This window comes from Shewanella sp. KX20019, from assembly GCF_016757755.1.
Lineage (GTDB): Bacteria > Pseudomonadota > Gammaproteobacteria > Enterobacterales > Shewanellaceae > Shewanella.
In genome coordinates, this window is sequence record NZ_CP068437.1 from 1,557,129 (window position 1) to 1,614,799 (window position 57,671).

Annotated in this window: 44 protein-coding genes (2 of these 44 cut by a window edge); 28 read left to right on the forward strand and 16 right to left on the reverse strand. The window is 44.0% G+C overall.

The features are described from left to right. From JK628_RS06820 to JK628_RS06840, 5 genes are all read right to left on the reverse strand, one after another. Positions 1-104 carry the 5' end (the start) of an alkaline phosphatase gene (locus JK628_RS06820; protein ID WP_202288729.1) on the reverse strand. It extends 1,531 nt beyond the left edge of the window, so 104 of the gene's 1,635 nt are visible here — the first part of the coding sequence; its start codon is at positions 102-104; its stop codon lies off the left edge, out of view. 79 nt (positions 105-183) lie between these two features. Then, positions 184-1,689, reverse strand: coding sequence for an alkaline phosphatase (locus tag JK628_RS06825; protein WP_202289734.1), 1,506 nt, complete (start codon positions 1,687-1,689; stop codon positions 184-186). A 508-nt stretch (positions 1,690-2,197) separates the two neighbouring features. Further along, a complete protein-coding gene (locus JK628_RS06830) occupies positions 2,198-2,407 on the reverse strand; it encodes a hypothetical protein (RefSeq protein ID WP_237524161.1) in 210 nt (69 codons plus the stop codon). 77 nt (positions 2,408-2,484) lie between these two features. Then, entirely contained in the window at positions 2,485-3,786 is a 1,302-nt protein-coding gene (locus JK628_RS06835) for an NAD(P)/FAD-dependent oxidoreductase (protein WP_202288731.1), read from the reverse strand. 410 nt (positions 3,787-4,196) lie between these two features. Then, positions 4,197-4,559: a cytoplasmic protein gene (locus tag JK628_RS06840; RefSeq protein WP_202288733.1), complete on the reverse strand. Its 363-nt coding sequence runs from the start codon at positions 4,557-4,559 to the stop codon at positions 4,197-4,199. A gap of 550 nt (positions 4,560-5,109) precedes the next feature. Between JK628_RS06840 and JK628_RS06845 the strand changes: the two genes are divergently transcribed. From JK628_RS06845 to JK628_RS06865, 5 genes are all read left to right on the forward strand, one after another. Then, the gene (locus JK628_RS06845) at positions 5,110-6,270 is read left to right on the forward strand and encodes an efflux RND transporter periplasmic adaptor subunit (RefSeq protein ID WP_202288735.1); all 1,161 of its coding nucleotides are present in this window, start codon (positions 5,110-5,112) and stop codon (positions 6,268-6,270) included. Between the two features lie 9 nt (positions 6,271-6,279). Continuing rightward, positions 6,280-9,432, forward strand: coding sequence for an efflux RND transporter permease subunit (locus tag JK628_RS06850; RefSeq protein WP_202288737.1), 3,153 nt, complete (start codon positions 6,280-6,282; stop codon positions 9,430-9,432). Positions 9,433-10,279: 847 nt separating this feature from the next. After that, positions 10,280-10,672, forward strand: coding sequence for a hypothetical protein (locus JK628_RS06855; RefSeq protein ID WP_202288739.1), 393 nt, complete (start codon positions 10,280-10,282; stop codon positions 10,670-10,672). Between the two features lie 110 nt (positions 10,673-10,782). Continuing rightward, positions 10,783-11,172, forward strand: a complete 390-nt coding sequence (locus JK628_RS06860) for a hypothetical protein (RefSeq protein WP_202288741.1) — start codon at positions 10,783-10,785, stop codon at positions 11,170-11,172. 107 nt (positions 11,173-11,279) lie between these two features. After that, positions 11,280-11,555 (forward strand): hypothetical protein, encoded by a 276-nt coding sequence (locus JK628_RS06865; RefSeq protein ID WP_202288743.1) that lies wholly within the window; start codon positions 11,280-11,282, stop codon positions 11,553-11,555. Positions 11,556-12,120: 565 nt separating this feature from the next. Here the strand turns inward: JK628_RS06865 and JK628_RS06870 are convergent. Then, positions 12,121-13,275, reverse strand: a complete 1,155-nt coding sequence (locus tag JK628_RS06870; RefSeq protein WP_202288745.1) for an IS110 family transposase — start codon at positions 13,273-13,275, stop codon at positions 12,121-12,123. 131 nt (positions 13,276-13,406) lie between these two features. On the opposite strand from JK628_RS06870, the gene JK628_RS06875 reads away from it, so the two are divergent. The 6 genes from JK628_RS06875 to JK628_RS06900 all read left to right on the forward strand — a co-directional run bounded on the left by JK628_RS06875 (position 13,407) and on the right by JK628_RS06900 (position 16,557). After that, positions 13,407-13,667, forward strand: coding sequence for a hypothetical protein (locus JK628_RS06875; protein WP_202288747.1), 261 nt, complete (start codon positions 13,407-13,409; stop codon positions 13,665-13,667). A gap of 115 nt (positions 13,668-13,782) precedes the next feature. Then, the gene (locus JK628_RS06880) at positions 13,783-14,133 is read left to right on the forward strand and encodes a cupin domain-containing protein (protein WP_202288749.1); all 351 of its coding nucleotides are present in this window, start codon (positions 13,783-13,785) and stop codon (positions 14,131-14,133) included. Between the two features lie 128 nt (positions 14,134-14,261). Further along, positions 14,262-14,588 (forward strand): hypothetical protein, encoded by a 327-nt coding sequence (locus JK628_RS06885; RefSeq protein WP_202288751.1) that lies wholly within the window; start codon positions 14,262-14,264, stop codon positions 14,586-14,588. Positions 14,589-14,713: 125 nt separating this feature from the next. Further along, positions 14,714-14,959, forward strand: a complete 246-nt coding sequence (locus JK628_RS06890; RefSeq protein WP_202288753.1) for a hypothetical protein — start codon at positions 14,714-14,716, stop codon at positions 14,957-14,959. A 440-nt stretch (positions 14,960-15,399) separates the two neighbouring features. Beyond that, positions 15,400-16,071 (forward strand): RDD family protein, encoded by a 672-nt coding sequence (locus JK628_RS06895; RefSeq protein WP_202288754.1) that lies wholly within the window; start codon positions 15,400-15,402, stop codon positions 16,069-16,071. Positions 16,072-16,224: 153 nt separating this feature from the next. Beyond that, a complete protein-coding gene (locus JK628_RS06900) occupies positions 16,225-16,557 on the forward strand; it encodes a hypothetical protein (protein WP_202288755.1) in 333 nt (110 codons plus the stop codon). A gap of 807 nt (positions 16,558-17,364) precedes the next feature. Here the strand turns inward: JK628_RS06900 and yiaY are convergent. Then, on the reverse strand, positions 17,365-18,513 hold the full coding sequence (gene yiaY / locus JK628_RS06905; RefSeq protein WP_202288756.1) for an L-threonine dehydrogenase: 1,149 nt from the start codon (positions 18,511-18,513) through the stop codon (positions 17,365-17,367). 398 nt (positions 18,514-18,911) lie between these two features. Here yiaY and malQ point away from each other — a divergent pair, with 398 nt between their 5' ends. The 6 genes from malQ (at position 18,912) to JK628_RS06935 (ending at position 31,320) form a co-directional block, all read left to right on the forward strand. Beyond that, a complete protein-coding gene (malQ, locus tag JK628_RS06910) occupies positions 18,912-21,260 on the forward strand; it encodes a 4-alpha-glucanotransferase (protein ID WP_202288757.1) in 2,349 nt (782 codons plus the stop codon). Next, positions 21,250-23,499, forward strand: coding sequence for a 1,4-alpha-glucan branching protein GlgB (gene glgB / locus JK628_RS06915; protein WP_202288758.1), 2,250 nt, complete (start codon positions 21,250-21,252; stop codon positions 23,497-23,499). The genes malQ and glgB overlap by 11 nt, the downstream gene beginning before the upstream one ends. A 3-nt stretch (positions 23,500-23,502) precedes the next feature. After that, positions 23,503-25,698 (forward strand): glycogen debranching protein GlgX, encoded by a 2,196-nt coding sequence (gene glgX / locus JK628_RS06920; RefSeq protein ID WP_202288759.1) that lies wholly within the window; start codon positions 23,503-23,505, stop codon positions 25,696-25,698. A 65-nt stretch (positions 25,699-25,763) separates the two neighbouring features. Beyond that, entirely contained in the window at positions 25,764-28,220 is a 2,457-nt protein-coding gene (locus tag JK628_RS06925; RefSeq protein ID WP_237524219.1) for a glycogen/starch/alpha-glucan phosphorylase, read from the forward strand. 55 nt (positions 28,221-28,275) lie between these two features. Next, positions 28,276-29,541 carry a glucose-1-phosphate adenylyltransferase gene (glgC, locus tag JK628_RS06930; protein ID WP_202288761.1) on the forward strand — a complete coding sequence of 422 codons (1,266 nt, stop codon included), beginning with the start codon at positions 28,276-28,278 and terminating at the stop codon, positions 29,539-29,541. Positions 29,542-29,544: 3 nt separating this feature from the next. Continuing rightward, a complete protein-coding gene (locus JK628_RS06935) occupies positions 29,545-31,320 on the forward strand; it encodes a glycogen synthase (RefSeq protein WP_237524162.1) in 1,776 nt (591 codons plus the stop codon). A 105-nt stretch (positions 31,321-31,425) separates the two neighbouring features. Here the strand turns inward: JK628_RS06935 and JK628_RS06940 are convergent, their stop codons facing one another. The 7 genes from JK628_RS06940 to ettA form a co-directional block, all read right to left on the reverse strand. Beyond that, the gene (locus tag JK628_RS06940; RefSeq protein ID WP_202288762.1) at positions 31,426-31,899 is read right to left on the reverse strand and encodes a LabA-like NYN domain-containing protein; all 474 of its coding nucleotides are present in this window, start codon (positions 31,897-31,899) and stop codon (positions 31,426-31,428) included. 769 nt (positions 31,900-32,668) lie between these two features. Next, the gene (locus JK628_RS06945) at positions 32,669-34,162 is read right to left on the reverse strand and encodes a hypothetical protein (protein WP_202288764.1); all 1,494 of its coding nucleotides are present in this window, start codon (positions 34,160-34,162) and stop codon (positions 32,669-32,671) included. Between the two features lie 510 nt (positions 34,163-34,672). Beyond that, entirely contained in the window at positions 34,673-35,659 is a 987-nt protein-coding gene (locus JK628_RS06950; protein ID WP_202288766.1) for a DUF4382 domain-containing protein, read from the reverse strand. A gap of 236 nt (positions 35,660-35,895) precedes the next feature. Beyond that, a complete protein-coding gene (locus JK628_RS06955; protein ID WP_202288767.1) occupies positions 35,896-39,000 on the reverse strand; it encodes a multidrug efflux RND transporter permease subunit in 3,105 nt (1,034 codons plus the stop codon). Further along, a complete protein-coding gene (locus JK628_RS06960) occupies positions 39,001-40,119 on the reverse strand; it encodes an efflux RND transporter periplasmic adaptor subunit (protein WP_202288768.1) in 1,119 nt (372 codons plus the stop codon). A 321-nt stretch (positions 40,120-40,440) separates the two neighbouring features. Next, positions 40,441-41,505: a shewanella-like protein phosphatase gene (locus JK628_RS06965; RefSeq protein ID WP_202288769.1), complete on the reverse strand. Its 1,065-nt coding sequence runs from the start codon at positions 41,503-41,505 to the stop codon at positions 40,441-40,443. Positions 41,506-41,915: 410 nt separating this feature from the next. Further along, positions 41,916-43,583, reverse strand: a complete 1,668-nt coding sequence (gene ettA / locus JK628_RS06970; protein WP_202288770.1) for an energy-dependent translational throttle protein EttA — start codon at positions 43,581-43,583, stop codon at positions 41,916-41,918. 250 nt (positions 43,584-43,833) lie between these two features. On the opposite strand from ettA, the gene JK628_RS06975 reads away from it, so the two are divergent. The 10 genes from JK628_RS06975 to JK628_RS07020 all read left to right on the forward strand — a co-directional run bounded on the left by JK628_RS06975 (position 43,834) and on the right by JK628_RS07020 (position 53,412). After that, positions 43,834-45,495 (forward strand): DUF3943 domain-containing protein, encoded by a 1,662-nt coding sequence (locus tag JK628_RS06975; RefSeq protein ID WP_202288771.1) that lies wholly within the window; start codon positions 43,834-43,836, stop codon positions 45,493-45,495. A 324-nt stretch (positions 45,496-45,819) separates the two neighbouring features. Further along, positions 45,820-47,076: a serine hydroxymethyltransferase gene (glyA, locus tag JK628_RS06980; RefSeq protein ID WP_202288772.1), complete on the forward strand. Its 1,257-nt coding sequence runs from the start codon at positions 45,820-45,822 to the stop codon at positions 47,074-47,076. Between the two features lie 121 nt (positions 47,077-47,197). Further along, entirely contained in the window at positions 47,198-47,647 is a 450-nt protein-coding gene (nrdR, locus tag JK628_RS06985) for a transcriptional regulator NrdR (RefSeq protein ID WP_202288773.1), read from the forward strand. Between the two features lie 46 nt (positions 47,648-47,693). Then, complete coding sequence (ribD, locus tag JK628_RS06990) at positions 47,694-48,815, forward strand: bifunctional diaminohydroxyphosphoribosylaminopyrimidine deaminase/5-amino-6-(5-phosphoribosylamino)uracil reductase RibD (RefSeq protein WP_202288774.1); 1,122 nt, start codon at positions 47,694-47,696, stop codon at positions 48,813-48,815. 4 nt (positions 48,816-48,819) lie between these two features. Beyond that, the gene (locus tag JK628_RS06995; protein ID WP_202288775.1) at positions 48,820-49,485 is read left to right on the forward strand and encodes a riboflavin synthase; all 666 of its coding nucleotides are present in this window, start codon (positions 48,820-48,822) and stop codon (positions 49,483-49,485) included. 146 nt (positions 49,486-49,631) lie between these two features. Continuing rightward, on the forward strand, positions 49,632-50,735 hold the full coding sequence (gene ribBA / locus JK628_RS07000; protein WP_202288776.1) for a bifunctional 3,4-dihydroxy-2-butanone-4-phosphate synthase/GTP cyclohydrolase II: 1,104 nt from the start codon (positions 49,632-49,634) through the stop codon (positions 50,733-50,735). Positions 50,736-50,880: 145 nt separating this feature from the next. Further along, positions 50,881-51,357, forward strand: a complete 477-nt coding sequence (gene ribH, locus JK628_RS07005) for a 6,7-dimethyl-8-ribityllumazine synthase (RefSeq protein WP_202288778.1) — start codon at positions 50,881-50,883, stop codon at positions 51,355-51,357. Positions 51,358-51,371: 14 nt separating this feature from the next. Next, positions 51,372-51,779, forward strand: a complete 408-nt coding sequence (gene nusB, locus JK628_RS07010) for a transcription antitermination factor NusB (protein WP_202288780.1) — start codon at positions 51,372-51,374, stop codon at positions 51,777-51,779. Between the two features lie 179 nt (positions 51,780-51,958). Then, positions 51,959-52,918 (forward strand): thiamine-phosphate kinase, encoded by a 960-nt coding sequence (gene thiL, locus JK628_RS07015; protein WP_202288782.1) that lies wholly within the window; start codon positions 51,959-51,961, stop codon positions 52,916-52,918. Beyond that, positions 52,918-53,412 carry a phosphatidylglycerophosphatase A family protein gene (locus tag JK628_RS07020; protein ID WP_202289737.1) on the forward strand — a complete coding sequence of 165 codons (495 nt, stop codon included), beginning with the start codon at positions 52,918-52,920 and terminating at the stop codon, positions 53,410-53,412. The genes thiL and JK628_RS07020 overlap by 1 nt, the downstream gene beginning before the upstream one ends. Positions 53,413-53,509: 97 nt before the next feature. Here JK628_RS07020 and recN read toward each other — a convergent pair whose 3' ends face one another. Further along, a complete protein-coding gene (gene recN / locus JK628_RS07025; protein ID WP_202288784.1) occupies positions 53,510-55,171 on the reverse strand; it encodes a DNA repair protein RecN in 1,662 nt (553 codons plus the stop codon). Positions 55,172-55,457: 286 nt separating this feature from the next. After that, positions 55,458-56,414: an AEC family transporter gene (locus JK628_RS07030; protein WP_202288786.1), complete on the reverse strand. Its 957-nt coding sequence runs from the start codon at positions 56,412-56,414 to the stop codon at positions 55,458-55,460. Positions 56,415-56,821: 407 nt separating this feature from the next. Between JK628_RS07030 and JK628_RS07035 the strand changes: the two genes are divergently transcribed. Then, positions 56,822-57,671: the 5' portion of a LysR family transcriptional regulator gene (locus JK628_RS07035; RefSeq protein WP_202288788.1), read on the forward strand. 53 nt of this gene lie beyond the right edge of the window; only the first 850 of its 903 coding nucleotides appear in the window; its start codon is at positions 56,822-56,824; its stop codon lies off the right edge, out of view.

Genomic DNA, 57,671 nt, shown 5'->3' on the forward strand with positions numbered 1-57,671 from the left:
CCGTCTGAACCATTGTTACCGTCGGCGCCGTTATCGCCATCACTACCACATGCTGCTAAACCAAGCATTGCCGCAATCGAAACTACCAGAAATTTCTTGTTCATTTTAAACTCCAATTATTGGGTACTATTGCTGACCTATATGAGCCAGTAAGAAAAATTATTAATGCCAGTGAGTTAGCGATTAATATTTAGTACCGCCTAGCGTTTGTGCTTGGTTGATGATGTGGAAGATAACGTTCTGTTCAATCACGCCTTGGATAAGATCTGAACCCGGACCCGTTGCATGCAGAGTAATATCTTCGCCTGCGTGGGTTTCACTGCTCATTGGTACCAATGCTTGCTGCATAAAGTCTTTATCTTTGGTATCGACAGAGCTTAAGTCATCACGTACACCAACAACTGCACCTGGACCGTTGGTATAACCGACAGTGGTATAGGGTTTGCCGTCTTGTGCGATGGCGAGATCGCCGCCGACGTTATGCACTAATCCTAAAATGGGATTGCCACGCTTAGGGTAGCCAGCGATGGTAAATACGTGGCTATGATCAGCAGTCACCATGATAAGCGTTTCTTCTGGGTCGGTTGATTCAACGGCCGCTTTTACTGCATTAGACAGTTCAACGGTGTCCATCATGGCGCGGTAAGCATTACCTGCATGGTGGGCGTGATCGATGCGACCTGATTCAACGATGAGCAGGTAACCATTGTCATTTTTATTGAGTAGTTCAATCGACTTAGTGGTCATCTCTGTTAACGATGGCTCGCCTGCGCTGTCATCAGCTCGGTCTGCTTCATATTCCATATGCGATGAGTTGAATAACCCCAGAAGGTGGTCGGTTGCCGTCACATCGATTGCATCAAAACCCGCTTTGTCCCACACGTAAGCAGAGTTACTCAGGTTATCGGTCCACGCTTGGGTCAAGTCAATGCCATCGGCGCGGCGTCCGGTTTTATTTTCACCGTCGGTCACATCGTTAGGGATAAAGTTACGACGACCGCCGCCAAGTGCAACACTTAAGGCATCGGCCTCATCGCGCATAACGAGCTGGTAGGCAATATCCTTACATTCGTTAGCAACGGCTTCAGCTGGAAGGTTAGAGTCTGCTTCCCAGTTACGCTCTGGCGATGCGGCATAAGCCGCTGCTGGTGTTGCATGGGTTATACGTGCAGTACTCACGACCCCCGTCGACAACCCTTTTGCATTGGCAAGATCAACCAAGGTGATGAGCTCATTTCCTTTTGAAGAGAGGCAATTCGCACGTAAGCTACTATCTGAGACTGACAACACACCAGCTTTAGATTTCACACCGGTGACTATTGCCGTCATGGTGCCAGCTGAATCTGGTGTTTGTTGATTGGTGTTATAGGTTTTAACTAGCGCTGTTTTTGGAAAGTGCTCGAAGCTTAAGAAGTTTTCTTCGCCGCCTTGATGATTCGCTTGTTGTTGTCCCTCAAAGATACGTGCTGCAGTCAACGTTGAAACGCCCATGCCGTCACCGACAAATAGAATCACATTCTTGGCTTTCTTTGGCGCCGTTTGCTCCGTTTTATCGCTAACTAACTTTGCGCTATCTTTAAACCATTGACTATCTGTTTGGTTGCTTGGCAATACCGCTGCATTAGCTGCGATTGTTACCAGGCTACAAGAGGCCATTGCCGCTATCTTTTTGATATTAATCACTATCATCACCGTCAATTATATTATTTAGAGGAGGTTTGTTTGTGGCGGGATGATTGTCGAGCATAAGCATGACGATATGGCGATGATTTTGTGTCAGTTTTATTGCTTATAAAAATGGAGCCCCTTTACTACTTTCTTCTCATATCAATGCAAGGGAGCATAAAAATGGTCAAGGTGACGCTTTTGAGTTGAATGACTTATACTTTGTTATTGAATATTAAGAACTAATTCTTTTGGCTTGTAATTATTACTTTATAGCTACTCTTGGTTACGTTTAAAGAGCAGTCAAAAATGAAGTTTTTTAGTCGGATCTTTATTAAAGCAGAACATTAAAATCCTGCTAGTGCATTATTGGCTGGCCAACTCTTAAGTTGGATAGACGATGAGGCAGCTACTTTTGCAGACTGCCAAATGAAAAGTTTGAGTCTTTAAATGAATATCAGCAGTGAATGTAATAGTGCCCACACGATAGGGAGATGTGATTGAGTTTAGCTTGTCTTTGCTAAGCTATGGGTCAATCTTCACTGAGGTCATTTTTTACTGAGTTGACGGCATCACGGGATGCATGGCCAATAGCGCGGGTGGTATCACGCGTTGCATGACCAATATCAGTCGTGACCTCTTTGGTCGTTTCACCAATCTGACGGCCAGCATCTTTTAGTTCTGCACAAGCGCTGACAGTCGTTATTGCGGCGAGGAGAATAACTAAAGCGGGTAATCTCACAGTATCGATCCATTTATTAGGTAATTGCCGCCACTATGCCAGCAATTACCTAATGGATCCAGCTTGTAAAAAACTGGTTAATGCAGTTTTAGGTGCGGATGAATAATGCGGCTAATGCCTTTTGCTAGCATTAGCAAGGTACCTTTAACTGGGCCGTGCAGCTCAATAAGGTGTCTTCTATATAACGAGGTATAGACAAAGCGAGCAATCTTACCCTCTACCATCACGCCGCCGCCAATGAACGACATCAAATTACCAACGGTGTGGAACTTAGACAGGTTTACCAGTGCCCCAAGATCTTTATATACATATATGTTTGATGCCGGTTTACCCGCTAACAGTAACTTTATATTGTCTGCAGTCATCAGTGCCATTTGGCGTGCCGATTGGCCTCGTGGCGGCACCCAGCTGCCATCCTCTTGTGGGCAAGCTGCACAATCGCCGATAGCGAAAATAGCAGGGTCACGGCTGGTTTGCATATTTTGCTGTACCATCACTTGATTGATATGGTTGCTCTCTAATCCACCTATATCTTTTAAAAAGTCAGGTGCTTTAACACCCGTTGACCAGATCACCATATCCGATGGAATGAATTGATCTTCAGAGGTATGCAGCCCCTCTGTTGTGACCTGATTGATCCGAGTATTGGTCATCACATTGACGCCGATTGCTGTTAGCTCTTTGGCGACAGAGGCCGAGATCTCAGCCTTTTCGACTTTAGGAAGGATGCGTTTATCCGCTTCAATCAAGGTGATTTCAAGTAAGCTACTATCAATTTTGTAGCCAAATCCGCGTAGCTGATCGACCGCATGGTGCATCTCTGCTGACATCTCTACACCTGTTGCCCCCGCACCAACGACGGCGATTTTTATTTTTTCATCGAGTTGGTGATGGCTGGCGTAGCGCATAAATTTATTGAGCAATATGGTGCGGATCTCCATAGCTTGCTCAGTGCTATCTAAGAAGACGCAGTTGTCGCGTACACCGTCAATATTGAAATCATTAGCGATACTGCCGATGGCGATGACGAGATAGTCATAATCGATACGGCGGGCTGGTAATAACTCTTCACCTTGCTCATCGGTGATAGGCGCCAAAATGACCTGTTTTGCTTCTCTATCAATCTCGGTCATTGCACCTTGTTGAAAGTGGTAGCCATGGCCTGCAGCGTGACCACGGTAGCTAATAGCATCAATGCCGATATCCAATGCACCCGTTGCTACCTCATGCAAAAGAGGTTTCCAAATATGGCTCTCTGCACAGTCAATTAGAGTGACTCTGGCCTTGCCTTTTCGCCCTAACTGGTGACCAAGCTTAGTCGCAATTTCCATTCCACCAGCGCCGCCACCGACGATGACAATATTTGCCATTTTATGCATGAGTTTACAATCCTTGAATTAATAAAGTAGTAAGTAAAATAGAGCTTTAGATATCAGGCGAGTGAACTAACTTGTTGTTTAAGTTGTTTTTAGGTGTGCTTTCCACTGTTTTGTAATTAGAAAAGTAATAACTATAAACACAGTAAATTGTAGCAGTGAGCTTGAAAAACGGCAATTGATTCAATAAGTGTCGCCTGAAGCGATAAATGTCATCTTTTCGTCGTTATGTTGCTGTTTCGTATGTATTTTGTAGTTTTGGTTTTGGCGTTTTAGTCAGCTGGTGACAATGGCAGAGGGTCGATAACTGTGATCTGGGAGGGGTATTAATGCTTAGAAATGTGAACTGGGTTGGGTTTATATCAATTGAAGTTAGCGGCATGCTCTAACTGTTAGAACATGCCTGCTAATGATTACAGTTTGCTTAAGCGAGATTTATAATCATCGATAATGTGTTCCATTATCTCTTGTACTGATGCGTCTTTGGTTTTGTTATCCATAAAGACTTTAAAGGTTGCCAGTACATGTATGTCATCTCTAAGGCGGTCATTCTTCATCGAAAAGTAGGCTTGCTCTTGTTCCGCTTCTCTAACAACAAGACCCTCATGCTCAAACAATCGAGTGCCTGAATGGCCGTGCCATTTGGTGATTCTGTCGAGTGCGATTTCACATGAACGGTTAATCTCAATATGGTTTAGCCAGCTTGTTGGATGAGAGGGATCCTTTATTTGAGGGCATCGGACTGTATAGTTATAAACGTGGGAAATTGCTGTCATAAATTACCTACCTGTTCGCTGTAACGGATGCCATATTGGGCACTGTTTTTTATTCTGGTCAACAAATCGTGTTGGCCTGTGCGTACTGTATGTGTCTAACATTAACAATTAAGTTTTAACTTTGGTCATTCAATCTAATAATAGCTTACGTGTCATGCTGTTATAGATAGTAACGTAAAAGAGCTACAATATTTGTATCATTATTGGACTGCTATTGAAACCACAACTCTTGCTAATTTTAAAGCCTAGCTAAAACTTAGTTGCTCTGAGTATTTTTTACCATGACATCAACTCCAATAAACTTGCTCTAGCTCCCACTTTTACCTCTGACAACCTCGACAAAGGTCACTTTGACTGATAAAGCATCAGTTAATTTAATGACGTGCTTTTGTTGGCTATTTGCTGCTGTTTTTTTAGGAATATGCGAGTTAAGCGATTTGCTTGTGTAGAAACAATGCTGCAAATATGTAAAAAGGTTTATATGAAGGGCAGTATATGCTTATAATTTCACAATAAAGTAATCCAATCCCCAACCCTCCAGGAGGCTTAAATGGCCTGTTCAACAGTTTCAAAGCTAAAACTGCTAGCCATAGTGTGCATTAGTATTATTGCCACCGGCTGTGGTGAGGCTCCAGCACCTCAAGCGGCGGCGTTGCCGAGTGTGATTGTTAGCACTGCAAAGATGGAAGACATCCAGTCTAAAACTGAAATTGTTGGCCGAACTAGGGGATCTGAAGATGTGACCATTAAATCGCAAATTCAGGGGCAACTGCTTAAGCGCTCTTTCATCGAGGGAGACGATGTTACTCAAGGGGACTTGCTGTTTGAGATCGACCCTGCAACCTATGTTGCTGAGTTGGCTCAGCAAAAAGCGGTATTGAAGCAAGCGGTAGCCTCTAGAGATGTGGCGGTAATGAATTGGGAACGTGGTCGTCGCTTATTGCCTGATGGCATGATCAGTGCCCAGGACATGGATGAACTAACTTCGCGTAAGCTGACTACAGCCGCCGGGGTTGTGCAAGCCGAGGCTGCGGTGAGTGCTGCAGAGTTACAGCTCAGTTATACCAACATCTATGCCCCTATTTCAGGTCGAATTAGTAATGCTAAAGTCAGTACTGGTGACATCATTAGCCCGCAATCAGATATGGCGAACTTAGTTCAACTGCAGCCAATGTGGGTTAACTTTCAGGTCGCCGAAAGAGCGTTAATTAGTGCACAACAGAGTTTTTCTAAAGCGCTATCACGAGATATTAAGATCCAAGATATTGTGATTAATCTGCGTTTGCCGAATGCGACCATGCATAAAGAGTCAGGTTACATCGATTTTGTCAGCAACAAGGTTGATCCCGCGACTGGCACCCTACCTATTCGTGCAACTTTTAAGAATGCAGATAATTTTATGCTGCCAGGCATGTTTGTCACCTTGATTATCGAATCGCCCATTAAAGAGCAAGCGTTATTAATCCCACAGGCGTCTGTACAAGAAGATCAACAAGGTCGTTTTGTCATGGTGCTTAACGAACAGAATAAAGTTGAGAAGCGTATCGTCGAGCTTGGCGAACGATTTGGGGTTAAATGGCGTGTGCTGAGTGGTTTAGATGGTGGTGACCGTATCGTTGTTGACGGGCTACAAAAAATCCGCCCCGGTATTGAAGTGAACGCGGTCGAACAAGAGATTGTTCCTTTCCAAGACGCAAATGAAACTAAGTAGAGGCTTGCTATGATTAGTGAATTCTTCATCAATAGGCCTAAGTTTGCCTTTGTGATCTCTACCGTACTGACTTTGGTGGGGCTTATATCAATCCCAATCTTGTCAGTGGCTGAGTTTCCTGAGATTGCGCCACCGCAAGTGAGTGTGTCGACCAGTTACTCTGGCGCCAGTGCCAATATTGTCAAAGACACCATCGCCCAGCCGTTAGAAGCTGAGGTGAACGGCGTTGAAGGCATGTTGTATATGGAGTCAAAGAGTGCCAACGACGGTAGCTATTCACTCAATGTGACCTTTGAGGTCGGTACCGACCCCGATATGGCACAGGTAAAAGTACAAAACCGGGTGCAGCAAGCCATGCCGAGATTGCCTGAAGAGGTGAAAAGGCAGGGGGTGAAAGTTGAGAAACAGAGCCCCAATATTTTGATGGTGGTCAACCTTGTTTCTCCTAAAGAAACCTTTGATTCACTGTTTATTACTAACTATGCGGGCCTGAATGTAAAAGATGCCTTAGCGCGTCAGAATGGCGTATCGAAAGTACAGATTATTGGTGCACTCGATTACGCAATGCGAATATGGCTTGATCCCGATAAAATGGCCAGCTTTTCGATTACAGCCACCGATGTTATCGCGGCATTGCAAGAGCAAAATATTCAAGTCGCTGCGGGGCGTATTGGTGCTGCGCCAGTCGATCCTGAGCAGCAGTTCCAATATACGCTGCAGACCAAAGGACGACTTAAGAATCCGAAAGAGTTTGCGGATGTTGTGGTCCGAGCTAATGAAGATGGCTCAAAAGTTATAGTCGGCGATGTGGCTCGTGTTGAGCTAGGCTCACAAACCTATGACGCCCAAGGCAGGCTCAACAACAAACCGTCAGCGATTATCTCTATCTACCAGTCACCGGATGCTAACGCCTTAGAAGTGGCGGCGGGCATTCGACAGCAGATGGATAGCCTAGCGGCTAACTTTCCAAGAGATCTTGAGTACGAAGTGCTATATGACACCACAGAGTTTGTAGAAACCTCGATTAAAGAGGTGGTGCAAACGCTGTTTATCTCAGTTGCCTTGGTTATCTTTGTAGTGTTTATTTTCTTGCAGGATGTTCGTTCAACCTTGATCCCCGGGATTGCGATCCCAGTTTCTTTGATTGGTACCTTTGCCTTCTTGTTGATCTCCGGCATGAGCATTAATACGGTGTCGCTATTCGCGCTTATCTTAGCCATTGGTATTGTGGTTGATGATGCCATTGTGGTGGTAGAAAACGTAACGCGTTTAATGCAAGACGAAGGCTTGTCACCGAAAGAAGCGACTTCTAAGGCGATGAAAGAGGTCACCGGACCGATTATAGCGACGACCTTAGTGCTGTTAGCGGTATTTGCACCTACGGCAGTGATGCCTGGGATCACCGGGCAAATGTATGCTCAGTTCTCGGTAACCATCTGTATATCGGTACTTATCTCATCAGTTAATGCATTGACGCTAAGTCCGGCATTATGCGCCTCTGTACTGCGAGCACCGAAAGATCATACCCAAGGTTTCCACGCTAAGTTCAATAAGCACTTTAATATTTTCACTGGCAAATACACCAAACTAGTTCATGTACTCACCCGCAAGCTGGTGTTGGTGCTAGTGGTCTTTATCGCACTGTTAGCAGCGACTGGCGGTTTAGCAAAAATCTTACCATCGGGCTTTGTGCCGATGGAGGACAAGAAAGCCTTTATGGTTGATATTCAGCTTCCTGATGGTGCATCACTTAACCGTACCGAAGATGTCATGCGTGAATTGGTGGAGTTAACGCTGGCAGAGCCGGGCGTTGAAAACGTGATCCATGCCAGTGGCTTTAGTATTTTATCTGGATCGGTTACTTCAAACGGCGGTTTGATGATTGTCACGCTATCGACCTGGGCTGAGCGTGAGTCAGCTGATATGGCTGAGCATGCGATTGTGGCAAAACTGCAAGCCAAATACGCGGCGAATCCATCTGTTAAAGCAATGGCTTTCTCACTGCCGCCAATACCAGGTGTAGGTAGTGTAGGTGGTTTTGAGTTTGTACTACAAGACACTCAAGGTCGTAGCCCGCAGGAGCTAGCATCGGTGATGCGTGCGCTTATAATGAAAGCGAACGAGCAGCCTGAAATTGCCATGTCATTTAGTAATTTCCGCGCCGATGTGCCGCAAATGTTTGTCGATGTTGACCGCGACAAGGCAAAGGCATTAGGCATACCGCTTAATGAGATCTTCACCACCATGCAGACTATGTTGGGGTCGATGTATGTCAATGACTTTAACCGCTTCGGTAAGGTCTTTAGAGTGATATTGCAGGCGGAAGGTGAATACCGAAATTCCGATAGGGATATTGCCCGCTTTTATGTGCGTTCTTCATCCGGTGAAATGGTGCCACTGAGTACCTTGGTGACAGTGACGCCAATATTGGGACCAGACGTGATGAACTCATACAATATGTTTAGTTCTACCACGATTAACGGCTTTCCTGCACCAGGCTATAGTTCCGGTGATGCGATTCTCGCTATGGAACGAGCAGCCTCTCAGAGCTTACCTACAGGCTATACCTATGAATGGACTGGGCAGACATACCAAGAGATTAAAGCGGGTAACTTAGCGCCACTTATCTTTGCCTTAGCCTTGGTCTTTACCTATCTATTTTTGGTAGCTCAGTACGAGAGTTGGACCATTCCGTTTGCGGTGATGCTTGCCGTGCCGATTGCGATATTAGGAGCGTTTCTTAATATTTGGCTGGTGGGTGCTGAGCTCAACTTGTACGCCCAGATTGGTTTGGTGTTGTTGATAGGCTTGGCCTGTAAGAACGCTATCTTAATTGTTGAGTTTGCCAAGCAGTTAAGAGAGGAGGGTAAGAGTATTTTGGATGCCGGTGAAACGGCTGCGAGACTGCGTTTCCGAGCAGTATTAATGACCGCTTTTTCGTTCTTACTCGGGGTACTACCTTTAGTTGTAGCCACAGGCGCGGGCGCCGGTAGTCGCCGAGCACTAGGTTATTCGGTGTTCGGTGGTATGTTAGCGGCCACTATCGTTGGTACCTTGCTTGTGCCTGTTTTCTACGTGATGATGCAAACGTTACGTGAAAAGTTTAAAGGTAAAGCAGAACCTAAAGAGGAAGAACTTAAGAGCGAAGAGGTAAAGGGTTAAGCTCTTAAGCCTTAGTGTCTAAGTCCGTTTCAAGTACATTTTGAATTAATGAAGGCCTGCATTGTTGCAGGCCTTTTTATTGGTTAAGTATGGAGTGAGCGGGAGTTACTGGCTCACTGGCCCATACCGATTTAGTCTAAATGTTGAAGCTATCATATTGTGTATTTTTATTTATAAAAAGAAACGTCGTGGTGCTTAACCCGCTCTTGCTTCCATAAGAGTCAATCCTGCAGCGTCACGGTGAAATTTCTGAGAAACGAAATTTCCAACGGGGAAGATTTGATTCTCAGAGTTTATTGAAATATTTTTAAGCTCAGACGTTTACGAGAAAACAGATAAAACTTAAAACACAAGTGCTAAGTATTTACGCTTTTATAACCCTGTGCGGATGCAGTTGAGGCATTTGGTTTCATGGCCAATTCTGTTCCATACAGAATTCGGCACTCCCTCAATCCATGGAGCTCAGATTAAAGCGCAGAGCGGCCAAGGATGGTGCAAATAAAGATGCCAAAAACTGTCCTGCTAGGCATCGATAATTTTTTAACATCTAACAAAGCCTATAAGAATTAATCTTATGACGAATGTTAAAAAATGATACACGGACCCATTGAACACCCTAGGCTCTCTTTCTCCGCTGCCGACGAGGTGATTTCTGTCGCTTCGATTTAGAAATTATCTATTTACAGTAATGCCTTAGCAGTGATAGTTTGTTAAGAAATTAACGAGTTGCTAAGAACGTTATCGAGCGACTAATGATTAAGCTGTTATGAGTTTTCCTATGGTGTCACAAACTGAGTTAGCAGAACGTACGATTAGATTTATGAATTTAATGCCTACGGATCTAGGAATGGAATTAACTTTACTTAAAGGGCATCTTTTAATTGAAGAGTTTCTAAGTGATTTAATTAAGGTCAAATTATCTGATTACAATCCTTTAGGTCTAAAAGTTGAAAAAAGAATGATGTTTAACCAAAAATTAAATTTGTGTTGGGCATTAACACGAAAGGAATTACCTGATTCAATATGGATAGCGCTTAAAAAATTAAATTCTATACGTAATGACATGGCTCATGAAGTAGAGCCTAAAGGTATAAATAAAAAAATAACTGAACTAACGACACAAGTTTTACCAAACTCGGGGTTTAGTAAAGAGTCATACGAAGGACGGGAATTACTTTGTACTATTGCGTGGATGCATGCGGCATTGAGTGGCACAGCTTACCGCCAATCAAACTCATAACACGCCAATTAAGACGGGACTGCTAAAGCTTGGCTCAGTTTCGCTCCGCTATACAGTTTAGCCAAGCATTATCAGGCCCTTAATGGGGCGTTATGTAGCAAGGAAGCATATTGAACTGGTCGAGAATAATAAAGCTTTCAGCTTTCCACTTTGTAGCACTCACTTTATTGAGTATGTTAACTACTTTGTTCATTGGAGCTGATAATTTAGATAAACAAGCAGGGCGTGACTTGTTACTTTATTTTAATTTTCCTTCATTTATTGTTGGGTCAACTATCCTTACTCTATTTGCTAAAACACAAAAGTCAAAAGTTTTATTGCATCTTTTAATATCTGTAATAATAAGCTATGTCGTATCTACTGCCATTGTTTCTGTACTTATGCAAACAGTATATATTTCACCAACATGGGTTATTGATTTACCTATGTCTATAATGTCTATTTTAGTAGCAATATTCATTGGTGGATATTTTCGTGGTAAAACTAGAAATACTACATAAAAAGCTATTAATAAGGGCAAAAAACAGCTGGCGGTTTTCGTCCCTCAACATTTTAGCCAACAGTTTTAGTCCGCTTAATTGGGCGTTATACATTCAGGGATAGTTTTGTGGAAGTCGAAGAGTTAGGCTCTCTCTATTTTCATGAGAGATTTGAAAGTGATATCGAATCAATAAATGATTCAGCGAATGGACTTTTCATCATCATTGAATCGAAAGATGAACTAGGCAAAGATATGTGGCTTAAACTTAGCTTTGAGTTGTCTATGGCTTACAGGTACCTCGATGAGGCTGATCTTTCATATTATTGGAAAACAGATTTATTTTCTTCACGTTATCATGTTTATCAAATATTAAATGGTGGATGGTGGATGGTCGAATGGTGAACCACGACATAAAGCAGTTATGGATTTTACCGACGCTTGTAAAAATAGAGAATATTTCATAGCTACTTCAAATGGTTGTATGAATGTTGTTAGTGACCAACCTCCGATGATTGAGTTATTGAATGTATAAACAAGTGTAATTAGGTGGGTTTATTATCCATAAAAGGCGCTTAAGAGGGAAAGTTTACAGTTGGCTGTTTTCACTCTGTTAAACATGTTAGCCAGCTACAAATTTCCCCTTAGCGGGGCGTTGGTATGACTCCCCACGTCAAGCAGAACATGACGATACCGGCCTAAATACTTAAGCCTTTATCTTTTCTTCTCATCCAAATTGGATTGAGCTAACACAGTCGATGAAGCAAGTAATTTCGTCGGTTGTCATGCTGATATCCGTGGATTACTTATCTTTCAATAAGCAGCGCCTACCTTACATAATCCGTCGTGACACCTGTCTTCAGTCTATGTTCGTGGTTCAATACGGAGCTAACCGCATTGCCATCCTAACGCCCTCGGTGATCGTGTCACATCCGATGCTTGACCCACTGTATTAGCTCAAAATCGTTTATCATGCAGGTACTCTCGATAACCGTAGTTTGGGATTAACTTTTGTCAGTACCACTTCTCGTGAAATAGCCCAAATATAAGCAATCATTTCTCTGGCAATGGCTGTCACGACTACGTTGTTATGTTTGCCCTTGTGCATGAGTTTTTGATATCGACGACATAGCCTTAACTGCGCTTGCCATGCGATATCAACAATATCTTTCGGTAAACCTTCTTGTCTTATTTGCATCTCGGTTGAGATCTTAGCGGGGTAGCGATAGGAGTGAGCCCCTTCGACTAATAACCGCCTTGCTCGACCATTGCCGCATTTCGTTATCGCACCCACATGCCGCTTGCCGCCACTCGAGTGCTCTGAAGGCACTAAGCCAACATAGCTCATTAACTTTCTAGGATGATCAAAGCGAGTTAGATCGCCTAACTCAGCAATGACCCCTGCTGCAACTAATAACCTCACTCCACGTAATGCTTGTATGGCTTTGACGACCGGATAGTAACGCCACTTTTTAACGTGATGTTCAAGTTCATTGTCTAGCCGTTTTAGCCTCGCGATCCGCTCCGAAATGGTTTGTAAGTATTCTTGCAAGACAATCTGTTGACTAGGATGCGGCAATATCAGTTCAGTCAGCCAGCGTAAGTGCTTTAGCGACCAATTAGCGGTGCCCTTATAGTTGATGTTATTTCTAAGCTGAAGCGCTTTAAGCTGGTATTTAGCGTCTTTTAGATCTTTCATAGCAGTTTCACGAGCACGAGATAGATCGCGGATTGCTTCATCTTCAGGCTCAGGAACATAGATAGCGGTCAGATCTTCGGACTTGAGCAGCTTTGCTAACTTAAGCGCATCACGTTTATCGGTTTTAACCTTCTCACCAGGCTTTTTAGGAATAAGCGAAGGAGCAATGACATAGCAACAGTGACCTAAGCTTGTCAGCAAGCGGTAGATCCAATATCCGCAAGGCCCTGCCTCATATACAAAGTGTAAGGTCGCTTCTGGATACTTAGATTGGAACTGCCTAGCAAGTTTGATTATAGACGCTTTGGCACTTGAAACTCGCCCAAAATGAACCGCTTGCGCTCCTCTTTGATCTTCAATATAAGCAACTTCTACAAATTCTTTATGTGTATCAAGGCCAATAAAAAGTATGTTATGTTTATTCATGCTGATCTCCGATTTAGTTTCTTTAACAAAACTATTATGGCTCTGGCTTTCAGCTAACCCACGATTGATTGGAGATCAGCATCTTTAGTGGGGAGTCATTATGTCTAGGTGTTTAAGGCGAAGGGATGCATATGGCTAATAATGATTCACAAAATAATCATCAAAACTCTGTGAGACCTATTTTTAGAATCCTTACTGGTGCGTTATTTTTGTTTGGAGTTTATGGCGTATATTTAATTGCTTTAGTTAAATATTCTATTTTTACTAGCTCAGGTTTTAGTCTTGGTTTTATTTTCTCAGGTCTTATAAGTTTTACAGTTTTTATTATTTGGGTGTATGTATCAGGTTATGTCACTCTTAAGGGTAAACTACCTAGTGGTAAAAACACCTAACAAGGGTTTTCAAGTCGGACAAATTACAGTTGGCTTTTTGTTCTTGCCTTACTTATTTTAGCCAACTGCAATTTGCCGCTTAAAACGGCGTTATAAGCACAAGGAATTTTTTCAGATGATCCGCAACTTTCTAGAGACAGAGAAACAAATTCAGAATTCAGCACATGATGGAAAAGGTGCTGTAGAGTTGTATGAAATTTGGGGTAAATCAGATTTCATCAGCGGATGCGATTTTATTGATAGGCAAATTATACCGCCAAATTCTACTGTTGGTTATCACAAACATGGTAACAATGAAGAGATGTATATCATTCTTGAAGGCAGCGGAACAATGACTATTGCAGATCAAGAATATAGAGTTAAAAAAGGAGATATGATTAAAAACCCTCCTTTTGGTGGGCATGGTTTGGTCAATGATTCAAACGAGAACATAGAGTTGTTAATCATACAGATGAGTGTTGAGTAGTGTGCTTATAACAAGCTGCTAAATCTAGCCTCACCAAGGCTGTCATGCCATATGCTGCGCTAATCACCCGCCAGCTCTAGGTTCACTTATTAACAGGGCGTTAATTACCTTATGGAAGAGTCAGTAAAATGATTAGGGATATTTTGGGAAAACCATTCGAATGGCATATGTATGGCCTGGGTTACCTAATGGTGGGCTGGCTGTATATTCAAATAGTTATTTCACCTATGGCAATCCTTGCTATGTTGAGTTTGGTCAGTTTTGAGTTTGTAGATTCAGATGTGGCATTGAACATTTTATACAGTGCATTGCTCATTGGATTTATTATCGGGATATATTGGGCTGAGCGAGTGCGTAGGACTCATGGTGTTCTGAATTTTCACTCATATTTGTTATCTACACCAGAGATTGATGGGTGGAGAGATAGAAGTGGTAATGTTATTGCTAGGGGGTAAATTAACAAGTGCCTTAACGACGACACCGTTAGCTGTCATGGTTTTAGCAAACACCGCAAAAACATTATGCCAGCACGGTAGGTGTTAGGCGGGCGTTAGCTAGCAAAAGGATATTGGACTAAGTTTTGAAACTTTACATTAAATTTGCAGCAATATATGCGTTAAGGATGGGCGGAGCACTTTTCGCAGTGACTATGTTTATTGCCATTGTTAGTAGCTTTCTCAAAGGTTCTGATGACCCAATATCTGTTGTCATTCAGCGTTTGGCTATAGCTTCCATTGTGGTTTTCTTAATATTTTATATTGGCAGTTTTATCTATGGACTATTCAAGTACCATGTTGAATCCCCCTTTATGGATAGTCAGGAGTAATCTGCTAGCTAACAAGCGCCTAAATTATGATTCACCGAGGCTATCTGCCACTTGCCGAGCAAATCGCCCACCAGCACATGGTTCTCTTATTTAGAGTGGCGTTATGAGTTCACAAGCCTTGCCTGAATATCTACATTTTCTTCTTAAATAGCTGAAACTCAAGGCTTTCAATCTTTAGCCCAAGCCCTTGACTCATGAGTAGAGCCTATTGAAACAGCGAGAGTTGAAAGCTTTGGTTTGTAGCGCTACAGGGTTGATTTATTATGGGTGGCTATATTTATTGTTAATAATATTATATTGAAAATATTTCAACTGATGATTTGAAAGATGCTAAGTATTGATATCTGCTTGAATGCTAGTTATGTTGTTGATTATCAATGGCTGGCTAAGTTGTTTCTGCCCCGTAAATAGGCGTCATGTACTCAAGGAGAGTTACGCACATGGATTCTAGTCCTAATTATAAAAACTACACACTAGATGAGTTATATGACGTTAGAGATAACATAAATAGAGAAAAATACCCTGAAAGGGCAAAAGAAATTGACTTGGCCCTTTCAAATAAGATGAATAGTCCTGAAGGGAAATTAGAACTAGAAAGGCAACAAGAAGTAGATAAATATTCAACGTTTTGGCGGCGCTTTTGGGCTGCTACAGTTGATGGCATTATATTCGCAATTATATTGTATGTTGAATGTTTGATATTTGGTGTTGAATACAGCGCTCAAGATAAATTCCTTCAAGCTTTAAATGGTGTTCAATTCGCAATTTACGTAATTTTTATGCACGGTTATTTTGGTCAAACGCTCGGAAAAATATTGATGGATGTAAAGGTCCTTAACCATGACACTGAGACTGAGATCAATGTTAAACAGGCACTCCGCAGAGAGTCAGTTAGTTTAACTTTAAATATTTCATGGGTTTTGATTATCTTAGTAGTAGCAACGTCATTAGAAATGTCCGGTAGAATCTCCGAAGGTTTATCTTATGCTGTTATAGGGTTTGGTATTCTAGCTATGGTTTGGGGAGTATCAGAGTTTGTAACCATGTTGTTTAACGACAAACGCAGGGCAATTCATGATTACATTGGTAAAACAGTTGTAGTACGCACATAGAAAATAGTTAGAAAAGAACGATTATCAATGGCAGTCTATGTCTATGTCTATGTCTATTTTGGCTTTATTTGACGTTTTATCAAGCTGTTAGGTGAAAACTGGCATTACTAACTCTGGTAGTGCCGTAATTCAAAAGTGAAAGAAACTCTTAAAATGAAAGCAATTATTATTAGTATATTTTTATTCAGTATCAGCCTTAACATACAAGCAAGTGAGTCTATCGAAGGTGTTACAACATATTCGATAGAAACTATAAAAGAGTTAAAAATTGAGTCGTTAAGTGCTTTATTGGTAAATCACTTTAAATCAAATAATCTCAATATTAAAGACATCGACACAGTTACATATTTAGCAGATGGCGTAATGACTGATATGTCCGGTAAAGAAAAAAATAACAACTTTCTTTCTGCTGAAACTGTTGAGCTGCTAATTAATGACAAGGCGCTGATTGTTAATGTAATATCGCATAAAACATCTAACGAATAATTTAACCGGGTGAATACTGTTTGGCTGTTCTTATTAGGTTGCCAAACACTATTTGCCCATGAGTTAGCGCATTGTCGAGTATTCGATTACCATACATTTTCTAATCAAAAACGCATAAACTAAAGTCTGAGCTCTTACACATTTCTGTCCTGCAGCGCTCTAAAACTGATCCGACTGTATAGTTACTGGCTCACTCTTTATAAGGCGCCAGTCTTCATCGAATCGCTCATACTTTATTGTCTACCGATAACGGCGCCGCTGAATGGATACTGCGGTAAAAGCCCCATGCATGAGCTTGCTGTTTCTGGCGGAATACTGGCCGAACTGAATCATTAATACAAAGGGGCATTGAGTGGAAGGGCTACCAGAAAGGAAAAAGCCCACTCCGAGGAGTGGGCTCTTAAGCTTGCTTTAACTTTTGCAGGGAAAAAGCGAACTCTTTAATTATATCGCAATTGCAGCAATTTGTATCTTGTAAAGCCATCGGAAACTACGTGAAATCGCCTGTCTATCGGCTTTTTTCTGATATTTCAGATGTTTTTATATCTGAAAACATCCCAAAAGCTTATCTAACAAAGCGCGCTCCTTTACTGCAAGTCGATTTTTAATCAAACTGCCAGTCAAAAAAAGCAAGTTGCAGTCTCTCTATGTTGATGAACATTGCAAGCGCATCTACATTGATTAAAAGTGCAATGAAAGATAGCAAGCACTGCCAAGGGAGTGTTGACAAGCTTGCTATCGGTTCACCTTTTACTTAACTAATTGAACTGCGTAACTGTCGATAAAATCAATGCTGTAAACTCAACGCTATAAAGCGTTCGTAAAGATCTGACAGATCTCTTCATGAGTTGCTTGTTTAGGGTTGGTAAATCCACAGGCGTCTTTCAGAGCATTGTCTGCAAGCGTAGGAATATCTTCAGCCTTAACGCCTAGCTTAGTAAGATTCTCTGGGATTTTGACCGCAACTGAAAGCGCTTTAATCGCTTCTAACGCCGCTGCTGCGCCCTCTTCATCACTCATGGCAATGACATCCACACCCATCGCTTTAGCAACATCTTTTAGGCGCTCTGGTACCACTTGTGCGTTGTAGGCTTGAACGTGTGGCAATAACAGTGCGTTACATACACCGTGTGGAAGGTCGTAAAAGCCGCCCAACTGATGCGCCATAGCATGTACATAGCCTAAGCTTGCATTGTTAAATGCCATACCCGCTAAGAACTGTGCGTAAGCCATTTGTTCACGTGCTTGAATGCTCTGGCCATTTTCAACCGCCTCAACAAGATTACCTTGGATAAGCTCTATCGCTTTAATCGCACAGGCATCAGTGATTGGGTTTGCAGCAATAGACACATAAGCTTCGATTGCGTGAGTTAATGCATCCATACCCGTGGCAGCTGTTAAGCCTGCAGGCTTAAGTAGCATCAATTCAGGGTCATTAACTGATAATAGTGGCGTGGTGTTTTTGTCGACAATGGCCATTTTGATATGACGCGTTTCATCAGTGATGATACAGAAACGTGTCATTTCACTAGCTGTACCAGCAGTGGTGTTAATGGCTACAAGTGGTAGTTGTGGCTTAGCAGATACATCCAGACCTTCATAATCTTTAATGCTGCCGCCATTAGTTGCCACTAATGCGATACCTTTTGCACAGTCATGAGGAGAGCCGCCACCAAGAGAGATGACAAAATCACAATCATTTGCTTTTAGTAGCTCAAGGCCTGCTTCAACATTACCCACTGTTGGATTTGGTTGCACGCCATCGAATACGACTGCTGCAATACCATTACTTGCGAGCTTGTCAGTCACTTGAGCAACCAAGCCTATTTCAACTAAAGGCTTGTCTGTAACAATTAGAGCATTCTTAAAGCCAAGAGTTTTGATATCACCAATAGCTTCGGTAACCGCATCTTTGCCTAAGACATTGACAGATGGGATAAAAAATTTAGCAGCCATAAAATTCACCTATTACGCTTAATGTTAAAAGTTGTTATATCTTCTGGTAATTAAAGTACCAACACTGATGCGCTAAAGGTGTGATCTGGCTCTGATTTAGCCTTAAATCTAGTGTAAATCACTCTAAAATTCGATCTAGGTAGCTAATTCTGTAATTTTATGACGTCGATAGCCTTCAATATGAAAATTCAATACTCGCTAAATAGTATTGTCGTTTTATTTACCGCAACAGTACGGTTATGTGGGTGCTGATGACGGCACTCTAAACTTATTCTGGTGTCTACCTTGGCAAAGGGGTGTCACCGAATTGACATAAAACTGTCTTTAAGCTGTTATCTGTTACTGGCATGGTTACGGCTCGATCTACAACGTGCGTTGTCAATTCGGGGATAAGCAGTATGGGGCTAGAGAAGTTACTGTATTTGCAGGGTGTCGGTGCCGAGTTTGTCAGCTGTAGTGGCGAAAAAATCTATACTCCAGAACAAGATCGCATCGGAATACTACGTTGCATGCTGGCTGGTGAGCAGCATCTGAATGACGAGCTGATTGCCAGCAAAATCTTTGCGCTCGACGCATTGCCATGGACTCATGCATTACCGAGCTTTCAGCATTGCTGTATTGAAGCGCCATTACTCAACCTTTACCTCCCCGAACACTGCAATGACTTGTTGTGGATTGAATTGCAGCTAGAAGATGGCAACGCATATAAGTTTGCCGTTTATTGCGATAAGTTACGCTCTCACTGCAGTGATTTCGGCACTAGCCCCTTGGTAGAGGTTGCCGGTGATTACCAAATTGAAACAGTGGGTTATCTGCATTATCAATTATCCATAACGCAAGCATTTATTGATTCATCTCTGGTGCGAATAGACGCTACGGATAGCGTCGAGCTTCCTTGCATTGGGCTTGGGTATCATCGGGTGAGCTTCTCACTGGATAGTCCTGCAGCCGCTGCTTGCACTGATCAAACCAATACCGATGACGATGGAATAACTTCTGCAACCTGGCTGGTCGCCCCTGCAACAAGCTATCAAGGCTGCAAAACAGGGATAGATGACCGGCTTTGGGGCTTGAGCATCCAACTATTCAGCCTACGCAGCGATACCCAGTGGGGAATTGGTGACTTTGCCGATCTGTTATCTCTTCTCGATGTTGTAGCCAAAGAGGGCGCAAGTTTTGTAGTACTTAATCCGCTACATGCGCTTGATATTGCTAAGCCGCAGGTGTGCAGCCCTTATAGTCCATCTGACAGGCGTAGATTAAATCCGCTCTACATCAACATTGAGATGGTGCCCGAATTTGAGCTGCTATTGAGTGTAAAGGCTGATGCCGTAATTGACCCTGTAAATGGCGAGCCTAGAGCTGATTTACAGGAGTTAAAGGCTGAACTCATAGCGATTAAGGCGCTAGTTAATGCGACAGATTGGCTCGACTATCGCTTAGTCAGTCGCCATAAATACCGTATTTTTGCGCGATTATATAAGTTATTCCTATTGCATCATGCTGAACAGGCTACCGGGCGAGCACTGTGCTTCAACCGTTTCATCGCCGACAAAGGTGAGCCGTTGCAGCAGTTTTGCGATCAACAAGCCGAAGACACGAGAGAGTTAAGCGAGTTTAAAGGCCTCGATAGGCGCTTTTTTGCCTACCTACAGTTCGTTGCCGAGCAGCAATTAACTCAATGCCAAGGACACGCTAAGCAACTTGGGATGTCAATTGGTTTGGTCCGCGATCTCGCGGTGGGAGCCGCGGCTAATAGCGTTGAAGTTAAAATGGCTAATAACCCTTTTTGCCAGCAAGCCAGTATCGGCGCTCCGCCAGACCGATTTGCACCACAAGGCCAAAATTGGGGGCTGACTCCGCTAGATCCTATTGCGCTTAAACAGAGTGACTATCAACATTTTATCTCCTTGTTACGTAGCAATATGCAATCTTGCGGCGCACTGCGTATCGATCATGTGATGTCGCTTCTGCGCCTATGGTGGTGGCCTGCATCTAAGGAGCTCGGTAAAGGAGCCTACGTCTATTATCCGTTGGATGCACTATTGGCCATCTTGTGCATTGAAAGTCAGCGGGCACAATGTCGCGTCATTGGTGAAGATTTAGGGCTTATTCCACCTGAAATAGTCAACAAGCTATCTGCTGCAGGTGTTTTGTCAAATGAACTATTTTATTTCAACAAGCAAGCTGGTGTTTTTACGCCACCACAAGAATACCAACCGCAAAGCTTAATGATGTTGGCTAATCACGACGTACCACCGTTATTAGCATGGTGGCAAGCAGACGACCTCGCGCTAAGGCACAAGCTCGGTCTTATTGACAGCGATAGTACCCTCCAAGCTGCTTTACAAGAGCGTGACCATGAAAAACAACAATTACTTATGCTTTTGTGTCGTGCTGGTGCACTGAACCATAGCGATATTGATAGCACAGAGTATCCAGTATTATTGCAGGCTTGGATCGCTGTTTGCGCCGCAGGTAATGCCAATTTATTTAGTGTGCAATTGTGCGATTTGGCCCTTGATAACCAACCTGTAAATATCCCTGGCACTTGGCTTGAATATCCTAATTGGCAACGACGTATGCCTGTCACTTTAGAGACCATGGCTGCGGATCAGAGCATTAAGGTATTGTTTAAACAACTTAGGTTGGCACGAACAACTGCTGCTGTGCCCCATGATCAAATACCAACTTGCTCAACAACATTGTCACTACAACCTAATGGACTAAACCGCTATGACCAATAACGCTCCCGAATTTAAACATGGTTCCGATGTCGCTTTACTAAACGGTGAGTTTGTTGATGTATTTTCACTACTCGGTATGCATGCAAGCGACAATGGTAAATCACTGACTGTACGTTGCTTTTTGCGCGGAGCAGTGAGTGTTGACGTTATTTGCCACAAAACATCTCGCAAGGTAGCGAGCTTGGCTAAGTGTAATGATGAAGGGCTGTTTAGCGGTAAAATGGGCCGTAGGGTAAAGCCATTTCTCTACAAACTGCGGGTCCAATACCCTTTAAGCGAAGTCAATATTGTCGATCCTTACCAATTTGATAGCCAATTGGCTGCTGATGATCTCTATCTTTTTGGTGAGGGGGCACAGCAACAAGCTTATCAGTTTCTAGGTGCTAATTGGCGTGAATGCCAAGGCGTTACTGGGGTACTCTTTTGTGTTTGGGCGCCCAATGCCAAGCGGGTGTCATTAATCGGTGATTTCAACCATTGGGATGGTGCGGTCAACGTGATGCGCCAACATCTTGCCAATGGTATTTGGGAAATTTTCATTCCAAATATTACGGCGGGTACCTACTACAAGTTTGAGATAATTGATGCAAATGGGCTTTGCATTGAAAGAGCCGATCCATACGCTAAAGCAATGCAACCTGCTCCGGGTAATGCCTCGATGGTGAGCAGCGCTAAGCAACATGTTTGGCAAGATAAGCAATGGCTTGCAGAGCGTAGTCAACAGGTGTGGCATCAAGCGCCAATGTCTATCTATGAAGTTCATCTAGCCTCTTGGCGCAGGCAGGGTGAAGACGGTACTCAATACCTTGATTATGCTGAGCTAACACAGCAACTCATCCCCTATACCGTAGACATGGGCTTTACGCATCTGCAGTTAATGCCAGTGAGTGAATATCCATTCGATGGTTCTTGGGGTTATCAGCCTGTAGGGCTTTATGCGCCGACTTACCGTTTTGGCGACCTGAACGGTTTAAAAATCTTTATTGATGCTTGTCATCAGGCGGGCATAGCGGTGCTATTGGATTGGGTGCCTGCTCACTTTCCAAAAGATCCCCATGGGTTATGCCTGTTTGATGGTACCAATTTGTATGAGCATCACGACCCGCGCCAAGGTGAACATCCTGATTGGGATACGTTGATCTATAACTATGAACGTGGCGAGGTACAAAGCTATTTATTGAGCAATGCTTGTTACTGGTTAGAGGAGTTTCATTTTGACGGCTTGAGACTCGATGCCGTGTCTTCGATGTTGTATTTAGATTACAGTCGAGAAGCGGGGCAGTGGTTACCGAATGCTAATGGTGGGCGCGAAAATCTCTCTGCAATTAGCTTTCTACAAAACTTGAATCAACGCATCTATCGCCGTTTTCCTGGTGTTTGTATGATTGCCGAAGAGTCGACTGCTTGGCCGGGAGTGAGCCATGTGATTGATAAGCCGCTGTCGCAATCGATAGATAGCCATACACAATATAACTTAGGCTTCGGCTTTAAATGGAATATGGGCTGGATGAATGACAGCTTGAGCTATTTACAGCGCGATCCCATCTACCGTCAACACCATCACCATGAGCTTAGTTTCAGCCTCGTCTACCAATATACCGAACAGTTTATTTTAGCCTTGAGCCATGATGAAGTCGTGCACGGCAAAGGCTCATTGCTGCATAAGATCCCTGGAGATGATTGGCAGAAATTTGCCACGTTAAGGGCCTATTATGGCTTTATGTGGGGTCACCCAGGAAAGAAACTGCTGTTCATGGGAGATGAATTTGCCCAGCGAGATGAGTGGAACCACGATGTTAGTTTGGATTGGCACCTGCTGCAGTACGCGCCTCATATAGGGATGCAGGCTTGGGTTAAAGATCTAAATAAACTCTATAAATCATCCACAGCTCTTTGGTTAAAAGATAGCGACCCTAGTGGTTTTAGCTGGTTAGATTGTGACAATGCAGCCTCGAGTATCTTTAGCTTTATACGTCACGGCGAATTAGGTGCTGAAGACAATAGCTCATTGGTGTTTATCGTTAATATGACGCCGGAGGTGCATCACGGATTTAGGATCGGACTTGCTCAGAGTGGTGACCTTGTCGAGAAGCTTAACAGTGATAGCGCATTTTATGGTGGTAGCGATGTAGGTAACCAGGGGCTCATTTGTGCAGAAGAAATTCCATATCAAGGAATGCCTTTTAGCGCACTAGTGACGGTGCCGCCGCTTGCCTGTTTAATTATTGGTAAGGCATAAACCATGCTGACCACCAGAGGGCTTCCTTATCCGCTTGGGGCAACGGTCGATGATAATGGTGTTAATTTTGCGTTGTTCTCTGCCCATGCCACATCAGTCACGCTTTGTGTGTTTGATAGCAGTGGGAAGAACGAGCTTGCACGTTATCCCTTGATGCACAAAAGCCAACAAGTGTGGCACCTGCATATAGCCTGCACAGATAAGGGATTGGTCTATGGTTATCGAGTCGATGGTCCTTTTGAACCTCATTCTGGTCATCGATTTAACGCCAATAAACTGCTGCTCGACCCTTATGCTAAGCAGTGGGTCGGTCAATTTGTAGAACATCAAAGTCACTATGGTTACTGCACTGACCACACGTTAGAAGACCTGTCTTTTAACTGCGACGATAATGCGGCTTACATGCCCAAATGCAAAGTCGTTGATACTGCTACATTAGCCGCTATTTCGCCCTTAAGGGCTGCGGCAGCACATGTTGGCAATGATCTTAATGGTCATATCATTTATGAGCTGCATGTAAAGGGCTTTACCCAGCAGTGTGATGACATTGATGCATCTGTTCGTGGCACATATTTAAGTTTAGCAGAGCCGAAAATACTAAATTACTTAACCGATCTAGGGGTGACCTGTGTTGAGTTGTTACCAGTACACAGCTTTATTAATGAAGCCTTTTTACAGCATAAAAATCTAACTAACTATTGGGGCTATAACAGCTTAAGTTTCTTTGTGCCCCATTTTCAATATCAAAGCGAGTCCCTCACCGGACCAGAGCCAATTGAACAGTTTAGGATGATGGTGAGCGCGCTGCATGACTCGGGTATAGAGGTGATCCTCGATGTGGTTTATAACCACACCGCTGAAGGTAACCGCCATGGACCAACCTTGAGCTTCAAGGGGATTGATAACTTAAGTTATTACCGATTGCTCCCAAATGATAAACGCTTTTATATCAACGACACCGGCTGTGGGAATACACTAAACATCAGCCATCCCAAAGTGTTGCAGATGGTCATGGACTCATTACGTTATTGGGTTGAAGTGATGGGCGTAGACGGTTTTAGGTTTGATTTAGCCAGTTGTTTAGGTCGAGAAAATCATGGTTTTGATAAGGGTGCAGGTTTTTTCGATGCCATAGCCCAAGATCCAGTGCTGAATAGAGTAAAGCTGATTGCAGAGCCTTGGGATATCGGGCCTGGAGGCTACCAGTTAGGCGGTTATCCTCAAGGTTGGAGTGAATGGAACGATCGTTATCGCGATACTCTGCGCCGCTTTTGGCGCGGCGACTTTGGCATGCTGCCTGAGTTAGCGCGGCGGTTACATGGGTCGAGTGATTTGTTTGAACATGCTGATAGAAGCGCCGGCTCCAGTATTAATTTCATCACCAGCCATGACGGTTTTAGCCTGCATGATCTGGTCTGTTACTGCCAAAGGCATAATGAACTCAACGGTGAACAAAGCCGAGACGGACATCAAGAAAACTACAGCCATCACTATGGTGAAGAGGGTGAAAGCGACAGTGCAGAGATAAATGCGCTGCGCCAACGGCAAGTGCGCAACATGCTCACCACACTCATCTTGTCGCAAGGCGTGCCTATGCTGCTGGCGGGAGATGAAATTGGTCATAGTTTACAGGGCAACAACAATGCTTATTGCCAAGACAATGATATCAATTGGCGAGACTGGTCCTATAACGCCGAACAGGACAGTTTACTGCAGTTTGTTAAGCAGCTGATTGCCATTAGAAAACGTTTCTCAGGTTTGTACCCTAAGCATTTTATCCATAACAATGTATCAACAGAGGGAGCCGGGCTTGACTGGTTTTGCCGCCAAGGCGAACTGATGAGTAAGGTGCAGTGGAGCGATGCCCATACACGTAGCTTAAGTTTGGTGCTCTGTGGTGATGTCGCCTTTGAAGCATCTGTTGAGCCAGTTCAGCAGGCGCTATTGTTGATGCTAAACGCCGATGAACAAAGCTTAGCATTTAATGCCCCTTGCCTTGAGGGCTACGGTCCGTGGCAATGTTTATTGCATACCCAAACAGATGAGCAAGCCAGCGCATTGCAGGCTCAATCAGAGTTGCGTTTAGCCGACTCGGCAATAGATCTAATCCCATCAACTTCATCCTCCATTCAGCAATACCAACTGGAAGAGCGAAGCGTAATGTTGTTTTATGCTCAACTTAAAGGAGCAACCGCATGACTGCACCTGTAAAGACGACCACTTCTAAGGCTAAAGCAAAACTCAAATCTACATCCGTAAAACCGATGCAACAGGCTGAGGTAGAGGATAAAGCTGCTGAGCATAGCCAATGTGAGCCTTGTGATGCATTTCACCTTGCGATGGCACGACATATCAATAATGGTTTAAGCCGAGATGAGTATCAACAGCAGGATCTATTTCAAGCCTTGGCGACCACAGTAAAAGAGCAGATGCTAGCACCTTGGCGACAAACCCGAATCGATGATATTGCACAAGGGCGTAAGCAAGTGGCTTACTTGTCGTTGGAGTTTTTAATGGGACGGGCGCTGGGTAATGCACTGCTTAATCTCGATATTGAGCAAACTACCCGCGACGCATTAAAGGATTATTCAGTCACACTTGAAGAGATTGAGCAGCAAGAGCATGACGCTGGACTCGGAAATGGTGGCTTGGGGCGTTTAGCCGCCTGCTTTCTAGATAGCTGCGCCAGTATGGACTTGGCGGTGACAGGTTATGGTATTCGCTATGAATACGGCATGTTTGCCCAAAAGCTGGTGGAGGGCTTTCAAGTCGAGCGGCCAGACCGCTGGCTAAGAGAGGGAAATCCTTGGGAAGTAAGGGCGGCGCAACATAATGTTAAAGTGCCTTTTTTCGGTAGAACCAGCAGCTATATAGACCCCAATGGCCGCAGTAATGTCACTTGGATTGATAGGCAAGATGTGCTCGCTGTGGCTTTCGATATGCCGGTACCGGGTTATCAAAATGGTCGTATTAATACCTTAAGATTGTGGAAAGCGGAAGCGACTGATGATTTCGATCTCACTGAATTTAATCAAGGTGATTACAGTGAAGCCGTAGCTCGTAAAAATATGGCAGAGCAGATCACCATGGTGCTTTATCCAAATGATGCCAGTGAAAATGGCAAAGAGCTACGGCTACGGCAGCAGTACTTTTTGTCATCTGCCAGCTTACAAGACCTTCTTAACACATGGATTAGTCAGCATGGTACCGACTTTAGTGATTTTGCCAAACTCAATGTGATGCAACTCAATGACACCCACCCTGCGATAGCCATCCCTGAATTGATGCGCTTATTGGTTGATGAGCACTTCCTTGAATGGGATGAAGCATGGCAAATCACCATACAAACCATGGCCTATACCAATCATACATTGTTACCGGAAGCCTTAGAGCGTTGGCCTGTAAGAATGATGCAGCATATGCTACCGCGGATAATGGAGATCATCTTTGAGATAAATGCGCGTTACTTAGAGTTGGTTGCGCATAAATGGCCTGGCAATGCGGTAAAACTGGCTGATATGTCGATTATTGAAGAGGGTTATGAACCTCATGTGCGAATGGCGTATTTAGCGATTGTGGCGAGTTTCTCCGTCAATGGTGTTGCCGGCCTGCATACTCAATTGCTGACCAGCGGACTGTTTCGGAATTTTTATCAGTTATGGCCGGAAAAGTTTAACAATCGCACCAATGGTATTACCCCAAGGCGCTGGTTGGCGCAGTGTAACCCTAAGCTAAGTGCACTGCTCAGTAAGCGCTTAGGTGATGAGTGGGTTACCGATTTAAGCCACCTAAATGCGCTAAATGCCTTTACTGATGATGTGGTGTTCATTAAAGAGTGGGCTGCGGTTAAGCAAGCCAATAAAGCGGAGTTACAGCAGCTGATCCGCAGTGAGTGCAGTGTCGAATTTGATCCCGAAATGATGTTCGATGTGCAAGTGAAGCGTATTCATGAATATAAACGTCAACTGCTTAATATCTTGCATGTTATCCACCTATATCAACAGATCCGTCTCGGTAATACTGACAATCTAGTCCCTCGTTGTGTGCTAATCGGCGGCAAAGCTGCCCCCGGTTATGCTATGGCCAAACTGTTAATCAAGTTAGCCAACAATGTCGCGCACATGGTCAATTCCGATGCCGTTGTTAGCCAGTATCTGCGGTTTGCTTTCCTGCCAAATTATAACGTCAGCGCCATGGAGAAAATCTGCCCTGCAACGGACTTGTCTGAACAGATCTCTACTGCTGGAAAGGAAGCGTCAGGCACCGGCAATATGAAATTCATGATGAATGGCGCATTGACCATTGGCACATTAGATGGCGCTAACGTTGAGATGTTGGAGGAGGTGGGTCAGGAGAACTTCTTTCTGTTTGGGCTTGACGCTAAAGAGGTGACAGAGTTACGACAGGACTATCGCCCTCAGTCATTTATCACGGCCTCGAGTGCACTTTCAGGAGTGATGGAGTTATTAGACAGTGGTCATTTTAATCTGCAAGAACCCGATATATTTTCCTCGATTATCGACAGCATTAAAAGCCCTAATGATCCGTGGATGACCGCAGCGGATTTTGAATCCTACCGGCTAGCGCAGATCAAGGCGGCTAATAGCTACAAAGAACAACTGAGTTGGACACAAATGAGTATTAGAAATACGGCGGCCAGTGGCCGTTTTTCAAGTGATATGACTATCGCCGGATACCGCGATGAAATTTGGAGAGCATGATGCGCGTTCAGTTAATAAAGCATGTCGATCAAGTACGTTCAAGGAGTGAACAAGTATGAGTAATGACCCTCGTTATATCAGTAATTTAACTCGCGATACCTATGCCATTATTCTAGCGGGTGGCAGAGGCTCACGGCTACATGAGCTCACAGAATGGCGTGCTAAGCCGTCACTGTATTTTGGTGGTAAGTTTAGGATCATCGACTTTCCATTATCTAACTGCATCAACTCGGGGATCCGTCGAATTGGGGTGGTGACGCAGTATAAGTCTCACTCGCTTATTCGTCATGTTATGCGTGGTTGGGGCCATTTTAAGAAAGAGTTAGGTGAGTCGGTCGAGATCTTGCCTGCCTCGCAGCGCCATTCAGAAAACTGGTATCAAGGTACGGCTGATGCAGTGTTTCAAAATATTGACATTATTCGCCACGAACTGCCGAAGTACGTAATGATTTTGTCCGGCGATCATGTTTATCGCATGGACTACGCGGGGCTGTTAGCGACCCACGCAGAATCTGGGGCTGATATGACCGTCTCATGCCTAGAAGTGCCTACAGCAGAAGCCGCTGGTGCCTTTGGGGTGGTAGAGGTTGATGAGTCTGGGCGGATCTTAGGTTTTGAAGAGAAACCTCAATTGCCAAAGTATCTGCCAGAGGATCCCGAAAAGTGTTTAGCCTCCATGGGCAACTATGTGTTTAACACTGAATTTCTGTTTGAGCAGCTTAAACTCGATGCGGAAAATGCAGGCTCTGAGCGTGATTTTGGTAAGGATATTATTCCGTCGATTATTAAAGATCATAATGTCTTCGCACATCGTTTTAGAAGTGTATTTCAAAATGAAGAGGCTTATTGGCGAGATGTTGGCACGCTTGATTCATTTTGGCAGTCGAACATGGAGCTACTATCACCTACGCCAGCATTAAATCTATATGATGCTAAATGGCCTATTTGGACCTATCAAGAGCAGTTGCCGCCAGCAAAGTTTGTCTTTGATGATGACGATAGGCGTGGCATGGCACTTGACTCCATTATATCGGGTGGCTGCATTATCTCTGGCGCAACGGTACGCAGAAGTGTGCTGTTTAATGAGGTCAGGGTTTGCTCATACTCTTTGGTGGAAGACTCGGTGATCTTGCCTGATGTGGTGCTGCTACGTAACTGTAAAATAAAGAATGCCATTATCGACCGTGGCTGCATTATTCCAGAAGGGAGTGTCATAGGGTATAACCACGACCATGATCGTGCCAGAGGCTTTAGAGTCTCCGAGAAAGGAGTGGTATTAGTCACGCGTGACATGTTGGGTTTGCCAGCGGGGTATGAATAACAAATGGCAAATAAACAACAAGCGCGGCCAAGAGTATTGATGTTAGCGGCGGAAAACGGCGCGATTGCTGGCGGTAAAGTCGGTGGTATGGCTGATGTTATTAGGGATCTGCCATTAGCGTTAGCCAAGCTTAATGTGGCTGTCGATGTAGCGATGCCCAGCTATGGTTTTTTAGAGCATGCCGCCAATGCACAGTGGCTTGCTGATATTAATGTTGATTTCGCCGGCAAACAGGAGTGCGTTGCAGTCTATAAAGCGCCGCACCCGAGTCTCGATAACTGCCATTTCTATCTGTTCTCACATCCACAATTTAATGCTGATGGACAGATCTATTTCCAAGGCGACGCGGCGCGACCGTTTGCAGATGACGCCACCAAGTTTGCGCTGTTTAGTCTGTCAGTCGCCAAGGTGCTAAATGATGATTTACTAGCAATAGCTGCGGATAAACCGAGTCAGCTGATATCGCCAGTGCCTGAGGTTATCCATCTACATGATTGGCATTGCGGCATTTTTGCAATGTTACGGGCGTTCGATAGTCGTTTGCAGCAGCTTAAGAGATTGCCTTGTGTGTTTAGTATTCATAATTTAGCTTTGCAAGGAATTAGGCCAATTCGAGATGAAACCTCCTCGCTTGCTGCTTGGTTTCCAGCATTCACTGAAACCTTGAGTGAGCAACAGTTTGCTGCCATATCAGACCCAAGGTATTGCAACTGTATCAATCCACTTCGAGCGGCAATTACCTTGAGCGATAGGGTACACCTGGTATCGCCAAGTTATGCACAAGAGGTGCTCAAAGCGTCAGTGCATGCTAAGGGTTTCTATGGCGGTGAGGGGTTAGAAGCAGACTTGCTATCTAAGCTTGATCAGCAAAGCCTTATTGGCATTTTAAATGGCTGTATGTACCCAGACCCGACGCAAGCGGATGCTGTTAATGATGGCCAGCAAACAGAGCCGCGATCGTTAACAGCGCAGTGTTGGCAAACCGTTCTGGCTAAAGCCGAAACTGCGTTGTTGGGTTGGCAAGTCGGTAATGAGCATGTCAGCAGTCAGCATTTTGTCGCACAATCTCGGCTGCAACAATGGCAAAATAACCTCGAACCATCATTAACAACAGCGCATATAGAACGGAAATTAGGGCAGTGCTTAGCGCTGTCTCCAGAGCAAACTTTACCTAGCGTTCCCGATTTTCTAATGACGTCTGTGGGGCGGCTCACCGACCAAAAAGTGATGATATTACGTTATCGCTTTTCTGATGCTGCCGTTCAACCACATTGGCGCGGCAAAACAGTATTACAAGTGCTACTTGAGCGATTGGCTGTGTTAAAGCCTAACGGAAAATGTCTACTGTTGGGCAGTGGCGATAAACGTATTGCCCGTGAGTTTGCCGATGTTGCGGCTCGTTATGACAACTTCATCTTTCTGGATGGTTATGATGAGGGTTTGTCTAAAGTGCTGTATCAAGGCGGTTCGCTGTTTCTAATGCCGAGCTCTTTTGAGCCTTGTGGTATAAGCCAAATGCTCGCGATGCGCGAAGGTCAGCTGTGCTTGGTTAATCATGTGGGCGGACTTAAAGATACCGTGCATCATTTAGAAACTGGCTTTGTCTTTGAAGGCTGCGATGTGTTTACGCAAGGCGCTGCGCTTATCTCAACCTTTGAACATGCTATTGAGTTACATAATAGCGATAAATGGCAGGCGATGGAGCAATTAGCTAAACAGCAACGGTTTGACTGGCATAGCCAAGCGGCGAAATATGTTGAGCAACTCTATTGCGTTTAAGCTGGATATGATGGCAACAGCCTTCAATGGATCCGTTGAAGGCTTTTTATCGTTTTTAAACTGATTATCTGCACCGTTAAAATGGTTATCTCGCCATGATGCAAACTAGAGCAATAAGCTGTCATCAATCTCGTGATATTGACTCGTTGAGTCTATGAGCGATTTGGCCGTTAGCCCCGGAACACCATAAACTTGCGTTTCAACGCCATACTTTTGATAAATCTTGAGCATTAGCAGGTCAAAATCTCCATCGCCAGAGAGTAGGATTACGCTGTCGACTTCACTCGCCGCTTCCATGATGTCAATAGTGATCCCAACATCCCAGTCACCTTTAGCCGACCCGTCACTGCGTTGTATAAAGGGCTTAAGTTTGACCTCAAAACCTATGTGTTTTAGTGCATCTTGAAATTTTAGCTGACCGTCATCACCACGGTGAATTGCATAGGCTGTGGCGTTGGTTATCTCGCCTTCATAGCCCAGGTGCTGCCAAAGTTTACGGTAGTTAAATTGACGGCCGTAGGCTTGCCGGCAGGTGTAGTAGATATTTTGTACATCAACAAACAGAGCGATTTTTTTCACGACATGACCATTTTTAGAAAGTAGCACTCAAGACAATACCTTAGGCGGTTAAAGGAGTGAAGCGTTGAGGGAAATTAACCGCAGTTAACGTTAGTGAAGGCTGAGTAGGAACTGGACCCGAGCTAATTAAGAGTAGGTTAATGGCGGAGTAGGAGCAGGTTAAGAGTAGAGTAGGAGCAGGTTAAGAGTAGAGTAGGAGCAGATTAAGGGCAGATTAAGGGCAGAGTCGGAGCAGATTAAGGGCAGAATAGGAGCCGAGTAGGAGCTGGTTAATGGCCGAGTAGGAGCAGATTAAGAGCAGAGTAATAATAAAAATTTATTGATTTAATCACTAATCAAAGCGTAGAAGGCAAGCGGGTATTAGACCCAAATGTCGATAATGGTATCTCTATGGCAGTTTAGTTTGCGCTTGCCTACATAGTGTTTTACTTGAGGATTGTCAGTAGTTGGCTCTCTGGACTTAACCCGCCTTTCAGCAAAATACTGGCCATTAACCCTAATTGTTTCAATTACTCGTGTATAGATTTTAGGTTTAATCATAAGGTTAACCGTCTGAGTAGTGGTCAAAAGAACTTATTTCTGATCAATTAAAAGCACTATTAATTGTAGTCGGGTTTTGAATATCTGTGTGCTGAGGGAGTTGTTTCACTTAACATTGGGTTAAGTCTTATGGCATAAGTGATTTTATTTGGTGAATAAAAAAGGACGCAACCATTGCGTCCTTTTTAATTTAGTTGTTAGCTCTCATTCGGATCATGGAATGTGTTGATTAATTTTTGCTGTTTGAAACCATAGTGCTGTTGGTTGACAAGATAGCTTGATGAGCCGCGCCCTTTTCTGCGATAGTCAAAATAGAACCGTTAGTGTCGCTATAATTTGGCACGAGTGGCGAATCTTTAGCGGCAGTTTGAATATTAACGGATTCAGCCATCATGTACTTAAGCGCTTGTGGTAGGTCGTCAGATGCCGTGAGGCCGACTTCAACGCGATTGGCTGACTCTGGCGCCATTGTAACAACACTGCTGTTCATCAATACCTGCTGTGTGTTTGGCACGGCATAGATAGATTGATAGAAGTTACGGCCGCCTACAGTGGTTGTTGAGCGTACTTGGGTGCGTTGTAAGTCAAAATCATTGCTGCTGTAGCTTGAGGTGTCGATACAAAAGTCTGCTGAAGTCTCAGAGCTGCAGTTGGCGTCAATACTGATATCGCCAAAGTCATACATTGTAGGCAGTGAGTTTACAACTATGCTATTACTGCCATCGAGTGCAATGAATGAGTGGTATAGCCAGTCGTAATCATTGTCTGTACCGGTAAAGTAGGCTGACCACTGCTGCATATTGCTGCTGCCATCGACTAAAGCAAACTCTTGGTTGCTGTCAAAAATTGACTGCCATAGGTAGGTATTTTCACTATTGACCATGTAGACAGCACTATTTTTGTCTACGCTCAAGTTGCTAGCTGTAGTCCAAGGCTGGTTAATCAAGTTCTCGTTAGTTAATGGTCTAGCCACAATGGAGCTGTCGGTATTGCTATCATAGATATAACCCGACTGGATTAAACCGTAGTAGCTCATGATGGTGGTGTTGCCAGCAGTATCGTTCTCATAAGCTGTCACGAGTACCTGCTTTGTAGCGGGAAGTTCAGACTTAACCGGAATATGTGATGAGATACTGTGGCCATCTACATCTAGTCCGTAACTTGATTGGTAATAGCCGATATTTTTCTCTTGCAGCACCGATACCGCAGCGCTTTTAACGACTTCTACAGACAAGTTTTGCTCGCCTTTATAGCAGCTCACACCATTTTGTGGCTGACGCACATTTAGCACGAGATCGGATAGCAGCTCTTTTTGAACCGAGAACATATAGACATCAGCGTTACCACCAATACCGCCATCAACCTCTTCAAGTGAAACAAATCCGCCGTCGGGCACATTGGCACTATCAATGGTAACGATGCCTGTCGCTGGGATCTCAGAGGCTTTAATGGTGTGCTTGGCGATTACGCTACCGTCACGATTATGGAATAAAATGTTATAGCCATAGATAGCAACCGACGCAGTGATTACCTTTTCAGGTTCGGCAAGGGCATCATCGTAAATGATGCAACCCTTGGCAACATCAGATTGGTTGACAACGTTAAGATTGATTATCTGCCAGTCATATTTAGGGGCTGGTGGAGGAGTAGAAGAGCTATCGCTGCTACCACACGCTGATAAACCTAATGCCATTGCTATTGCCAAAGAGAGTTGTTTTTTCACCAGTTACACCTTAATAAAGTTGCTTATGTTTTGTATTGCAGTGTTAGTAGCAAATAGTTGGCCAATATTAGGAGTTATATCAATTAATTTTAAAATAACTAATGAATGTTAATTCATTGTTTTTACCGGGTTTACCTTGATGGTTTTACTGTGATTGGTTTGTTGGGTTAGGTTTTTGATAAGTTGTAACTGGAATAAATTGAACCGCCTTTTTTAACCTTGGTATCGGTTTGTATCGGCGTGGGTTTTAGCTGTTTTAGTATAATTTTAGTTTAAAGACGGGAAAATGACGCTTTTTGGAGTTAGGAATAATGCGGCTGACATTAACTTGCCACATAAGGATCGCTAATTGCTCATGGCGTATGTTAGCCATATTGTGAGATGTTGAGTAAGGCTGTTGATTATGGTGGCGAGTGCCAGCAGATACGAGCTGTCTTCAATGAAATATAGCAATTCTCGAAACATTAGCGCCATATTAGACGCTAATTTTTAATGTAGAGACTTAATTATTTAGCGATGACCGCCATGATGGCCACCATTGCCGTTACCACACTCATGGGTAGTCTGTTGACCACCTGAATTACCCGCGTCGATAGTGATAGAACCTGAGTCTTTAAACATTTTAAACTCCCCCTCACTGATGTCATCAGTTACGGGATCGTCCAAATGACCTAAGCAGCTATAGCCAACACGATATTCACCTTCAGGTAAGTACCCCATAGTAAAACTCCAATTTCCTGCACTGTCCTGCATCATGCGGGATACTGCAACCGGGCTATTCATGCCTGCTGGAGGTGTTATTCCCATATCTGCCATCTGGCTAATATCCGTTACATCATTTGCATACAGATAGGCTAAATGGTGAAATTGAGCGTCGACTGGTGTTTTATCTATATAGGCTGTTTCACAGTCTGCTATCCACTGAGGGTCAACCTCACCGAGCAAATGCCCCATGTGGCTATTATCAATTGACCACATTCCTTCATGGTGCAATTGATATTCATCTTGCCCATGAGAAAGGCCACGATATAGGTCAATCTCTAATGTCATAGAGTGGTGCTGGTTGTGAACTATTTCGAAATCTTCAACGGGCAAGTGACCATCGGAAATTTTTAAACCGTGGCGTCCTTGACCGTCTTCCACATAACAACCTTGGTTACCATCTCCCTGAACGATATTAATATGGACATCATGATAGTGTCCCGCAGGTAATTCGATACCTGAAATCACCATGTGGCTGTCCATACCTTGATAGTCGAGCAGATTAAACGCCATATCTTGTAAACTATGTCGCAGAACAACTCCTTTGGAATCTGTTAAGACCAATTCACTCATTACCATGCCGACATGAGAAATTCCGGCCATTGGTGAGTCTGAAACAGCTAAGGAAAACTGACCTGTTAGGGCTTCTGGAGCGACATCATTACTGTCACTGCCGCATGCACTGGTTAAAAGTGAAGCGGATATCAATAGTAGAGCGGTTTTATACTTTTTCATTAGGGTCTCCATTATTCATCAGTTTTTTCTAATGGTACCCATTTGTAGGTAATCTTGCTACAAGGTGTTGTTGGATTTGTGACCGAAACGTTATTTAGCAAGATAGTTTCAGACTAATGTTATTCCAATGAACTGCGGCCAGCATATATGCAGATACAAAAAGGGCTTACGTCAGTAAGCCCTTAATTTACAGGGTAACTAAATAAATAAGCAGATCACTAAACCTACAGCGCCAATTACTGCTGCTTTAGTTCTTGCTCTGCAATCGCTTTATCCAGCTGCGCTTCAACATACCCTGGTGATTTAGTTGCCCCAGAGATCAATCGATACATGGCAGGTATGATAAGCAAGGTGACAAAAGTGGCGAAAGCCATCCCGAAGAACACCACTGTACCGACGGCAATTCGACTCTCAGAACCTGCGCCAGTCGACATAATTAACGGAATAGCACCGATCAGTGTGGTAAAAGCGGTCATTAGGATTGGGCGTAAACGTCTCGCAGATGCGTCAATAATTGCTTGCTCTATCGCTAAGCCTTTGTCCCTAAGCTGGTTGGCAAATTCGACAATCAAAATACCGTTTTTGGTGACCATGCCGATAAGCATGATCATACCAATCTGGCTATAAATGTTCAGCCCTTGGCCTGTCAAATATAAGCCTAAGAAGCCACCAAATACGCCCATTGGTACGGTGAACATCACCACTAATGGGTTAATAAAGCTTTCAAACTGTGCCGCTAGGACTAAATAAGCTACCAGTAACGCTAGGCCAAACACCATAAATACGCTGCTTTGGTTCTCTTTGAAGTCCTTTGACTCACCGGTGTAAGCCACCGAAATATCGCTTGGCAGCATCTCAATTGCTTTTTGATCTAAAAAATCCAGTGCTTCACCTAAGGTATAGCCTTCGCCTAAGTTGGCTTTAAGGGTTATCGATTTTTGCTTGTTGTTGTGGCTTAGCTTTTGCGCTGACGCAACCTCTTCAATATGAGTAATGGTGTCTAAGGTGATTAGCTCCCCTTTAGCCGAGCGCATATAAATTTGGCTGAGATCGGCGACGCTATTAAAGCTGTTCTCGTCGCCGCGCAGATAAACGTCGTACTCTTCGCCACGTTCAACAAAAGTGGTTTCGCTGCGGCCACCTAACATGACTTCGAGAGTTTCTGATACTTCGGCAACGCTAACCCCAAGCTCTGCAGCTCGCTCTCTGTCAACGGTGACCACCAGTTCTGGGGTGGTTTCTTTGTAATCTATTTCAGGACTTTCAAGGATTGGGCTATAAAGTGCCTCCTCCTCTAGTGCTGTCGCCCATTTAAATAGCTCTTGGTAATCTGAGCCACCTAAAACGAATTGCACCGGCTCACTTGAACCCCCTCTGAAGCCAGGCAACATTGGGCGCACCATGACATCGGGGATCCCTTTTAACGCTTTTGCAATGACACCTAATGCTTGTTGGGCATTAACGGTACGTTCATTCCAATCTTCAAGCTGAATAATGACAAAACCGGTTTGATCGCCAGCACGGCCACCAAAAGCGGGGGCTTGAATGCTAAAGGATTTAACTACGCCTTGACCTAGCAGTGGCATTAGCTTCTTTTCTGCTATCTCCATATTGGCAGCCATACGGTTGTAGCTGGTGCCTTCAGCGCCTTTGATAAAGGCAAATATCACCCCTCTATCTTCTTGTGGGGCGAGTTGCGCAGGCACTTTATTCATCAAAAATCCGCTACCGAGAATACAAGCAATAATCACCAACGGCGCCGCCAATCGCAGTGATACCGCTTTGCTCACCATTCTGCGGTAAAACAGCTCTAGTCGAGTGAATAATGACTCAACCCAGAGGTTAAAACGGCTCGGCTTAACATTGGCTTTTAACAGTTTACTGGCTAAAACCGGCGTTAAGGTTAATGCCACAATCGAGGAGAAAATAACTGACACTGCCAGCATGACTGAAAACTCAGTAAACAGTAGCCCAACCATGCCTTCCATAAATGAGATCGGCAGGAACACCATCACTAGTACGGCAGTGGTGGCGACAACCGCAAAACCCACTTCGCGGGTACCTTTATAGGCGGCAAGGATCGGTGGCTCACCTTTTTCGATGTGGTGGAAGATATTCTCAACCACCACGATGGCGTCATCGACCACGAGGCCAATGGATAGAATCAGCGCCATTAAGGTTAATAGGTTTATTGAAAAGCCAAAGGTGTTTGCGGCGATAAATGCTGAGATAAGCGACACTGGCACAGTCACGGCAGGGATCAGCGTGGCGCGTGCTTGGCCGATGAAAATGTACAGTACCAAGATCACCAGTAACGCAGTTATGGCGAGGGTATTAAATACTTCATCAATTGAGCGGTCGATAAACACGGTGGAGTCATAGTCGACGATTAACTTGGTGCCTTCAGGCAGAAACTGCTGAATGCGGTCGACCTCTTTATGTACATCTTGGGCGACTTCGAGTGGGTTTGCGTCAGATTGTGGTACTACGCCTAAGCTGATATTGACAACGCCATCACTTTTAAAGGTCGAGTTTTCGTTCTCTGCGCCAATAAATACATTGGCCACATCTTTTAGGTAGACGGGCGTGCCATCGCTTGATCTACGCAGTACGAGGTAGTCAAAATCTTCTGGCTTTTGGTATAGCCTTGCCGTTCTTACGGCCATCACAGTGGTGTCGTTTCTGACTTCACCACCTGGAGTTTCGACGTTTTCCTGGTTTAGAACATTAATTATGTCGCTGGCGGTAACTTGCCTACCGGCCATTAATTCAGGTTTGAGCTGCACGTACATGACTTTATATAAGCCACCGGAAATATCGACACTGCTCACGCCACTGATCAAGCTGAAACGGTCTTCAAGCACACGTTGGGCGTAGTCAGTAAGTTGAGTTCTATCCATGATAGATGAACTCAAGTTGATGTATACCGAGGGCTCACCGGTACCGTTATCTTTTGATACGATAGGATCGTTGGCTTCGTCGGGTAGGCGACGTTGAGCGCGGGCTACTGCGTCACGGACATCACTGACACCTTCGGTAAGATCCCAGCCTAAAAAGAAGGTGACTGTAATACGGCTCATGCCGTTTCGGGTAACGGACTGAATTTGATCTACACCGCTAATGCCGGTTAATTCATCTTCTAATGCGGTGGTTATCTGACTTTCCATAATGGTCGCCGAAGCGCCGTCATAGGTGGTCATTACGGTGACGACAGGGCTTTCAACGTCGGGCATTTCACGTACAGATAACTTGCTAAACGAGACAGCACCAAAGACACAAAGCAGTAAGCTTAAAACAATCGCGACGACAGGACGTTTTACAGAGACATCGGATAACCACATTTAAATGCTACCTCGCGCTTGTTCTGTTTGTTGTTCAGCATCTTTGGCAATTGCTGAATCAGTTACACTATCAATCTGTAAATCATCGACGCGTAAACCATCACGCATGTTAACCAAGCCTTGTACAACGACTTTATCGCCAATGCTTAGGCCATCGGTGATCAGCACTTCATTGTCGATACGGGCGCCTAATGTCACTTTAGTGCGTGTAGCAATGCTCTCTTCGTTAACGACATAGACGAAGCGGTTAGTACCTGAATATTCTAACGCTTGTACTGGAATGACGGGCTCTGATACGGATGGGAAAACAAGGGTTGCTGACATCATCATGCCGGGCTTTAGGTGGTGATGATGGTTATTAAATTGGACTCGAACACGCAGATTGAGCGTGTCTTGGTTTACGCGTGAATCGATAGCAGTGACTTCACCGGAAAAATGAGTGTCTGGCCAAGCGCGGCTTGTGGCGACCACGGTCATGCCAGGGCTTAATTGGGCGAGGTAATGTTCTGGAACTTGTAGATCTAAACGCATACTGGATAGATCATCGAGTGTAATGAGCTCTGTTCCTGCGGTAACCATTTTTCCTTGGCTAAAGTCGACTAATCCTGCGGTACCAGAGAATGGAGCGCTTAAGTAGTGATAATCCAAGTCAGCTTGGGCGGCGGCGAGTCTTGCTGCTGCCATATCTACATGGGCTTTTTGTGCATCAATTTCGGTCTGGGTAATGGCATTACGGCTAATCAGTTTTGAAAATTCTGCGAGTTTACGCTTTTCATCTGCTAGGTATGAGGCGGCTTCTGCTAGCGCGGCTTGTGCTTTTGCATCATCAAGTTGGATCAGTAGTTGGCCTTCGCTTACGTCTTGATCTGAATTGACGTTTATCGCACGTATTTTTCCGGCTATTTGCGGCGCTATAAAGACCGACTGCTCAGCATCAAGTTTACCCACAAGCGATAGTGACTGAGCTAACTCATGTTGCTCAACAATGCCGGTGATCACAGGGACGGTGCGAACGGCTCGCTCTTTTGTATCAGGCCTTTTAGCTTCTGATAAGCTGCTATAGGTTAGTGTTCCTGCCACGATAAGAAAGATAGGAATAAGGAAAAAAGATGTTTTCATGAATGATTACTTAAGGCCGCCAAAGTTGGGTGTATTTTAAGAAAAAAACACGCCTAGTAGGGTAAAGCAATGTAAAGTAAGGAAAATTAGCATTTAATTATTTACATGTCACTTACGTTCGCCTCAGCTTGTTAACATTATATCCGATCTGTTTTATTTCTATTTTCATTTGTCGCGCTAAAACATGAGTTCAACGGACATAAACAGCAATATTTGTCGATTACGATTTGTATGTATGAAGAGCTTAGTTGCAATTAGCACCAGTCGGTTACTCAGTTGTAATTAACCGACCGGTGCTTGGAATTGATTGTAAGTGATAGATTAAAGGGTTTGGCGACTGCCATCGTATAAGCCGCGGGTTAGGGCGTTATTTTCAATGAGTAGTAATTCACCTGACTGACCATTTTTAATGCTGCTATCAACCGCAATAACCTTATTGTGAAACAGGCCCAATACTCTCTCTTGTGAAGTATGACCAACCACAATTCGTTTTACATTAAAATAGCTAAGGATGGTATCTAGCTCTGGTTCAGTAAACTCTTTTGAAAAGTAACCTCTATACCAGGTTGGTCCATTGCCATAGAAAAGAAAATTGAGTAGGTCGTCTTCTTTTAGTACTTTTTTCTCAGTGCCAATATGCTGTCGATAAAGTGAGTTGGCCTTTGCTAATGTGAGCTCGCGGCTGATCCACTCGCTGCTGATCCCACCATGCATATACAACACGTCGTTGATCTTAATAATGGTGTTCTTACTTCTTAGCCATTGGCCTATTTCGGTGTCTGCGCCGTAGAGCTTGTCATAGGGGCGATCAATCAGTTTTGCAGCGACATCGTAACGTTGGTGTACATAGCGCAAATCGCCCCCGAGCACCATTTGTTCATGGTTACCCATTAATAGATGCACCATGCCGCCAGCTTCTCTGGCTTGTTGATCGAGTTGATACATAAACCACAGTACTTCATTGACTTGATGGCCGCGATCAAAAATGTCGCCGGTCATCACCATGTGACCTTCGCCGAACGCCCACTTACCCTTGTTATCGATAATTTGCTGATTTTTCAGCAGAGTGATTAGAACGTCATACTGGCCGTGGACATCGCTTAATGCGACCACTTTTTTTATCTCCGAATAGGTGTCAGGCATGACTTGTTTAAGGTCATCTGAAAGGATAACCTCAGGCAAATCACCACAATGAGCGGGACGATTCACTTGCTGGCTTACAATAGCGGTAGTCTTGAGCTTACTGTCACAGACCCAATAAGCTGTGGTTTGCGCTGGTGCCGGTGTTATCACATAGGGACCGTCAAATTCGGTCACGGACTCTGCTATGGCAAAAGGGCTAAGTAAGGTTAGTCCCAGTAATGAAAGGCGAAAAATCTTGTTCATTATTTAGTTCTTCTTATCTGCAGGTGCCAATGAAGACTGAGCGTAATCTTTTGTGGCAAGGTTTTTTATTATCCATGGTAATTAGTACTTATTATTCCATTGATTTTTAACCTAGCATCTCATACTTTGAGTTTTTTTGTTGCCCAGGTGAAAATAAGTTGTAGGCGTTTTTTTGACTCTTGTACTGCTTAACCAAGCAATGAGTGATGAGACGGAAAGTAAGCTATTTGTATCGTTGGGTATTGGTAAGTTAAATATCGAATTTCGACTATTCAATTTTTTAATGTGGTTTTGTTTAACGTAATGACTCGGGCTACATGCACTTTTGCTATTTAGAAAAGGTCATCAGCTGGAGGTAATGGAATGCGAGAAAACAGAGGCCGAAGCCTCTGTTTTAAACTGTTATTAATCTATTTAGTCATCCGCTTATACTTCAAACGATGGGGCTCAACAACGTCAGTACCCAAGGTGTCCTTTAACCAGGTTGAGTACTCGGTGTAGTTGCCTTCGTAGAAGTTAACTTTACCTTCATCGCGATAATCAAGAATGTGTGTTGCGATGCGGTCGAGGAACCAACGGTCATGAGAAATGACCATCGCGCAACCTGGGAACTCAAGCAGGGCTTCTTCTAGCGCTCGCAGTGTTTCAACATCTAAGTCGTTAGTAGGTTCATCGAGTAACAATACGTTACCACCGGCCTGTATCAACTTTGCCAAATGTACTCGATTGCGTTCACCACCAGATAAAGTCCCAATGATCTTTTGTTGATCTGCGCCACGGAAATTGAAGCGGCCAACGTAGGCGCGGCTAGGAATTTCAGTGTTGTTGATCCGCATGATGTCTTGACCATCTGAGATCTCTTGCCAAACGGTATTCTTATCATTCATTGAATCACGGAACTGCTCTACAGATGCAATCTGTACCGATTCACCAATTTCAACGCTGCCGCTGTCTGGTTGTTCTGCACCGGAGATCATTTTGAACAGTGTTGATTTACCCGCACCGTTGGCACCGATGATGCCGACAATCGCGCCTTTAGGCACTGAAAAGCTTAAATCGTCGATCAGTACTCGGTCGCCATAAGATTTTGTTAGGTTATTAATTTCAATAACCTTATCCCCTAGACGTGGTCCTGGTGGAATAAACAGCTCGTTGGTTTCGTTACGCTTTTGATAGTCATTAGTATTAAGCTCTTCAAAGCGAGCCATACGCGCTTTGCCTTTAGACTGACGTCCTTTAGCACCTTGGCGCACCCACTCAAGCTCTTTAGCTATCGTCTTTTGACGGGCACTTTGAGTGGCTGATTCTTGTTGCAAACGAGCATCTTTCTGTTCTAACCATGAAGAGTAGTTACCCTCCCACGGGATCCCTTCACCACGGTCGAGTTCCAAAATCCAACCAGCAGCATTATCAAGGAAATATCTATCGTGGGTAATTGCCACAACAGTGCCGGCGTAATCTTGTAAAAAGCGCTCTAACCACGCAACAGACTCGGCGTCTAAGTGGTTGGTTGGCTCATCAAGTAGCAGCATGTCTGGCTTTTCAAGCAGTAATCGACAAATCGCGACGCGGCGGCGCTCACCACCAGAGAGTACTTCAATCTTTTCATCCCAATCAGGCAGGCGTAGAGCATTAGCTGCTCGCTCTAGCACCACATCAAGATTATGAGCATCTTGTGATTGAATAATAGCTTCAAGTTGACCCTGCTCTTTCGCGAGTGCATCAAAATCGGCATCAGGTTCAGCGTAAAGCGCATAAACCTCATCTAAGCGAGTCAATGCATTTTTTGCATCCGACACCGCTTCTTCGAGTGCTTCACGTACAGTTTGGCTTGGATCTAGCTTTGGTTCCTGCGGTAAGTAACCAATTTTAAGATCTTGCATTGGTCGTGCTTCGCCCTCAATTTCAGTATCGAGGCCGGCCATTATACGCAGCAGGGTAGATTTACCCGAGCCGTTGAGCCCTAACACACCAATTTTGGCACCTGGGAAAAAACTTAAGGAGATATCTTTTAGAATTTGCTTTTTAGGCGGAACAATCTTGCCCACTCTAAGCATGCTATATACAAACTGCGCCATTTTATTTCTCATTGACTGGGATTGGCTGCAATTCTACTCGAATCGCGGCTTAACTTAAATCTGAACTTTGTCTTAGGGGTCTGCAGTTCAATAAAAGTATTGTCTCAAATTGCGGGATTTGCTGATATTTCAGCTGAATTTATGTAACATCAGCGTAACAGTTGTTAACGTAAAAATGTGGCCGAGTTCAAAGAGAGCTGCAGTAACGATTGTGTGATAGCAATCTGATTGGTTAATTTAAGGGAATAAATTGAAAATTCAAAAGTATGCAGTATTCGTTACTGTTATTTTTGCTCTCAAGGCGCCTGCGTGGGCGGATGAAGCAGATTTGACAGGAAGTTTGGTGTCGGCAAGGTTATCTGTGCAAGCGCCTGTAGTGACTTCTCTACCTGCATCTAATACAAGTTCACACTCCAATTTTGCAATGTTAATGGCTTCTTCAGCCCACACTTCTGCAGCTATTACTCGTGAGTCACAAAGCGATCCCGCAATTACATTACCGCAACTAATTGAAAAAGATTGGTGGGGAGCATTAGCTGAAATTAGTGTCGTTTTAGTTGTCGGTGAGCTGCTGTATAAATCCGGTGAAGAGAGCATGAAAGAGGATTTTGATTACGAGATTGAAGGCAACACTGGACAGTATTTTGTTGATCGCATTGTCACGACTGAATCATGGAAGCTTGATGATAATGAAGTCGGCATGAATTGGGGACACGCTTACGCCGGCGCGCTCTACCATCAAGCGTTCCGTAATTATAATTTTAATTATTATGAATCAATGCTTGGTAACTTTTTGGCATCAGGTATATGGGAGGTGTTTGCCGAGTATAAAGAGGTCGTCAGTATTAACGATCAAATAGTAACCACTTTTGGTGGTTCAGTATTAGGTGAAAGCTTGTTCCAACTATCAGAGATGTTGGAGACTAAAGAGGGTTGGCTACCGGCAACCTTTGCTGGAGTATTTAATCCATCAAGAACCATACGTGGCTGGTTTGGTTACGATTCGCCCAACCGCTTTGACCGAAAAAAAGCTCAAGATCAATTCGACATTTACAGTGGTATTTTATATTCGACTAAGGATGTGGCTGATATTTCCACCACGACTATGCTGCTTGGTATTGAAGCCAGCATTGACAGCGTACAGGGGCAATACGATTCCTTGTCTGCAACACCTAGCTTAGTAGAGCTTGATATGGAACTAGGTGTCTCTGAAGAGGGGGTTGAAGATTGGCAGCTGTCATCATCACTCTTTTTAGGGGGTTACACTGACGAGGCGAAGCCAATAGCGGGCTCACGTGACTCCTGGGGGCATAGCTGGTTTGTCGGCCCATCCATGGGAGTTGAATACAGTAGTTTAGGCCAGGAAGATGAAGAGGGCTTCTACGCTGCTATAAATGTTATTGGCTTATCTGTTGGCGGTGAATGGCAAAATTCGGATGTTAATATCAGCGTTCGCGGTGATATTTTTGCTGATTTTAGTATGGTTAAACCCTTTGCCAGTAAAGATTACCGTGCCTCAGGTGGACAGTTTTGGGGGACTAAATCTGTACTTTGGGAGGGCGGTTATGCTTATGCCTTAGGTCACACCGCAAAAGTGAAAGTTGAAGCTAGTTATAGAGATCTACTGTTAGGCTTAAAAGTCACCTCGCAGCGTTGGGATTCTATTGATGATAAAGAGTTTAATCGCAGCAGTGAATGGAATCCTAATAAGAGCGATTTAGACTTTAAAGATAGCCGTGATCGATACGAAGCTTACCTTGAAGTACCCATTACTAGAGCCTTTGGTGTGAGTATGCACCATGAACGAATTGACCGCAGTGGCACTTTAGCTGGGATTGATAATCGTAATGTTTTTTATCGCAATGATGATAGTGAAAGCCGCACGAGCATACGGTTAGCTTATCGATACTAGGTGAAAAGTGTAACTCGCTCTAGGTGGTCAATAGAACATCGACATTCTGCATGCCACTATCGGCGAATAAAGGCAGATGAGCCGGATTATTTATAGAACAGAGTTTTCTGTATTTTTATCCCAAGGTAATGAATCGATAGATTAAAGGCGTTTTTTCTATGTAATACAATCGCTGAGCAAGTTTACCGTGGAGATTTGCTCTTTATCAAATGTCGTTCATGGATAATTGCAAGTAATTTCATGTTTCTAATGCTGGGATTGTGATCAATTGCGCTGTATCATACCGCGCAACCCTACTATAAGAATTTACAGCTGGAGTGAATAATGCTGAAAAAAGACATGAATATCGCGGATTACGATCCACAATTGTTTGCAGCGATTGAAGATGAAACTCGTCGTCAAGAAGAGCACATCGAACTCATTGCTTCAGAAAACTACACTAGCCCTCGCGTTTTTGAAGCTCAAGGTTCTCAGCTTACTAACAAGTATGCTGAAGGTTACCCTGGTAAGCGTTATTACGGTGGTTGTGAGCATGTTGATATTGTTGAAGAGCTCGCTATCTCTCGTGCCAAAGAGTTGTTTGGCGCAACGTATGCTAACGTTCAACCACACTCTGGTTCACAAGCTAACGCTGCCGTATTTATGGCGCTACTTCAAGGTGGCGATACTGTACTCGGTATGAGCCTTGCTCACGGTGGTCATTTGACTCACGGCTCACATGTTAGCTTCTCTGGTAAGCTTTATAATGCTGTTCAGTACGGTATTGACGAATCAACTGGTAAGATTGATTACGCTGAAGTTGAACGTTTAGCGGTTGAACATCAACCTAAGATGATCATTGCTGGTTTCAGCGCATACTCAGGTATTGTTGATTGGGGCAAGTTCCGTGAAATCGCTGATAAAATAGGTGCTTACCTATTCGTTGATATGGCTCACGTAGCGGGTCTTGTTGCTGCTGGTATCTATCCAAATCCACTCCCACACGCCCATGTTGTTACTACGACTACGCATAAGACCTTAGCGGGTCCTCGTGGTGGTTTGATCCTTTCTGCTATTGATGATGAAGCGATTTACAAAAAGCTTAACTCAGCAGTATTCCCTGGTGGTCAAGGTGGTCCTTTGATGCATGTTATCGCTGCTAAAGCGGTTGCATTTAAAGAAGCACTAGACCCAGAGTTCACGACTTACCAAGAGCAAGTTGTCGTAAACGCAAAAGCAATGGCACGCACGTTTATCGAACGTGGTTATGATGTTGTTTCTGGCGGTACTGATAACCACCTATTCTTGCTTGATCTAATCAGCAAAGATATTACCGGTAAAGAAGCTGATGCAGCGCTCGGTAATGCCAACATTACCGTCAACAAAAACTCAGTGCCTAATGACCCACGCTCACCGTTTGTGACATCGGGCCTGCGTATTGGTTCTCCAGCCGTTACCCGTCGTGGTTTTGGTGAGGACGAATCTGTGCAGTTGACTAACTGGATGTGTGATGTGCTTGATGACATTTCAGATCTTGCAGTTAGCGAGCGAGTAAAGTCGCAGGTTCTTGAATTGTGCGCTAAGTTCCCTGTTTACGGTTAACCTTAAGCGTTAAATCAGGTAAACTTTAATGGCCGCATTTATGCGGCCATTTTTGTTGGCAATTTATAATGATGATTCTAAATCATTAACGAAATACTTCTAATACCTGACCGGAGGCCAGATGCATTGTCCATTTTGCAGCGCAACAGACACTAAAGTGATTGATTCGCGACTTGTCGCCGATGGCCATCAGGTACGTCGCCGCCGGGAGTGTGTGCAATGCCATGAGCGTTACACTACATTTGAAGGTGCTGAACTCGTGATGCCACGGGTAGTGAAACAGGACGGTAGTCGCCAGCCTTTCGATGAAGAGAAATTGCGCGGCGGCATGCTTAGAGCGGTCGAGAAAAGACCGGTATCTATGGACCAAATAGAGCAGTCTTTAACTAAGATTAAGTCAATGCTGCGTGCAACAGGTGAGCGTGAAGTTAAATCAGAGCTAATTGGTAACTTAATGATGGACCAATTGGTCAATTTAGACAAAGTTGCTTACATCCGATTTGCATCCGTTTATCGCGCGTTTGAAGATGTGTCGGAGTTTGGCGAAGCTATTGCGAACTTACAGCAGTAGTACTATCTGCCTATTACCTTATTGATTAATCGGAACTCATTTCACTATGTGGTCAACTGAAGACAATCAAATGATGAGTCTCGCTATTGAGTTAGCGCAAAAAGGACTCTATACCACCCGCCCAAATCCTTGTGTTGGCAGCGTATTAGTTAAAGACGGTGTGATTGTTGGTGAAGGTTACCATATTCGTGCTGGTGGCCCACATGCCGAAGTCTACGCGCTTAATATGGCGGGTGATGATGCTGTTGGCGCCACCGCGTACGTCACATTGGAGCCATGTAGCCATTATGGCCGAACCCCGCCTTGCGCCAAAGCATTGATCGAAAGCAAAGTTAGCCGCGTTGTTATTGCTGTGACCGATCCTAACCCACAAGTCTCTGGTCGTGGTATTAGCATGCTCCGTGATGCGGGTATTCAAGTTGACGTTGGTTTATTAACCGATGCTGCTAAGCAGGTTAACTTAGGTTTTTTGAAAAGAATGCAGCAGAGCTTACCGTGGGTGACCGTAAAGCTCGCCGCTAGCCTCGATGGTAAAACGGCATTATCGAATGGCGAGTCAAAGTGGATTACTGGTCCTGAAGCCCGAAGAGATGTACAGCGGGTGCGCGCAAGACATTGCGCTTTGATCACCGGCATTGAGACCGTTTTTGCTGATGACCCCAGTCTAAATGTCCGCCATAGCGAATTGGGATCTTTATCAAATGAGATCGCCCCAGCAGAACTGCATCAACCGCTGCGTGTAGTATTAGACAGCCAAGCACGGCTCGGCGCTGAGCTAAAGATGTTTTCCATCGACAGCCCCATTTTACTCATTAGTACTTGTGACTATCCTGAGAGTGTTAAGTCGGCGTGGCCAGCTCATGTTAGTCACCAAGTATTACCCGCCAAAGAAAAGCGAGTTGACCTTATTGCTCTGCTCACTTTACTTGGCAAAACCTGTAACTCGGTGTTAGTCGAGGCTGGTGCTACGCTTGCTGGTGCGTTTGTTAGCGAGCACTTAGCGGATGAAATTATTTTATACCAAGCAATGAAAATACTCGGTGCTCAGGGGCGAGACTTACTCGCATTACCTGATTTTGAAACCATGTCTCAAGTTCCAAGTATTAATCTAATAGATGAACGTAAAGTGGGAAAAGACACTCGCTTGACGTTAAGAATGAGTAATTAACTTTATGTTTACCGGAATTATTGAATCTGTAGGTCATTTACGAAAAGTTGAACGTCGCGGTGATGATATTCGATTAACCGTTGCCAGCGCTAAGCTTGATCTGTCGGACGTTAAACTCGGAGACAGCATTGCAACCAATGGTGTATGTCTAACCGTGGTTGAGCGACTTGCAGATGGCTATGTTGCAGATATCTCAGCTGAAACGGTTAGTCTTACAGGTTTTGCCAATTATGCAGTAGGCACTGCGGTTAATTTAGAAAAGGCAGTCACGCCAACCACAAGGTTAGGTGGCCATATGGTCAGTGGTCACGTAGATGGTATTGCGCGCGTTGATGACCGACAAGTTCGTGGCCAGGCGCTTGAGTTTTGGTTGTCGCCTCCAGTTGAGCTGGGTCGCTATATCGCTCACAAGGGTTCAATTACCATTGATGGTGTAAGCTTAACGGTTAATGAGGTGCAAGGGCATCGATTTAGACTAACCATCGTGCCGCACACCGCGGGAGAAACAACCTTGGTAAACCTAAAGGCAGGCGATAACGTTAATATTGAAGTTGATCTAATTGCTCGTCATTTAGAAAGGTTGATGAGCTATTCATCTGATCAAACAGAACAACAACCTAAGTCTGAAGTTACCATGGAACTGTTAGCTCGCTCGGGTTTTTTACGTTAAAAACTGGCTTAAGGCGATTTTAAAGATAAAATTTATCTTAAGACGCTCAAAAAAATAATCATTAAATTTATAGGCTGCTTTGCCAGCATAGGCATAAAGGTTAGCGACCTCAGCTAACTGCAGCAATACAATATAAAGGTCTAAACATGGCGCTACATAGTATAGAAGAGATCATCGAAGATATTCGTCTAGGTAAGATGGTTATCTTGATGGATGACGAAGATAGAGAAAATGAAGGCGACCTGATTATGGCTGCTGACATGGTGACGCCTGAGGCGGTTAACTTTATGGCGACTTTCGGTCGTGGCCTTATTTGCCAAACGTTGACTAAAGAACGCTGCCAGCAGCTAAACCTGCCTTTGATGGTCACGAACAACAATGCACAGTTCTCAACCAATTTTACGATGTCTATTGAAGCGGCTGAAGGCGTAACTACCGGTATATCCGCACAAGATCGCGCCGTTACGGTTAAAGCGGCTGTGGCCAAAGATGCTAAGCCTAGTGATATTGTTCAGCCTGGCCATATATTCCCATTGATGGCAAAAGAGGGCGGAGTACTTATTCGCGCTGGTCATACAGAAGCGGGTTGTGACTTAGCTAGGCTTGCGGGTTTCGAAGCTTCATCAGTTATTGTTGAAATCTTAAATGATGACGGCACCATGGCGCGTCGTCCTGATCTTGAAATTTTTGCTGAAAAGCACGGTTTAAAGATGGGCACCATTGCCGATCTAATTGAATATCGCAACACTAAAGAAACCAGCGTAGTACGTGAAGCGCAATGTAAATTGCCTACGCGTTTTGGCGAATTCGATATGTTGACTTTCCGCGACACCATCGATAATCAACTGCACTATGTATTAGTCAAAGGTGCTGTGACTGAGAACATGCTTGTGCGTGTTCACCTGCAAAATACCTTTAACGACCTATTACATTCCGAGCGCGATCAGCAACGTAGTTGGCCGTTAGAAAAAGCAATGCAACGCATTAGCGAAGACGGTGGCGTACTGGTGCTGCTCGGGCATCAAGAACATAGCAGTGACATTTTAGCTAAAGTGAAAGCATTTGAAGCTGAAGATAACGGTAGCGCACCGGTTGCTCCTCAGTGGCAAGGAACTTCACGTCAAGTCGGTGTAGGCTCACAAATTCTAGCGAATGTAGGTGTGACATCAATGCGCTTACTGAGTTCACCAAAGCGTTATCATTCGCTGTCGGGCTTTGGTTTAGAAGTAACTGATTATATAGCAGAATAAAATATTATCTTGGAGGTAAAAACCATCCAGGAGGTAATTTAGTACTTTTCTTATAAATTGCATGGGGATCAGCGTTAATGGCTGTGGTATCATACCGCCTCTTCCGCCCCCATGCTGGGTAATTAAGCTAATTTAGGTAAGATAAATGAACGTAGTTGAAGGTAATATCGAATCGAAAAACGCAAAGATTGCGATTGTAGTTTCACGTTTCAACAGCTTTGTTGTAGATAGTTTGCTTGATGGTGCGGTAGACACTCTTAAGCGTTTTGGCCAAGTTGCAGATGAAAATATCACTGTAGTTAAAGTGCCTGGCGCGGTTGAATTGCCACTTGCTGCACGTCGTGTTGCTGCAAGCGGGAAATTTGACGGAATAATTTCACTTGGTGCGGTTATCCGTGGTGGTACACCTCATTTTGATTTTGTTGCAGGCGAATGTAATAAAGGTTTAGCTCAAGTTGCTCTTGAATTTGATACTCCTGTTTCATTCGGCGTTTTAACCACTGATACTATTGAACAAGCTATTGAACGTTCAGGTACTAAAGCAGGCAACAAAGGCGGCGAAGCTGCTTTGGGTCTGCTAGAGATGGTTAACGTGTTGCAAGCACTTGAAGAACACCTGTAATTTAGGACAATTTAATGAAGCCTTCAGAGCGCCGAAAGGCACGTCGTTTAGCGGTTCAGGCCATTTACTCTTGGCAGCTAAGTGGCAACAATATTGCTGATGTTGAGCATGAGTTTCTAACTGAACAAAATGTTGATGGTGTCGATATAGCTTACTTTCGTGAGTTATTGGCTGGCGTAGCAACAAAGAAAAGCCAATTGGATGAGTTAATCACTCCATTTTTGGTTCGTCCTTTAGATGAAGTTGACCCTGTCGAAAAAGCGATTGTTCGCTTAGCGACTTATGAGCTGACTTTCCGTAAGGATGTACCTTATAAGGTAGCGATTAACGAAGCTATCGAGCTTGCCAAAACATTCGGCGCTGAAGATGGACATAAGTTCGTTAACGGTATTCTGGATAAGCTAGTAGCAAAAACTAAATAGTAAAAACGGCATCTTCGGATGCCGTTTTTGTATGACTAAAAAGAGCACTGCAGTTGTATGGTTAGTGATGGGTATTTGATCGCTGGATATACCGAACGCAACTTAAATAATCGCTAAGACTCTCTTGTTATTTGGCGCTCTTTTTTCTTCAAACCACCTCCTAATTTGTGATTGGTATTGTGAAAGAATTTCAATTAATCGAAAGCTTTTTTACTGGGCGTGCCCAGTCTCGAAAAGATGTGGCGCTCGGCATTGGTGATGATTGTGCCATTGTTGAACCCGCTGAAAATAAGTCAATTGCGATATCGTGTGACACACTAGTGGAAAACGTACACTTTTTTCCTGGTATGCCAGCAAAAGATCTGGGGTACAAATCGCTAGCTGTTAACTTATCTGATCTTGCTTCTATGGGAGCCCAGCCGGCTTGGATGACATTGGCACTTACCCTGCCTGAAGTTGATGAAAACTGGCTTGCGGATTTCAGCGCGGGGCTGTTTGAAATTGCAGAGTATTATGGTGTTGCACTCGTTGGTGGTGATACCACTCGTGGTCCACGAGCCATCACCATTACCATTAATGGCCAAGTACCCAAGCATTCTGGTTTGACCCGTAGCGGCGCCAGAAATGGTGATTGGATCTACGTTACCGGCACATTGGGGGACTCAGCGTTAGGACTCGATCTATTACGTGAAAAAGCGACCTGCAATGAGGACGATAAAAGCTATCTTATTAATCGTCATTACAGACCGACTCCAAGAGTATTAGCGGGCCAAGCACTGCGCACGCTAGCATCGAGTGCTATCGATATATCTGATGGCTTAATCTCTGATATACAGCATGTATTAAAAGCCTCCAATATCGGCGCGACACTAAATGTCGACAAATTACCATTATCTGAACAGTTAAAAGCGAATGTCTCTGCTGAGATGGCGCTAAGCTATGCGCTAACCGGTGGGGAGGATTATGAACTACTCTTTACTGTCTCTGAAGCGCAAAAAGGCGCACTAGAGATCGCACTGGCTGAAACCGGGGTTAAATTTACTCAAATTGGCCAAATTTGCATGGGTGGCAAGTTGAAGCTGTTGTTAGATAAACAGCCATTTGAACCGATTAACCTTGGATTCGAGCATTTTAAGTGATGAATTTACTTTCAAAAGATACAGCGCTGACTAAACTGTCTCTTAAAAATCCCATCCACTTTTTGGCATTAGGATTTGGGTCTGGTTTAGCGGCCAAGGCTCCTGGTACCTTTGGTACTATTGCGGCGATACCGCTTTACTTATTAATGGCGCCACTGAGTTTATCTTGGTATGTCGGTTTGACGCTTTTAAGCGTCTTAATCGGTTTTTATATTTGTGATAAAGCTGCAAATGATATGGGTGTGCATGATCATGGCGCTATCGTCTGGGATGAAATTGCAGGCTTACTTATCACTATGATCGCAGCACCTGCTGGCTGGCAATGGTTGCTCGCGGGCTTTGTGTTGTTTCGTTTTTTTGATATTTTGAAACCTTGGCCAATACGTTGGCTTGATGCCAAAGTACATGGTGGCTTTGGCATCATGATTGACGATGTACTGGCTGGTATATTCTCATTGATGTGCTTGCAAGCTGCAGCTTACTATCTGCTATAAAGCGGCCGTCTGATGCGCTACAGATTGTAGAAAGCAAAAAGGAGCTACTGTTAGCTCCTTTTTTAATGGCGTTTACGTAAGCTAACTTTAATCTCCATTAACTGAGTAGTAGCTCTTTGGCATTGGCAAGGGTATTGCTGGTAATGGTATCGCCTCCCAGTAAGCGAGCTAGCTCTTCAACTCGCTGCTCTTTATCTAGAGCGATCATCGAGGTTTCTGTTTTCCCCGCCTTACTGCTCTTATTCACAAACATATGCTGATGGCCGTTTCCTGCAACTTGCGGCAGGTGTGTCACACAAAATACCTGCGTCGACTCGCCTAAGCTGCGTAACATTCGGCCGACCACCGCCGCTGTTGGACCAGAAATACCGACATCGACTTCATCAAAGATAAGCGTGGGTGTCGCAACTTTTTTAGCGGTTATTACCTGTATGCCAAGTCCTATTCGTGAGAGTTCACCACCTGAAGCAACTTTAGCAATAGGTTGCATAGGTTGGCCGGGATTGGTGGTCACTAGGAAATCGATGGAATCACAACCATGAGGACTGATGACAGCTTCATTAAAGTTAACTTCGATACTGAACTTGCCCTTGGGCATGCTCAGTTCATGAATCGATTGAGTGACTTTCTTATCTAACTCCTTAGCATATCGGCCACGGCTTTGGCTTAACTTCTTTGCATGGTTCAAATAGGCTTGCTGACTATGTTGCAGTTGATTGCGGATCTCATCAAGTTTATCTTCATCAGAGCCAAGCTCGCTGAGTTCATTCAGCAGGCTTTGATGGTGATCATACAGCTCGTTAGCATTGACATGATGCTTGCGCGCCAGTTGCAGTGCTTTAGAGATCCGTAGCTCTAACTGTTCAAAGTATTCAGGGTCTAGCTCTAAGCCATCTAAATATCGCTCAAGCTCACTACTACTTTCTTGTACTTGAATTAGCGCATCATTGAGCATGGCGACGACACTGCCTAGCTCTGCATCATAACTTTCTAAATCTTGCCCCTGACTGATTGAAGTATTGAGTAATGATTCAACACTCGCTTGATCATTATCTTGCAATATAGATAACTGACTACGACAGAGCTCGATTAACGCAGTGCTGTTGGCAAGTTTTTTATGTTCAGCCTCAATGGTTTCAAACTCACCTTTAGCAATGGCAAACTCATTAAGCTCTTCAACCTGATAGTGCAGCAGTTGCTTACGTGCAAGTCTTTCATGCTGTGCTAGCTCTAGTTCATGCAACTGCTTCTCAACGATTTTACATCGATGATAACTAGTGGATACCGTATCGAGTAACATCTTATGGTTGGCATAACTATCAAGCAGAGTGAGTTGATGTTCGCTTTTTAACATTGCATGGTGGGCATGTTGGCCATGGATCCCAATGAGCAGCTGTCCGAGGGATTTTATTTGGGCCAGCGGAACCGGATTACCATTGATATATGCGCGTGAGCGGCCATCACTATTGATTGTTCGCCTTAAAATACACTCATCATCTAGTTCAAGATCGTGGTCTTCTAACCAGCGCTTTGCCAGTGGAATATCAGATAAGGAAAACCTTGCACTCACTTCTGTTTTAGTTGCACCAGGTCGAATGGTATTAGCGTCGGCGCGATTGCCGAGACATAAACCTAGTGCATCAATAGCAATAGACTTACCCGCACCCGTTTCACCGGTGATACTAGTCATGCCGGCTTTAAAATCGAGTTCCAAAAAACGCACAATAGCAAAATTGTTAATGCTGAGCTGACAAAGCATAGTGATGTCCTATCCGAAACACTGTATTAATCCACAGTATATACTGATTTTATATACAGTACAGTGCCAGTTGATTAATTAATCGATATCGGTACATTGTTAAACGGTAGCTATCGTTTTTACAGGAAATTAAATTCAATTAATACAGTTGCTTGATGCAAGGAGGCAGCTACCTGATAATTTTCAACAAGATTTATGAAAGTATCAATTTGCTATAACGTTAGCATAGAGTCTTGTTGTCGTTGTGGAATAACTGGATGTAAGGGCATTGATAACACATTAAATACTAATGTAGCAGGTAGGCTTCTAAAAGCGGTAAGCTTATAAAAGTGAGCAGGGTGCCTAGTAATATTCCCTGAGCACTGGTGATCACTTGGATGTGGTAACGCTGTGCTAGCAGGTAGACGCTAGCAGCAGTGGGAAGCGCTGCTAGTATAACGCCCATGGCAATTAATTGTGGATCAATGTTCAGGCCGAGCATGATCAAGTAAGTTATTAAAGGTTGAAAAACCAGTTTGATGATATTGATAGCGCTGATCTCGGTGAGCTGCTTGAGGCTAATAATGTGGCTTGAGGTTTGGTATTGAGCTGACTTTGCCAGCACCATACCAATCGCAAACAGAGCACAAGGGCTTGAAGTCATACCAAGTTGACGGATGATTAGTGCAATACTTTCTGGTAAGGCAACAGTTAACGCTGATAGTCCAATCCCCACCATACTACCTACTACAATAGGGTTTTTTATTAAGGCGAGGCTAATGATTATTAATGCTGAACCTTGTTTATTTCGACCTATTATCTCTAATGACACCAGCGTGATGGCAAAAATTAGCACCGACAATAAACTGGCGATAGCCGCTGCAGCCAATGCTGACTGATTGCCTGGAAACAACATCGCCATTAGGGGAATACCAATGAAAGCAGTATTGCCAAAAGTGGCATTCAGCGCTCGCATAGATGCTAGCGCATTTTGTGCTGGACTTAGCCAAAGTGAGATTATAAATGTTATCACGTAGCTAATTAGCATGGCGCCACTAAAACCGGCAATATAACCCCAGTGCAGAATGTCGTTGATAGGGGTTTGGGCCAAGGTGATTAACATAATAGCCGGAAACGCAATATAGTAAACATATTGGTTTAAGACTTGATCTGTTTCAGCGGGCAATAGCTTTGATTTTTGAACAAAGGTGCCTATCAACATTATGCCGAATACAGCAAGGAGTGGCGTGATGACTGCTGGCATATCATTCTCTAATGGTGGATTTAAAAAACGGGTAAAAGACGCATAAAATTGAGCTAGAACATTACCATAGTTGTGCTTTGCTATACTATTGATCTTAGGTCGTAGCCGATCCCCTTTGTATACCCATCCTACTTGAAGATGCTCGTTTCAGAGGCGTTGTGCCAGTTCAATTCTAGGCGCGTTAACGTAGAAATGGTTATTCCCTTTTAAATTAATGCAACAACGAAGTGGGCTTGCACAACGCCTTCTGCGATGCGTTTTAATGGGCTTGACTCCGTGTTATTGATTTTACTAAGGGAACGACCATTAGTGGTAATCAATGCCTTGATTAAAGCCCATTAAACTCCCACTGAATCCTGCATCTTCAGGTAAGATGGGGATATTTTTAAACGGCAGGATTTATATCGATGAATAGCAATATTGGCTTGGAATTACAGCTGATCTATCAATTTGTCCATTTAGTTAATGCGGGTAGTTTTTCCCAAGCAGCTAAAGAGTTAGAGATGCCAATTGCAACGGTAAGCCGCAAACTGACTAAATTGGAAACACAGTTAGATAAGCAGTTATTAATGCGTAGTACCCGTAAGCTTCGCCTAACGGAAGAGGGGATAGCGCTGTTTCAGCAGTATCAGGCTATTGTCTCTCAGTTTGACAGCATCAGAGGTGCAGCGGTGGATAAGCCGGAAGGTACCTTAAGAATAGCTGCTCCTGTATCAATTATTTCGATGATCTTCATACACGCCATTAATGAGTTTTGCGAAAAGTTCCCCGACATTCAGCTGCATATAGTGCAAAATAATAACGTGATTGACCTAATTGACGAAGGTGTTGATGTTGCAATTGTTGGTGGAACTCAACCCGATTCGTCTTGGGTTTCGAGTTCTCTTGGCGTGCTCAATTATGGTTTATTTGCTTCTGCAGACTATATGGCTAAAGCACCTAGCTTGTGCCATCCAAGTGATTTGGAACAACACGCCTTGATTAAAGTCTGGCCACTATTTAACTGGACACTAAAGCACTCATCAGGGGAGAGTTTTTATTATGATGGGCCGGCCAAACTGACATTGAGTGAGTTAAATGGTGCTGTTAGAGCTGCAGTTGATAATGGTGGGGTGTTATACGGTCCAACTCTTTTTGTGAAAAACCAGCTTAAGAGCGGTCAATTGATGACACTACTACCTGACTGGATTGGCGAGAAAAGGCGGATTTCAATCTTGTACCATCAGCGTAGCCATCAACCTTTGAAGGTAAAGCTAT

Bases quoted from the DNA above. Each gene is read 5' to 3' on its own strand.
- JK628_RS06950 (WP_202288766.1), bottom strand. From the start codon at position 35,659: ATGAAAAAGTATAAAACCGCTCTACTATTGATATCCGCTTCACTTTTA.
- ettA (WP_202288770.1), bottom strand. From the start codon at position 43,583: ATGGCGCAGTTTGTATATAGCATGCTTAGAGTGGGCAAGATTGTTCCG.
- ribD (WP_202288774.1), top strand. From the start codon at position 47,694: ATGTGGTCAACTGAAGACAATCAAATGATGAGTCTCGCTATTGAGTTA.
- nusB (WP_202288780.1), top strand. From the start codon at position 51,372: ATGAAGCCTTCAGAGCGCCGAAAGGCACGTCGTTTAGCGGTTCAGGCC.
- ribH (WP_202288778.1), top strand. From the start codon at position 50,881: ATGAACGTAGTTGAAGGTAATATCGAATCGAAAAACGCAAAGATTGCG.
- JK628_RS06880 (WP_202288749.1), top strand. From the start codon at position 13,783: ATGATCCGCAACTTTCTAGAGACAGAGAAACAAATTCAGAATTCAGCA.
- JK628_RS06960 (WP_202288768.1), bottom strand. From the start codon at position 40,119: ATGAAAACATCTTTTTTCCTTATTCCTATCTTTCTTATCGTGGCAGGA.
- JK628_RS06995 (WP_202288775.1), top strand. From the start codon at position 48,820: ATGTTTACCGGAATTATTGAATCTGTAGGTCATTTACGAAAAGTTGAA.
- JK628_RS06900 (WP_202288755.1), top strand. From the start codon at position 16,225: ATGAAAGCAATTATTATTAGTATATTTTTATTCAGTATCAGCCTTAAC.
- JK628_RS06925 (WP_237524219.1), top strand. From the start codon at position 25,764: ATGCAACAGGCTGAGGTAGAGGATAAAGCTGCTGAGCATAGCCAATGT.
- JK628_RS06855 (WP_202288739.1), top strand. From the start codon at position 10,280: ATGGAATTAACTTTACTTAAAGGGCATCTTTTAATTGAAGAGTTTCTA.
- JK628_RS06870 (WP_202288745.1), bottom strand. From the start codon at position 13,275: ATGAATAAACATAACATACTTTTTATTGGCCTTGATACACATAAAGAA.
- JK628_RS07030 (WP_202288786.1), bottom strand. From the start codon at position 56,414: ATGCCAGCAGTCATCACGCCACTCCTTGCTGTATTCGGCATAATGTTG.
- JK628_RS06955 (WP_202288767.1), bottom strand. From the start codon at position 39,000: ATGTGGTTATCCGATGTCTCTGTAAAACGTCCTGTCGTCGCGATTGTT.
- JK628_RS07020 (WP_202289737.1), top strand. From the start codon at position 52,918: ATGAATTTACTTTCAAAAGATACAGCGCTGACTAAACTGTCTCTTAAA.
- JK628_RS06935 (WP_237524162.1), top strand. From the start codon at position 29,545: ATGGCAAATAAACAACAAGCGCGGCCAAGAGTATTGATGTTAGCGGCG.
- yiaY (WP_202288756.1), bottom strand. From the start codon at position 18,513: ATGGCTGCTAAATTTTTTATCCCATCTGTCAATGTCTTAGGCAAAGAT.
- recN (WP_202288784.1), bottom strand. From the start codon at position 55,171: ATGCTTTGTCAGCTCAGCATTAACAATTTTGCTATTGTGCGTTTTTTG.
- glyA (WP_202288772.1), top strand. From the start codon at position 45,820: ATGCTGAAAAAAGACATGAATATCGCGGATTACGATCCACAATTGTTT.
- JK628_RS06875 (WP_202288747.1), top strand. From the start codon at position 13,407: ATGGCTAATAATGATTCACAAAATAATCATCAAAACTCTGTGAGACCT.
- glgC (WP_202288761.1), top strand. From the start codon at position 28,276: ATGAGTAATGACCCTCGTTATATCAGTAATTTAACTCGCGATACCTAT.
- JK628_RS06825 (WP_202289734.1), bottom strand. From the start codon at position 1,689: ATGATAGTGATTAATATCAAAAAGATAGCGGCAATGGCCTCTTGTAGC.
- glgX (WP_202288759.1), top strand. From the start codon at position 23,503: ATGCTGACCACCAGAGGGCTTCCTTATCCGCTTGGGGCAACGGTCGAT.
- JK628_RS06965 (WP_202288769.1), bottom strand. From the start codon at position 41,505: ATGAACAAGATTTTTCGCCTTTCATTACTGGGACTAACCTTACTTAGC.
- JK628_RS06895 (WP_202288754.1), top strand. From the start codon at position 15,400: ATGGATTCTAGTCCTAATTATAAAAACTACACACTAGATGAGTTATAT.
- malQ (WP_202288757.1), top strand. From the start codon at position 18,912: ATGGGGCTAGAGAAGTTACTGTATTTGCAGGGTGTCGGTGCCGAGTTT.
- ribBA (WP_202288776.1), top strand. From the start codon at position 49,632: ATGGCGCTACATAGTATAGAAGAGATCATCGAAGATATTCGTCTAGGT.
- JK628_RS06840 (WP_202288733.1), bottom strand. From the start codon at position 4,559: ATGACAGCAATTTCCCACGTTTATAACTATACAGTCCGATGCCCTCAA.
- JK628_RS06835 (WP_202288731.1), bottom strand. From the start codon at position 3,786: ATGCATAAAATGGCAAATATTGTCATCGTCGGTGGCGGCGCTGGTGGA.
- nrdR (WP_202288773.1), top strand. From the start codon at position 47,198: ATGCATTGTCCATTTTGCAGCGCAACAGACACTAAAGTGATTGATTCG.
- JK628_RS06845 (WP_202288735.1), top strand. From the start codon at position 5,110: ATGGCCTGTTCAACAGTTTCAAAGCTAAAACTGCTAGCCATAGTGTGC.
- JK628_RS06850 (WP_202288737.1), top strand. From the start codon at position 6,280: ATGATTAGTGAATTCTTCATCAATAGGCCTAAGTTTGCCTTTGTGATC.
- JK628_RS06885 (WP_202288751.1), top strand. From the start codon at position 14,262: ATGATTAGGGATATTTTGGGAAAACCATTCGAATGGCATATGTATGGC.
- glgB (WP_202288758.1), top strand. From the start codon at position 21,250: ATGACCAATAACGCTCCCGAATTTAAACATGGTTCCGATGTCGCTTTA.